Annotated in this window: 44 protein-coding genes and 1 pseudogene (1 of these 45 running past the window's edge); 15 read left to right on the top strand and 30 right to left on the bottom strand. The window is 30.0% G+C overall.

Features of this window, described 5'->3' with window-relative positions:
• The 4 genes in view from L3J60_RS01380 to L3J60_RS01365 are tightly spaced (at most 31 nt apart) and all read left to right on the top strand, a layout consistent with a single transcriptional unit that may run on beyond the window.
• Positions 1–351, top strand: partial view of a thioredoxin family protein gene (locus L3J60_RS01380; RefSeq protein ID WP_291973609.1) — the 3' portion only. Its footprint begins 84 nt before the window's first position; 351 of the gene's 435 nt are visible here — the last part of the coding sequence; its start codon lies beyond the left edge, outside the window; the stop codon is at positions 349–351.
• A gap of 1 nt (position 352) precedes the next feature.
• On the top strand, positions 353–1,336 hold the full coding sequence (locus tag L3J60_RS01375) for an FAD:protein FMN transferase (RefSeq protein ID WP_291973607.1): 984 nt from the start codon (positions 353–355) through the stop codon (positions 1,334–1,336).
• The gene (locus L3J60_RS01370) at positions 1,333–1,551 is read left to right on the top strand and encodes a DUF4266 domain-containing protein (RefSeq protein ID WP_291973605.1); all 219 of its coding nucleotides are present in this window, start codon (positions 1,333–1,335) and stop codon (positions 1,549–1,551) included. The genes L3J60_RS01375 and L3J60_RS01370 overlap by 4 nt, the downstream gene beginning before the upstream one ends.
• 31 nt (positions 1,552–1,582) lie before the next feature.
• Entirely contained in the window at positions 1,583–3,103 is a 1,521-nt protein-coding gene (locus tag L3J60_RS01365; RefSeq protein WP_291973603.1) for a DUF3570 domain-containing protein, read from the top strand.
• 353 nt (positions 3,104–3,456) lie between these two features.
• On the opposite strand, the gene argH is transcribed toward L3J60_RS01365, so the two are convergent.
• From argH to L3J60_RS01290, 15 genes are all read right to left on the bottom strand, one after another.
• Positions 3,457–4,734: an argininosuccinate lyase gene (gene argH, locus L3J60_RS01360; protein ID WP_291973601.1), complete on the bottom strand. Its 1,278-nt coding sequence runs from the start codon at positions 4,732–4,734 to the stop codon at positions 3,457–3,459.
• Positions 4,735–4,827: 93 nt separating this feature from the next.
• Positions 4,828–5,886, bottom strand: coding sequence for a M20 family metallo-hydrolase (locus L3J60_RS01355; protein WP_291973599.1), 1,059 nt, complete (start codon positions 5,884–5,886; stop codon positions 4,828–4,830).
• An 89-nt stretch (positions 5,887–5,975) separates the two neighbouring features.
• Positions 5,976–6,758 carry an acetylglutamate kinase gene (gene argB / locus L3J60_RS01350; protein ID WP_291973597.1) on the bottom strand — a complete coding sequence of 261 codons (783 nt, stop codon included), beginning with the start codon at positions 6,756–6,758 and terminating at the stop codon, positions 5,976–5,978.
• A 266-nt stretch (positions 6,759–7,024) separates the two neighbouring features.
• Positions 7,025–7,972, bottom strand: coding sequence for an N-acetylornithine carbamoyltransferase (locus L3J60_RS01345; protein ID WP_291973595.1), 948 nt, complete (start codon positions 7,970–7,972; stop codon positions 7,025–7,027).
• Entirely contained in the window at positions 7,965–9,095 is a 1,131-nt protein-coding gene (locus tag L3J60_RS01340; RefSeq protein ID WP_291973593.1) for an aminotransferase class III-fold pyridoxal phosphate-dependent enzyme, read from the bottom strand. The genes L3J60_RS01345 and L3J60_RS01340 overlap by 8 nt, the downstream gene beginning before the upstream one ends.
• Positions 9,096–9,105: 10 nt before the next feature.
• Positions 9,106–9,897, bottom strand: a complete 792-nt coding sequence (proC, locus tag L3J60_RS01335; protein ID WP_291973592.1) for a pyrroline-5-carboxylate reductase — start codon at positions 9,895–9,897, stop codon at positions 9,106–9,108.
• A gap of 10 nt (positions 9,898–9,907) precedes the next feature.
• A complete protein-coding gene (gene argC, locus L3J60_RS01330; protein WP_291973590.1) occupies positions 9,908–10,885 on the bottom strand; it encodes an N-acetyl-gamma-glutamyl-phosphate reductase in 978 nt (325 codons plus the stop codon).
• Entirely contained in the window at positions 10,882–12,069 is a 1,188-nt protein-coding gene (locus tag L3J60_RS01325; protein ID WP_291973588.1) for an argininosuccinate synthase domain-containing protein, read from the bottom strand. The genes argC and L3J60_RS01325 overlap by 4 nt, the downstream gene beginning before the upstream one ends.
• Position 12,070: 1 nt before the next feature.
• Positions 12,071–12,688, bottom strand: a complete 618-nt coding sequence (locus L3J60_RS01320) for a GNAT family N-acetyltransferase (protein ID WP_291973586.1) — start codon at positions 12,686–12,688, stop codon at positions 12,071–12,073.
• A gap of 383 nt (positions 12,689–13,071) precedes the next feature.
• Positions 13,072–14,334, bottom strand: a complete 1,263-nt coding sequence (ilvA, locus tag L3J60_RS01315) for a threonine ammonia-lyase IlvA (protein ID WP_291973584.1) — start codon at positions 14,332–14,334, stop codon at positions 13,072–13,074.
• A 14-nt stretch (positions 14,335–14,348) separates the two neighbouring features.
• Positions 14,349–15,824, bottom strand: coding sequence for a ketol-acid reductoisomerase (gene ilvC / locus L3J60_RS01310; RefSeq protein WP_291973583.1), 1,476 nt, complete (start codon positions 15,822–15,824; stop codon positions 14,349–14,351).
• 16 nt (positions 15,825–15,840) lie between these two features.
• Complete coding sequence (gene ilvN / locus L3J60_RS01305) at positions 15,841–16,359, bottom strand: acetolactate synthase small subunit (RefSeq protein ID WP_291973581.1); 519 nt, start codon at positions 16,357–16,359, stop codon at positions 15,841–15,843.
• A gap of 3 nt (positions 16,360–16,362) precedes the next feature.
• Entirely contained in the window at positions 16,363–18,096 is a 1,734-nt protein-coding gene (ilvB, locus tag L3J60_RS01300; protein ID WP_291973579.1) for a biosynthetic-type acetolactate synthase large subunit, read from the bottom strand.
• 3 nt (positions 18,097–18,099) lie between these two features.
• The gene (ilvD, locus tag L3J60_RS01295; RefSeq protein ID WP_291973577.1) at positions 18,100–19,776 is read right to left on the bottom strand and encodes a dihydroxy-acid dehydratase; all 1,677 of its coding nucleotides are present in this window, start codon (positions 19,774–19,776) and stop codon (positions 18,100–18,102) included.
• A gap of 346 nt (positions 19,777–20,122) precedes the next feature.
• Positions 20,123–21,667 (bottom strand): hypothetical protein, encoded by a 1,545-nt coding sequence (locus L3J60_RS01290; protein WP_291973575.1) that lies wholly within the window; start codon positions 21,665–21,667, stop codon positions 20,123–20,125.
• Between the two features lie 150 nt (positions 21,668–21,817).
• On the opposite strand from L3J60_RS01290, the gene L3J60_RS01285 reads away from it, so the two are divergent.
• From L3J60_RS01285 to galE, 9 genes are all read left to right on the top strand, one after another.
• Entirely contained in the window at positions 21,818–22,993 is a 1,176-nt protein-coding gene (locus tag L3J60_RS01285; protein WP_291973573.1) for a 2-isopropylmalate synthase, read from the top strand.
• A gap of 14 nt (positions 22,994–23,007) precedes the next feature.
• Positions 23,008–24,387 (top strand): 3-isopropylmalate dehydratase large subunit, encoded by a 1,380-nt coding sequence (leuC, locus tag L3J60_RS01280; protein ID WP_291973571.1) that lies wholly within the window; start codon positions 23,008–23,010, stop codon positions 24,385–24,387.
• Between the two features lies 1 nt (position 24,388).
• On the top strand, positions 24,389–24,982 hold the full coding sequence (leuD, locus tag L3J60_RS01275; protein WP_291973569.1) for a 3-isopropylmalate dehydratase small subunit: 594 nt from the start codon (positions 24,389–24,391) through the stop codon (positions 24,980–24,982).
• Positions 24,979–26,094, top strand: coding sequence for a 3-isopropylmalate dehydrogenase (leuB, locus tag L3J60_RS01270; RefSeq protein ID WP_291973567.1), 1,116 nt, complete (start codon positions 24,979–24,981; stop codon positions 26,092–26,094). The genes leuD and leuB overlap by 4 nt, the downstream gene beginning before the upstream one ends.
• 75 nt (positions 26,095–26,169) lie before the next feature.
• Positions 26,170–26,904, top strand: a complete 735-nt coding sequence (locus tag L3J60_RS01265) for a nitroreductase family protein (RefSeq protein ID WP_291973565.1) — start codon at positions 26,170–26,172, stop codon at positions 26,902–26,904.
• Positions 26,905–26,934: 30 nt separating this feature from the next.
• On the top strand, positions 26,935–27,729 hold the full coding sequence (gene epsC, locus L3J60_RS01260) for a serine O-acetyltransferase EpsC (protein ID WP_291973563.1): 795 nt from the start codon (positions 26,935–26,937) through the stop codon (positions 27,727–27,729).
• A complete protein-coding gene (gene cysM / locus L3J60_RS01255) occupies positions 27,726–28,613 on the top strand; it encodes a cysteine synthase CysM (RefSeq protein ID WP_291973561.1) in 888 nt (295 codons plus the stop codon). The genes epsC and cysM overlap by 4 nt, the downstream gene beginning before the upstream one ends.
• 261 nt (positions 28,614–28,874) lie before the next feature.
• On the top strand, positions 28,875–30,011 hold the full coding sequence (locus L3J60_RS01250) for a DegT/DnrJ/EryC1/StrS family aminotransferase (protein ID WP_291973559.1): 1,137 nt from the start codon (positions 28,875–28,877) through the stop codon (positions 30,009–30,011).
• Positions 30,004–31,014, top strand: coding sequence for a UDP-glucose 4-epimerase GalE (gene galE, locus L3J60_RS01245; protein ID WP_291973557.1), 1,011 nt, complete (start codon positions 30,004–30,006; stop codon positions 31,012–31,014). Before L3J60_RS01250 ends, galE begins: the two co-directional genes overlap by 8 nt.
• An 11-nt stretch (positions 31,015–31,025) precedes the next feature.
• Here the strand turns inward: galE and L3J60_RS01240 are convergent, their stop codons facing one another.
• The 15 genes and pseudogenes from L3J60_RS01240 to L3J60_RS01170 form a co-directional block, all read right to left on the bottom strand.
• Entirely contained in the window at positions 31,026–32,162 is a 1,137-nt protein-coding gene (locus L3J60_RS01240) for a DUF3179 domain-containing protein (protein WP_291973556.1), read from the bottom strand.
• A 261-nt stretch (positions 32,163–32,423) separates the two neighbouring features.
• Positions 32,424–33,872: a sugar porter family MFS transporter gene (locus L3J60_RS01235; protein ID WP_291973553.1), complete on the bottom strand. Its 1,449-nt coding sequence runs from the start codon at positions 33,870–33,872 to the stop codon at positions 32,424–32,426.
• 13 nt (positions 33,873–33,885) lie between these two features.
• The gene (locus tag L3J60_RS01230; RefSeq protein WP_291973550.1) at positions 33,886–34,665 is read right to left on the bottom strand and encodes a sialate O-acetylesterase; all 780 of its coding nucleotides are present in this window, start codon (positions 34,663–34,665) and stop codon (positions 33,886–33,888) included.
• A 405-nt stretch (positions 34,666–35,070) separates the two neighbouring features.
• Positions 35,071–37,776 carry a sialate O-acetylesterase gene (locus L3J60_RS01225; RefSeq protein ID WP_291973548.1) on the bottom strand — a complete coding sequence of 902 codons (2,706 nt, stop codon included), beginning with the start codon at positions 37,774–37,776 and terminating at the stop codon, positions 35,071–35,073.
• Between the two features lie 77 nt (positions 37,777–37,853).
• Complete coding sequence (gene bglX, locus L3J60_RS01220) at positions 37,854–40,160, bottom strand: beta-glucosidase BglX (protein WP_291973546.1); 2,307 nt, start codon at positions 40,158–40,160, stop codon at positions 37,854–37,856.
• A 2-nt stretch (positions 40,161–40,162) separates the two neighbouring features.
• Positions 40,163–41,011 carry an endonuclease/exonuclease/phosphatase family protein gene (locus L3J60_RS01215; protein ID WP_366836638.1) on the bottom strand — a complete coding sequence of 283 codons (849 nt, stop codon included), beginning with the start codon at positions 41,009–41,011 and terminating at the stop codon, positions 40,163–40,165.
• Positions 41,001–41,840 (bottom strand): glycoside hydrolase family 16 protein, encoded by an 840-nt coding sequence (locus L3J60_RS01210; RefSeq protein WP_291973544.1) that lies wholly within the window; start codon positions 41,838–41,840, stop codon positions 41,001–41,003. The genes L3J60_RS01215 and L3J60_RS01210 overlap by 11 nt, the downstream gene beginning before the upstream one ends.
• A gap of 12 nt (positions 41,841–41,852) precedes the next feature.
• Positions 41,853–43,670, bottom strand: coding sequence for a glycoside hydrolase family 2 TIM barrel-domain containing protein (locus tag L3J60_RS01205; RefSeq protein WP_291973542.1), 1,818 nt, complete (start codon positions 43,668–43,670; stop codon positions 41,853–41,855).
• An 85-nt stretch (positions 43,671–43,755) separates the two neighbouring features.
• Positions 43,756–44,880 (bottom strand): glycoside hydrolase family 16 protein, encoded by a 1,125-nt coding sequence (locus tag L3J60_RS01200; protein ID WP_291973541.1) that lies wholly within the window; start codon positions 44,878–44,880, stop codon positions 43,756–43,758.
• 298 nt (positions 44,881–45,178) lie between these two features.
• Positions 45,179–46,126 (bottom strand): PKD domain-containing protein, encoded by a 948-nt coding sequence (locus tag L3J60_RS01195; protein ID WP_291973539.1) that lies wholly within the window; start codon positions 46,124–46,126, stop codon positions 45,179–45,181.
• Between the two features lie 17 nt (positions 46,127–46,143).
• Complete coding sequence (locus L3J60_RS01190; RefSeq protein ID WP_291973537.1) at positions 46,144–47,253, bottom strand: hypothetical protein; 1,110 nt, start codon at positions 47,251–47,253, stop codon at positions 46,144–46,146.
• A gap of 26 nt (positions 47,254–47,279) precedes the next feature.
• On the bottom strand, positions 47,280–48,773 hold the full coding sequence (locus L3J60_RS01185) for a RagB/SusD family nutrient uptake outer membrane protein (RefSeq protein ID WP_291973535.1): 1,494 nt from the start codon (positions 48,771–48,773) through the stop codon (positions 47,280–47,282).
• Positions 48,774–48,791: 18 nt separating this feature from the next.
• A complete protein-coding gene (locus L3J60_RS01180) occupies positions 48,792–51,923 on the bottom strand; it encodes a TonB-dependent receptor (protein WP_291973533.1) in 3,132 nt (1,043 codons plus the stop codon).
• Between the two features lie 297 nt (positions 51,924–52,220).
• Positions 52,221–55,010, bottom strand: a complete 2,790-nt coding sequence (locus tag L3J60_RS01175) for a triple tyrosine motif-containing protein (RefSeq protein ID WP_291973531.1) — start codon at positions 55,008–55,010, stop codon at positions 52,221–52,223.
• A 436-nt stretch (positions 55,011–55,446) separates the two neighbouring features.
• Positions 55,447–55,596: pseudogene (locus tag L3J60_RS01170) on the bottom strand (IS3 family transposase); the annotation flags it as partial.
• 317 nt (positions 55,597–55,913) lie between these two features.
• On the opposite strand from L3J60_RS01170, the gene L3J60_RS01165 reads away from it, so the two are divergent.
• The gene (locus tag L3J60_RS01165) at positions 55,914–56,099 is read left to right on the top strand and encodes a hypothetical protein (protein WP_291973529.1); all 186 of its coding nucleotides are present in this window, start codon (positions 55,914–55,916) and stop codon (positions 56,097–56,099) included.
• A 175-nt stretch (positions 56,100–56,274) separates the two neighbouring features.
• A complete protein-coding gene (locus tag L3J60_RS01160; RefSeq protein WP_291973526.1) occupies positions 56,275–57,060 on the top strand; it encodes a hypothetical protein in 786 nt (261 codons plus the stop codon).
• Positions 57,061–57,671: the final 611 nt, after the last annotated feature.

Raw genomic sequence — 57,671 nt, 5'->3', positions numbered from 1 at the left:
GCCGAAAAAATTGCATCTCAGAAAAATGAACGTATTGTATTGGTTTTTCAAGGTTCAGACTGGTGCGCTCCTTGTATGAAATTAGATAAAGAAATTTGGAGTTCAAATGAATTTGTAAATTATTCTAAAAACCATTTTGTAATGGTAAAAGTTAATTTTCCAAGAAAGAAAAAAAACTCATTAACCACTGAACAACAATCTTATAACAACAGTTTAATGGAAAAATACAATACCAAAGGATATTTTCCGTTTGTTGTTGTTTTAGATAAAAATGGAACTGTTTTAGGAAATACTGGCTATAAAAAAACAACTCCAGCTGAATATATAAAATTGCTAAATTCGTTTATATAAAATGAATAAAAAGTATTTTTTAATTGTCTTTATCTTTTTTTCTACTATTTCTTTTGGACAAATTATTCATAGAAAAACTTTGAAATTAATGGGAAGCAGATTTGACATTACGGTGGTTGCTGCTACGCCAAAAGAAGGAGAAACTTATATAAATTTAGCCATAAATGAAATTCAACGAATTGCAAAAATAATTTCATCTTGGGATAAAAATTCTCAAACTTCTGCCATAAATAAAAATGCTGGAATAAAGCCTGTTAAAGTAAATTTAGAATTAATTAATTTAATTGAACGTTCTTTAGTAATTTCAAAATTAACAGAAGGTGCTTTTGATATCAGTTACGCTTCCATGGATAAAATATGGAAATTTGATGGAAGCATGACAAAAATGCCTTCCGCAGAAAAAATTAAAGCCTCGGTAGCTAAAGTTGGATATCAAAATATTGTTATTGATAAAAAAAATCAAACAGTATTTTTAAAAAACAAAGGAATGAAAATCGGTTTTGGAGGTATTGGAAAAGGATTTGCAGCTGATAAAGCAAAAGCATTATTGATTTCAAAAGGTGTAAAAGCTGGAATCATAAATGCATCTGGCGATATGAATACTTGGGGGAAACAACCTAACGGACAACCTTGGGAAGTTGCCATTACCAATCCGTTAAATAAAAAAGTGTCCTTTGGTATTTTTCCAATTAGCGATAAAGCAGTGGTTACTTCTGGCAACTATGAGAAATTTGTAAAATTTAATAATATCCGATATACACATATTATAAACCCTAAAACAGGTTACCCTGCAAGTGGTATTATTAGTGTAACCGTATTTGCTCCAAAAGCAGAATTAGCCGATGCTTTAGCAACCTCTATTTTTGTAATGGGAACTAACGTAGGAATTAATTTAATAAATCAACTTCCTAATATTGATTGTATTATTGTTAGCGAAAAAGGAAAAATTACTACTTCAAAAAATATAAAACTAGAAAAATTATGAAACAATTACTTTATTTAGGCATTGCCGTTATGCTTATTTCAACGTTAAATTCCTGCGTAGCAGTAAAGGAATATGAAAAAATTGATTTAAATGACCCTGATATGAGTTTGTCTGCAAGAAACATCGATCATTTTGAAACTAGTTTTCAAGTGTATCGTGAAGGTGCTTCTGGTGCAAATGGAGGGAAATCTGGCGGTGGTTGTGGTTGCAACTAATAAATTTAGTATCAATTTTAAAATAATTTAAATGAAAAAAATATCATTTTTAGCCCTATTATTTATTTCTTTTTACGGTTATTCTCAAACATTAAAAACTACTTCTAAAGAATACACAAAAAGAGTATTAGAAAATGCCGAAGTAGATTTAATTTCAAGTTTATACGGCCAAAAAGGAGATAATGCAGCCGTAACTGGCGGAATTGGAAACGAAAAATTAACTGATATAGCTTCAAATATTATTGTTTCTATTCCTGTAAATGACAATGATGTAATCTCCGTAAATGCAACTATTTCTGCCTACACGTCAGCTTCATCAAGTAATTTAAATCCTTTTGATTATTCGGGAAGTACTTTTAAAAACCAAAATGGAGACAGCGATAAAAATGAAGACAAAAGTAACTCGAAAAATAAAGGCGGATTTAATGCAAAATCTGGAGCTTCACAAGCAAATACTAATAATGTAGCAAACAGAGGAGCAACTCCTTGGCTGGAATCTACTGGAGCATCTCGCTCCGATGTTTGGGTTAATGGTACTGTTGATTACAGCCACTCTTCAAAAGATAGAAATACTATTATTAACGGAAATCTCAGTACTTCTCATGAATATGATTATCAATCTTTTGGAATTGGAGGTGGAATAGCAAAATTATTCAATCAAAAAAATACGGAAATTGACCTTAAAGGAAATGTGTATTTAGATAATTGGAATCCTAGATATCCAACTGAAATTCACTCCTATAATGTTGTAAATGGAAACTTAAATAATGGTTTTTTTAGCGGTGTAACTATCTATGACCAAAATAGATTAGCTATTGATAAAAACAGTCCAAACGCTTGGAAACCTATAAATACAACCTTAGTTACTGATAAAAAAAGAAATTCTTATTCGGCTTCGCTTTCTTTATCTCAAATCATAAGTAAAAAAGCACAATTATCATTATTTGTTGATGTAGTTCAGCAAAAAGGTTGGTTGTCAAACCCTATGCAACGTGTTTATTTTAGCGATATTCCAAATTTTTATATTGGTAATGCAAGTAGTATTAATAATTATACTTCAAAAAGTAATATCGATGTTTTTCAGTTAGCGGATGATATTGAACGTTTACCAAATACAAGATTGAAAATACCTTTTGGAGCTCGTTTTAATTATTTTATCAATGAAAAACTTACCTTAAGAACGTATTACCGTTATTATTCAGATGATTGGGGAATAAATTCACAAACGGCAAGTATTGAAATCCCTTTTAAAATAAGCGATAAATTCACTCTTTATCCTTCATACAGATATTATACGCAAACTGCTGCCAAATATTTTGCACCTTATGAGAAGCATTTATCTACAGAACAATTTTATACTTCTGATTATGATTTATCTAAATACAATTCTAGTCAAATTGGTTTTGGAATTTCTTATACTGATATTTTTACCGAACGTAAAATCTGGAAACTTGGTTTAAAAAGTGTAGATTTAAAGTATAGCAATTACAAAAGAAACACAGGCTTAAGTGCAGGAATAGTTTCTCTTGGCTTTAAATTTGTAATGAATTAAACCGTTAAATAAGTTGGTTGGGATGTAAGTTTTTGTCTTTTACCCTGAAACTAGAACGAAGGGAAAAGGGAAAAGCACAACTAGTGCCTAATGCCCAAAACAAAGACGAAAACAAAAACCAACACGTCATAACGAGGGAAGTATATCCCGATAACTATCGGGAGAAGTTCTCTCATGAATAGAACTCCAAAACAACAGATTGCTTCGTTGCTCTCGCAATGACGGTTTTTTTTTGTCATTGCGAAGAAGCGGTAGCGACTGTGGCAATCTCATAAATGAAGACGAAAACCTAGACTAAGGAAAAAGGCAACCACCCTTCGACAAGCTCAATATGACATTAATTTTTATTTATTTTATGCTTTATTTTTCTTAGCTACAATTTCATCTAAACACAAATTACCTATACTTCCTTTGTGTGTATGATTTACTTTTTTGTCTGGATTAAAATTACCTTCCTGAATGTTTTTCCCTACAATTTTGTAAGCATCTCTAAACGGAATTCCACTTTGAACTAGCTTATTAACTTCCTCTACGCTAAATAGATAATCGTATTTGTCATCCTCTAAAATAGAAGTATTTACTTGAATATTTTTTAAGGAATAGGTCAACATTTCTAAACACGATTTTAACGTTGAAAATGACGGAATTAATCCTTCTTTCAACAATTGTAAATCTCTAAAATAACCGCTTGGAAGATTATTTGTAATTAAAGTAAACTCGTATGGCAATGCCTGTAATTTGTTACATTTTCCTCTAATTAATTCAAAAACATCGGGATTTTTTTTGTGAGGCATAATGCTTGAGCCAGTAGTTAATTCATCTGGAAAACTAATAAAACTAAAATTCTGACTCATATACAGGCAAATATCCATACTCATTTTTGATAAGGTACTTGCAATGGAACTTATAGCAAACGCAACCGATTTTTCCAATTTACCTCTTCCCATTTGAGTAGCTACAGAATTAAATTTTAAGGTTTCAAAATTGAGTTCTTTTGTAGTAAAATCTCTGTCAATTGGGAAAGAACTTCCATAACCTGCAGCAGAACCTAACGGATTTTGATCAGCAACTTTATACGCTGCTTTTAAAAAATAAATATCATCAATTAAGGTTTCTGCATACGCTGAAAACCATAATCCAAAAGAAGATGGCATGGCAATTTGAAGATGCGTATAACCTGGCATCAACACACTTTTATATTGTTCTGCTAATGAAATTAACAAGTCAAAAAGTTCATCAACTTCTCCGCTAATTTCATTTAAAGCATCTTTTAAATACAAATGAACATCAACTAAAACCTGATCATTTCTTGAACGTGCAGTATGAATTTTTTTACCTGTATCGCCTAATTTATCTGTCAATAAAAATTCAATTTTAGAATGTACATCTTCAAAGGAATCTTCAATAATAAAGTTTCCTTCTTCAATAGTTTCTAAAATAGATTTCATTTCTTTTTCTAATGCTACTAATTCTTCTTTAGTTAGTAAGCCAATACTGTGCAACATTTTTGCATGTGCAATATTTCCAATTACATCGTATTTGGCAAGAATTACATCTAATTCTCTATCGTTACCAACAGTAAATAAATCTATTTTTTTATCGGTTGAAAAACCTTTATCCCAAAGTTTCATAATTTTTGTTTTTAAAAATTTGGTGGTTGAGCGGAATCGAAACCACATAACATTCATTTACCATCACTTCGACTCCGCTCAGTGACCACTTTCCTATATTATTTCATTTAATATTTTAATGTATAAATCGATTCCTTCTTCAATTTCGTTTACATAAATAAACTCATCAGCAGTATGCGAACGTAAACTGTCACCTAGTCCTAATTTTAAAGAAGGACAACTTAAAACCGATTGATCCGATAAGGTAGGCGAACCGTAGGTTTTTCTTCCTAATTTTATTCCAGCTTTTACAATTGGATGCTTTTTTGGTATGGATGAGGAATTCAATCGTAATGATCTTTCTTTAACCTCTGATTTCACATTGTTCTGAATTATTTCCAGCACTTCTAAATTTGTATAAGCATCCGTAACCCGAACATCAACCACATAATTACAGTTTGCAGGAATTACATTATGCTGACTTCCTGCATTTATTTGTGTAACGGTCATTTTTACCTTACCAAGGGTTTCAGAAATCTTAGGAAATTCAAAAGTTTGAAACCAATGAATATCCTTTATTGCATTGTAAATAGCATTATCGCCAATTCCATGAGCGGCATGGCCAGCAGTTCCGTTAGCTTTGCAATCCAAAACTAGCAAGCCTTTTTCTGCAATGGCTAATTGCATTAAGGTAGGTTCACCAATAATTGCAAAATCTATTTCAGGAATTATTGGCAACATACTATTCAAACCGTTTGGTCCGGAGCTTTCTTCTTCGGCAGATGCTACTAACACAAAATTGTAATTTAAATTATCTTTATCGTAAAAATAGGTGAATGTTGCTAATAACGAAACCAAACATCCACCTGCATCGTTACTTCCTAAACCATACAACTTACCATTACTTATTTCTGGATTTAATGGATTTTTAGTATAGTTTTTATTTGGTTTTACGGTGTCGTGATGAGAGTTTAATAATATTGTTTTTTTGGCAGCGTCAAAGTATTTGTTTTTTGCCCAAACATTGTGTTTGCTACTTTCAAACTTAATATTATGACTTGAAAACCATTGCATAATTAATAACGCAGTTTCATTTTCTTCACCTGAAAAAGATTGTTTGGAAATTAAATTTTTAAGAAATTCAATGGCTTCTTTTGTTAATTGTTCTATCATTATTTACTTTTTAAGTACTTAAAATTTTACGTTATCCTGAAATAACACTTCGACAAGCTCAGTGTGACATCTTCAGCATGACGAACTTTTTATATGGATAATGTTGTGTATCGTTTGTTATCGCTTCTAATTAATGAAGCATCTCCAATTTTTACTTGATGAACTCCTTTTTTTAAAGCATTAAAACAATTATGGAGTTTTGGCAGCATTCCGTCGGAAATAATTCCATCGCTAACCAATAATTGATACTTTTTAGAATTAATATGTTTTATTACGGAGTTTTCATCCTTAATATTTTCTAAAACACCTTTCAATTCAAAAACATAATTCAATTCAACTTTATATAATTCACTCATTGCAATGGCAACTTCAGAAGCAATAGTATCCGCATTTGTATTTAATAATTGTCCGTTTTTATCATGAGTTATTGCACAAAAAACAGGAGTCAAATTATGCTCTAAAAACACTTGAATAGTTTCTGAATTTACTTTATCTATATCTCCAACAAAACCATAATCAATCTCTTTTACAAGACGTTTTTGAGCCAAAATACTGTTTCCATCAGCACCAGACAAACCCATTGCATTACAATTATTTTGTTGTAATTGAGCTGTTATCTTTTTATTTAAAAGTCCTGCATAAACCATAGTTACTATCTCTAAATTTTGTTTATCCGTAATTCTTCTACCATTAACCATTTTTGGTTTTATTCCCATTTCCGCAGCCATTTCAGTTGCTTTTTTCCCTCCACCGTGAATTAAAATTTTAGGAGTTGACAATGCTGAAAAATCATTTAAAAATGAAGTTAATAATGCTTCATCATTAATAATATTTCCGCCAATTTTTACAATATGTAATTTTTGTTTTTTCATTTTTTATACTACTTAAATTGTCATTCTGAATTTATTTCAGAATCCCATCCTAATAATAACTACTTATTATGAGAACATGAAACAAGCCCGCCTGCTACTGGCAAGTTTAGGTTGACGTATTCTTTATTTTTAAAATAACAATCCATTTTAATATTCGTGTTGTGCATAGATTCCTGCCTTCGCAGGAATGACAACAAGAACTAATCAAAATTACTTCGACAAGCTCAGTGTGACATTTTTCTATTCTAACTACCTCAACTTTTCAACTATAAACTCTCCAATATTTTTTTTAACACAATTTGAGTTGCATAAGTTCTGTTATTTACCTGTTGAATTACAATGGAATTTTCCGAATCTAAAACCTCATCGGTTACAACAACATTTCTTCTTACAGGCAAACAATGCATAAACTTTGCATTATTTGTAAATTTCATTTTATCCGCTGTTATCATCCAATCTAAATCTGTTTTTAAAACTTGACCGTAATTAGTAAAAGAACTCCAGTTTTTTACATACACAAAATCTGCATTTTCAAAAGCTTTTTCTTGGTTGTATTCAATAATTGAATTTTTAGTTATTTTATTATCTAGTTCGTACCCTTCGGGATGTGTTATTACAAAATCGGCATCTTGCAAATGCATCATTTCTACAAATGAATTTGCAACTGCGTGTGGCAATGCTTTTGGATGTGGTGCCCAAGATAGCACCACTTTTGGTTTATGTTTTGTTTTATTTTCTTCTATTGTTATAGCGTCAGCTAGTGTTTGTAACGGATGCGCTGTGGCACTTTCCATATTTATTATAGGAATTCCTACATATTTTTTAAAACCATTTATTACCATTTCAGCCTTGTCCTTTTCTTTATTTTTTAAAGAAGCAAAAGCTCTAACAGCGACAATATCACAATATTGAGCAATAACTTTTGCAGCTTCTTTTATATGTTCTGATTTATCTTTATTCATTACTACACCATCTTCAAACTCCAATTGCCAACTATCATTTGTAAAATTCATTACCACCACACTCATTCCTAAATTAATTGCTGCTTTTTGGGTGCTTAATCGCGTTCTTAAACTCGCATTAAAAAACAAAAGTGCTATAGTCTTGTTTTTTCCAAGTTTAATAAACTTTGTGGGATTATCTTTTAAATCAATTGCCTCTTTTACAGTATCTTTTAGATTACCAATATCTGATATTTTTAAAAAATTATTCATCTAACAACTCTTTTAAAGCGTTTATAAAAATGGCTATTTGCTCTTTATTAATGTTTAAAGGAGGTAGAATTCTTAACAACTTTTTATTATTTGAACCTCCTGTAAAAATGTGTTTTTCAAAAATTAATTTTTTTCGAAGTTCTGCTACTTCAAAATCAAATTCCACTCCTAACATCAACCCTTTTCCTTTCACTTTTTTCACTTTTGAAACCGATTTAATTTCCTTTAAAAAATAATTATAAACTGAGTTAACATTATTAATTAAATCTTCTTTTTCAACAACATCTAACACAGAAATTGCTGCTACACAAGCCAAATGATTACCGCCAAAAGTGGTTCCCAACATTCCGAATTTGGCTTTGTATGTATCTAAAATTAATACGCCACCAATAGGAAATCCATTTCCCATACCTTTTGCTATTGTGATAATATCAGGTTGAATATTATGATGTTGAAAAGCGAAAAATTTTCCGCTTCTTCCGTAACCCGATTGAATTTCATCTAAAATTAATGGTACTCCTTTTTTATTGCAAACTTTTTGAAGTTGCTGAAAAAACTCCGTTGTTCCTTCATCTAATCCTCCAACTCCTTGAATTCCTTCTATAATTACGGCAGCTACATCATTTTTATCTAATTCGTTAATTACCAATTCAATAGTATTTAAAGGCAAAAAAGTAACTTTTTGTTGTAAATTGATAGGTGCATTTATGGTTGCATTATCGGTAACGGCAACTGCTGCAGAAGTTCTTCCATGAAAAGCATTTTTAAAAGAAATTATTTTACTTTTTCCTGTTATAAATGATGCCAGTTTCAACGCATTTTCATTGGCTTCAGCTCCAGAATTACATAAAAACAGCTTATAATTTTCACAATCTGATAATTTTCCTAATTTTTGAGCTAATTTTTGTTGTAACGGATTTTGAATGGAATTAGAATAAAATCCAATTTTGTTCAACTGCTTTGTAAATGCTTTTACATATTTCGGATGCGAATGACCAATTGAAATTACACCATGACCCCCGTATAAATCTAAATATTTTGTGTTGTTTTTATCCCAAACATAAGCTCCTTCAGCTTTTACAGGAGTTACATTATACAACGGATATACCTTAAATAATTCCATGTTATTTTTTTTAAATCTGATTAATTTTTTCAAAGGAAGTAACTAATCCTTTTATTAAAGATGAACTTAAGCCCTGATGTTCCATTTCGTTTAATCCTGCAATGGTACAACCGCTTGGCGTGGTTACTTTATCAATTTCTTGTTCAGGATGTCGTTCTGATTTTACTAACAAACTTGAGGCTCCTAAACAAGTTTGCATCGCTAATTCCTGGGCTTCTTTAGCATCAAACCCCAACTGAATGGCTCCTTGTGTTGTTGCCCTAATCAAACGCATCCAAAAAGCAATACCACTTGCACAAATTACGGTGGCGGCTTGCATTAATTTTTCTTCAATAAATAACGTTTTTCCCAAAGCATTAAAAATAGCAGTTGCTTCATTTAATTTTAATTGTCCTTTTTGGTTTGCACACATGCAAGTCATTGATTCTGAAACGGCTATCGCTGTATTTGGCATACTTCTAACAATAGCAATATCACTTCCAATAACTTGCTCAATTTCATCAATTTTTCTTCCTGTTATTACAGAAACAATAGTATGTATCTTGGGATTTAATGAAGATTTAATTTCATTTAAAACGGTATTTAATTGTTTAGGCTGAACGGCTAATAAAATAATTTCGGAATGTTTTACCGCTTCAACATTACTAGTAGTTATATTGACTTTTGGAGTATTTTCCCAATTAGAAAGCTCTGAAATTTTTCGTTTTGTTAAATATAACGATTGAAATTTTACACTATTATTTACAATACCATTGGCTATTGAATTTCCTAAATTTCCTGTTCCTATAATTGCTATTTTCATAATTGTAATGTTAAAATGATGTTGCTTTTAATTGTAATCCTTCTGTTTCATTAAATCCAAATAGTAAGTTCATATTTTGAATTGCCTGACCAGAAGCTCCTTTTAGTAAATTATCTATTACTGAAGTGATTAACAACGTATTTTTATGCTTTTCTAAATGAAGAAAACAATTGTTGGTGTTTACCACTTGTTTTAAATGAACTGGTGTTTTAGATATATGTGTAAATGGTGCGTTTTTATAAAAATCTTCATACAATTTATAAGCAATTTCCATATTTTTATCAAATTCTAAATACACTGACGCAAAAATTCCTCTACTAAAATTTCCTCTATTTGGTATAAAAAATAGTTTTTCTAAAAATCCTTCTTGAAGCGAGCTTAAACTTTCATTTATTTCAGCTAAATGTTGGTGAGTGAATGCTTTATACACTGAAAAATTATTATCTCTCCAGCTAAAATGGGTAGTTGTACCAGGTGAAACTCCAGCACCTGTTGCACCTGTTGTGGCATTAATATGTACTGAACTTTTTATTAAATTATTAGCAGAAAGTGGTAGTAATGCTAATTGAATTGCCGTAGCAAAACAACCAGGATTTGCAATATTTTTTGCTTTTTTTATAGCTTCTTTTTGCAATTCAGGCAAACCGTAAATAAATTCTTTACCTTGAAAAATGGCATCCTTTTCTAATCTAAAATCGTTACTTAAATCAATAATTTTAGTAGTTGAAGAAAACCGATGTTCTTCTAAAAACTTTTTAGAATTTCCGTGTCCCAGACATAAAAACAACACATCAACTTTATTATTTATAGTATCTGTAAATTTCAGATTAATTGAACCTAATAAATCTTGATGCACGTTATAAATATAATTCCCTGCATTTGAAGTACTGTACACGAAATCTAGTTCAACTTTTGGATGATTAATTAATAATCTAATTAATTCACCTGCCGTATATCCTGCTCCGCCAACTATTCCTACTTTTATCATAATTCTGAATTTACACTGTGATAAATTTTGTTTGCTGTTCCTAAAATTTTAATAAATCCTTTAGCATCTTCTGCAGTCCAAGCTTTATTAGTTTCACCATATTCACCGAATTTAGATTTCATTAAATTGTGTTTAGATTCAATTCCGTTTAAACTAAAATGATAAGGTTTTAGCGTAACAAACACTTCCCCCGTTACCGTTTTTTGAGAATCTGTTAAAAATGCTTCGATATTTCGCATTACAGGTTCAAAATATTGCCCGTCGTGTAACAACATTCCGTACCAACTAGCTAATTGCTCTTTTAAATTCTGTTGCCATTTTGAAAGCACATGTTTTTCTAACAAGTGATGAGCTTTTATAGTAATTACCGCTGCTGCGGCTTCAAAACCCACTCGCCCTTTAATGCCAACAATAGTATCGCCCACGTGAATATCTCTACCTATCGCATATTTTGAAGCAATTGCTTCTAACTTTAAAATGGTATTAACCGAAGATTCAAATTCATCGTTTAACCCAATTAGTTCCCCTTTTTTAAAATGAAGTTTAATATCTGTTGATCCTGTTTTTTCCAATTGACTAGGATAAGCTTCTTCTGGCAATGCTTGATGTGAAGTCAAGGTTTCAACACCACCAATACTTGTTCCCCAAATTCCTTTATTAATTGAATATTTCGCTTTTTCCCAAGGATAATTAACTCCACATTTTTTTAAATAGGTTATTTCTTCTTGTCTAGATAATTTTAAATCCCGAATAGGTGTAATAATTTCAATTTCAGGAGCTAAAGTTTGAAAAATCATATCAAACCGTACTTGGTCATTTCCTGCTCCTGTACTTCCGTGTGCTATATATTTTGCACCCATTTCTTTTGCATACTTAACCACTTCAATTGCTTGAAAAACTCTTTCAGCACTTACAGAAAGCGGATAGGTATTATTTTTTAATACATTTCCAAAAACCATATATTTTATGGCTTTATTATAATATTCTTCTAAAATATTTTTGTTTATATGTGAAGCAACACCCATTTCATAAGCTTTTGCTTCAACAATTTTTAGTTCTTCTTCTGAAAAACCACCTGTATTTACCAAAACACTGTAAACTTCTAAATTTAATTCATTTTGTAAATATTTAACGCAATAAGAAGTATCTAAACCTCCACTATATGCTACTATTACTTTTTCCATATTATCTTTTCTTTTTGTTAAGAAATAATGCTTGTTTTATCTTTTTTAATCGGTTCAGAACTTTTGAACTATATTTTTGTTTACTAATTTTAGCCTCATTATTTGGGTCATACAACATTCCTGTACATAAGCACATTTTTTTATCAGTTCTTACTAAAATATCATAATTACTACATGTTTTACAACCATTCCAAAAAGCCTCGTCATTAGTTAATTCTGAAAAAGTAACTGGATGATAACCCAATTCATAATTAATTTTCATCACAGCCAAACCTGTTGTAATACCAAAAATTTTAGCTTTTGGATATTTTTCTTTAGAATATTCTAAAATTTTCTTTTTAATTTTTTTTGCTAATCCTTGATTTCTAAAATTAGGATGCACAATCAATCCAGAATTCACTACAAACTCTTTATCATTCCAAGTTTCTATATAGCAAAATCCTGCAAATTTATTGTTATGAGTTGCAATAATAGCATTGTCATTTCTAATTTTAGTAGTAATGTATTCCACTGAACGCTCAGCAATGCCAGTACCTCTAACATCAGCCGATATTTTTATGGTTTCACAAATTAAGCTCACATATTTTATATGTGATGTATTAGCTATAACAATTTTCATTGTTTTAGTTTTTAGTTTAAATAAAATTTAATTGATGTTTTGAATTGGAAAACGAACGCATCGTTTTCAAAAGAATATTACGCCCTTACGGGACGGCGATTTGGAGAAAAACGTATAACTATAATTTCTAAATTGAATAAATTTAGTTTTAAAATAGATGTTATGTTAAAAGATAGTTGCAAAATAAAAATGGTAAAATGAAAATTAATAAACTGTTTTTAAAATCGATAGTATTAGCACGTACAGCGATAAACCTCAGCAAAGCGACTGGGATATTTTACAGTTGTATTTATATTAATTATTTTCATTAGGACAATATTACATTAAAATATTTAGACAACATTAAAATGTTAAATAATTAACATTTTATACAGTTATTGTTATTAAACCAAAAATTGAAAAAGCGATGGCTTATCATTTAAATATTCACCTAAAAATCCTTTTTCCTTCATTCTTTTAAGTAAAGGTTCAAAATCTGAAGGAGATTCTAATTCAATTCCAACCACCGCCGGACCTTTAGATCTATTATGTTTTTTGGTATATTCAAAAAAGGAAATGTCATCTTTTTCTCCTAAAACATCTACTACAAATTCTTTTAATGCTCCGGCTCTTTGTGGAAATTTAATAATAAAATAATGTTTCAACCCTTGATATAACAAAGCTCGCTCTTTCATTTCTTCCATTCGAGTGATATCATTATTTCCACCGCTTACTACACAAACAACCGTTTTATTTTTAATTTCTTCCTTATATTTTTCTAAGGCGGCTATTGATAAAGCCCCAGCAGGTTCAATTACTAAAGCATTTTCATTATACACTTTTAAAATGGTGCTACAAATTAAACCTTCACTAATGGTTTTTGCATCATCTAATAAATTTTTACAAAATTCAAATGTGATATCTCCCATTTTCATAACCGCTGCTCCATCTACAAATTTATCTATTTCATTTAATGTGGTATTTTTATTATTTTTTAAAGAAGTTGTTAATGATGGAGCTCCTTTTGGTTCAACGCCAATTAATTTTGTGTTTGGACTTAATATTTTAAAAACGCTGGAAACCCCCGATGCCAATCCGCCACCACCAACAGGCAAAAACAAATAATCAATTTTAGTTTTGCTATCGTTCAATATTTCTAAGCCAACTGTACCTTGACCAGCAATAACATCAATATCATTAAAAGGATGCACAAAAGTACTTTTGTTTTTGGTGCAAAATACTTCTGCTGCTTGCTGACTATCATCAAAACTGTCACCAACCAATTTAATATCAACATAATTTTCTCCAAACATTTTCACTTGATTTATCTTTTGATGAGGTGTAGTTACTGGCATAAAAATAGTACCTTTTACTTTTAATTCTTTACAAGCAAAAGCGACTCCTTGTGCATGATTTCCAGCACTTGCACAAACAATTCCGTTTATTAATTCCTCCTTTTTTAAACCTTGAATTTTATTAAAAGCACCTCTTATTTTATACGAACGGACTTGTTGCAAATCTTCTCGTTTAAAATAAATATTAGCGTTGTACTGTTCTGAAAAATTTTTCATAAAAAGTAAAGGTGTATGCATTACCACACCACTAATATTTTGTTGAGCCTTATATATTTTTTCTAGAGAAATGCTATTATTTTTAACAGTTGGCATACAAATAAGTTAAATTAATTTAATTTTTTCATGGCAGTCATAGAAGCCCTTAATTCATATCCAATTATTTCAATCGGATGGAATCTTATAGCTTCATTTACAGCTATTAATTCTTCATTATCTACTTTAGCATCAACATATTCATTGTATTTTTTACCAATCACATCAGTATCTATTTTATTTATAAAATCACTCAAAAGAGGTTTACAAGCATGGTCAAATAAATAACATCCGTATTCCGCAGTATCCGAAATAATTCGGTTCATTTCAAATAGTTTTTTACGAGCAATAGTGTTTGCAATTAAAGGTACTTCGTGTAACGATTCATAATAAGCAGATTCTTCTTTAATGCCTGCTTCGGTCATTGTTTCAAAAGCTAATTCAACTCCTGATTTTACAAAAGCAATCATTAATGTAGCATTATCAAAATAGGTTTGTTCTTTAATTTCTTCGGAAGTTGAAGGCGTTTTTTCAAAAGCAGTTTCACCAGTTTCAGCACGCCATTTCAATAAATTTTCATCATTATTATTCCAATCCTCCATCATCGTTTTTGAAAACTCACCGCTCATAATATCATCCATATGTTTTTGAAAAAGCGGACGCATAATTTGCTTTAATTCTTCAGATAGTTGAAAAGCTTTAATTTTTGCTGGATTAGATAAACGATCCATCATATTGGTAATTCCGCCATGCTTTAAAGCTTCGGTTACCGTTTCCCATCCATTTTGAATTAGCTTTGAAGCAAAACCAGCTTCAATATTTTTAGCTAACATTTTATCAAACATTAAAATAGATGCTGTTTGCAAAACGCCACATAAAATAGTTTGTTCTCCCATTAAATCGGATTTTACTTCAGCTACAAAAGATGAATGCAAAACACCTGCTTTATCTGCACCTGTACCAACAGCATAGGCTTTTGCTTTTTCAAATCCATCTCCGTTTGGATCGTTTTCTGGATGCACGGCAATTAATGTTGGCACGCCAAATCCTCTTTTATATTCTTCTCTAACTTCTGATCCTGGAGATTTTGGAGCTACCATAATCACCGTAATATCATCACGAATTTGCATACCTTCCTCCACAATATTAAATCCGTGAGAATAGGAAAGCGTTGCTCCTTTTTTCATTAAAGGCATTACGGCATTAATTACAGGTGTATGTTGTTTATCTGGCGTTAAATTAATTACCAAATCTGCAGTAGGTATCATTTCTTTATAATTACCAACTTTAAATCCGTTTTCTGTAGCGTTTTTATACGATTGCCGTTTTTCTGAAATTGCAGCATCACGTAAAGTATAAGAAATGTCTAAGCCAGAATCACGCATATTTAAACCTTGATTTAAGCCTTGTGCTCCACAACCAATAATTACAATTTTTTTACCTTTTAATTTTTGGACTCCTTCTTCAAATTCTGAAGAATCCATAAATTCACAAGTTCCTAATTGCTCTAATTTTAAACGAAGTGGAAGTGTATTAAAATAATTTTTCATTTTATATTTTTTAACTCTAATTTTCTAATAATATTTCTGAAATATCCATTTTTGGACGTGTAATTGCAATTCGTCCTGAACGCACAAATTGTAGCAATCCATAAGGTTTAAGTCGATCGTACATTTTATCTATATCTTCCTTAAAACCAGTAGTTTCAATTACAAAATATTGTTTTGTTATGGTAACCACATGTGCTCTACGAAGTTTTAATTTATTTTGAATGCGTTCATCATACATATATTTTGTTGATATTTTAAACATGGCAGTTTCTTGATAAATAACCTCTTCATCGGTATGATAAAAAGCACCAATAACTTCAATTTGTTTTTCTAATTGTAACACTACTTTTTTTATTAAAGTTTCCGCTACATTCACTAGAAAAGTAAACCGATGTACGTGATCAATTTCGGAATGACTTACCGTCATACTTTCAATATTTATATGCCTTTTTAAAAAAATTGCAGATAAACGATTGAGTAATCCAATATTATTTTCGGTATATACCGATACTGTGAAATTTTGTTTTTCTTCCATAACTTAACTTAATCTTATATCTGAAACACTTGCTCCTGTTGGTATCATTGGAAAAACATTATCTTCTGATTCAATAACAACTTCTAAAAAATAAGAAGATTTTGAAGCAATCATAGCCTTTATTGCTTTATCCAAATCCTTTCTTTTACTTACTCTATTTGCTTCAATTCCATAACCTTCCGCAATTTTTACAAAATCAGGATTAGTCATTACTGTTGAAGCGTATCTTTTATCAAAAAATAACTCTTGCCATTGACGAACCATTCCTAAAAAACTATTATTTAGCACCACTATTTTAACTGCTGCCTTGGTTTGTAAAATTGTACCTAATTCTTGAATAGTCATTTGAAAACCTCCATCACCAATTATCGCTATAACTTCTCGATTTGGAACTCCCATTTTTGCTCCAATTGCCGCTGGCAAGGCAAATCCCATAGTACCTAAACCTCCTGAAGTAACATTGCTTCTGGTTTTGATAAAATCGGCATAACGGCAGGCAAACATTTGATGTTGACCTACATCAGAAACAATAATTGCGTCACCTTTGGTTTCTTTATTAATTTTATTAATTACTTCACCCATAGTTAATCCATTTTTAGTTGGATTAAACTGATCTTTAATTATAGTTTTATATTCTATTTCGTATAGTTTAGTAAATTCATTTAACCAATTTTTATGATTGGCTTTATCCACTAAATTGATTATTTCAGAAAGAGTTTCTTTAACATCACCTAAAACTGCAACATCGGTTTTAACATTTTTATCTACTTCAGAAGGATCTATTTCAAAATGAATAATTTTAGCCTGTTTAGCATACATATTCAAATTACCTGTAACCCTATCATCAAAACGCATCCCAATAGCAATTAAAACATCGCATTCATTAGTTAAAACATTAGGTGCATAATTACCGTGCATACCTACCATACCTACATTTAACCGGTGCTTTGATTCAAGAGCTGATAGACCTAGCACTGTTGACGCAGAAGGAATATCCGTCTTTTCAATAAAGTTTTTAAATTCTTTTTCAGCTTTACCTAATATTACACCTTGTCCCCAAACAATAAAAGGTTTTTTTGCACTATTTATAAGTGTAGCAGCCTCTTTTATTTTTTCAATATTAAATTTTGGAATGGCTTTATAACTTCTGATTTTTTTACATTTTTTATAGGAAAAGTCCAATTCTCCAAATTGTGCATCTTTAGTAATATCCACTAAAACCGGACCAGGACGACCAGATTTTGCGATATAAAAAGCTTTTGCCAATATTTCAGGAATTTCACTTGCTTTTGTAATTTGATAATTCCATTTAGTAACAGGTGTTGAAATACCTACAATATCCGTTTCCTGAAAAGCATCAGACCCCAATAAATGAGAAGAAACCTGACCTGTAATGCAGACCATTGGCGTAGAATCTATTTGAGCATCAGCAATACCCGTTACAATATTAGTAGCTCCAGGACCTGAAGTTGCAAAAACAACTCCGGTTTTACCTGTAACGCGTGCAAATCCTTGAGCGGCATGTGTAGCACCTTGCTCATGACGAGTTAATACATGATGCAATTTACTTTTGTATTTAAACAATTCGTCATAAACTGGCATAATTGCTCCGCCAGGATAACCATAAACCAAATCTACTCCTTCTGCTAACAAACAATTTATTACCGCTTCAGCTCCGGACATTTTAATGGTTGTTTTAGGTTTTTCTTTTGTTAATGTTTTATTTAGTGTTTTCATATATTAAAATTCATCGGTTACGCAACCTTGAGAGGCTGTTGAAACAGTTTTAGCATATTTGTATAAAATTCCTTTTTTAGCTTTTAAATTGGGTTTTACCCAAGCTTGTTTTCTAGTTTTGAATTCAGTTTCAGAAATATTTAAATCAATGCGATGTTTAGCTATATCAATGGTAATTTCATCTCCATCTTTTATTAAAGCTATTGAGCCACCATCTTGTGCCTCAGGTGTAATGTGACCTACCACAAAACCATGTGTTCCACCAGAAAATCGTCCATCAGTAATTAAAGCTACCGATTTACCCAAACCTGCACCCATAATCATAGAAGTCGGTTTAAGCATTTCTGGCATACCCGGACCTCCACGAGGACCAACATATCTAATAACAATAACATCACCTTTTTCTACTAATCCTCCTGAAATGCCATCATTGGCAGCTTGTTCGCTATTAAAAACCTTGGCTTTTCCTTTAAACATAATACCTTCTTTACCTGTAATTTTTGCTACTGAGCCGTCTGGTGCTATAGATCCTTTTAGTATTTGAAGATGTCCTGTCTTTTTTATAGCTGATTCAATATTATGAATAACTTTTTGTTCAAATTCCATAGAATTAATAGCTGCTAAATTTTCGGCTATAGTTTTTCCGGTTACTGTCATACAATCACCGTGTAAATAGCCATTATTTAAAAGATATTTCATTACGGCTGGTGTGCCACCAATACCGTGTACATCTTCCATTAAATATTTACCGCTTGGTTTAAGATCGGCTAAAACAGGTGTTTTATCACTTATTCTTTGAAAATCTTTTAATTCAAATTTTATTCCAGCAGCTTTAGCTATCGCTAAATAATGAAGTACTGCATTTGTTGATCCTCCTAAAGCAATAACCACTGAAATAGCGTTTTCAAGAGATTTTTTGGTAATAATATCTAAGGGTTTTAAATCTAATTTTATAAGATTATCAATAGCATCTGCAACTAAGCGTGTTTCTTTATTTTTATCAGGATGTTCGGCAGGTAGTGATGCATTAAAAGGAAGTGAAAAACCTAAGGCCTCAATTGAAGAAGACATAGTATTTGCAGTGTACATACCACCACAAGCACCCGCACCAGGACAAGCTTTTTTTATAATTTCTTTATATTCATCATCACTTATTTTTCCAGCATTTTTTTCGCCCAAAGCTTCAAAAGCTGAAACTATATCTAGCTTTTTACCTTTATAATTTCCTGAAGCAATAGTGCCTCCATAAACCAAAATAGCAGGTCTGTTTAAACGCAACATCGCAATTAAAGCTCCTGGCATATTTTTATCGCAACCTACCACAGTTACCAAACCATCATAACTTTGGGCGTTCATGACAATTTCAATAGAATCGGCTATTACATCACGAGAAGGTAAAGAATAATTCATACCACTTGTTCCCATAGAAATACCATCACTTACACCTATGGTGTGAAACATTAATCCTACTAATTCTTTTTGGTTGACGTGGAATTTTATTTTAGCCGCTAAATTATTAAGGTGCATATTACAAGTATTCCCATCGAAACCTGTACTGGCTATGCCTATTTGCGGTTTTTTTAAATCGTCTTCAGTTAATCCAACACCATAAAGCATGGCTTGTGCAGCAGGCTGATTTGGATCTTGTGTAACGCGTTTACTATATTTATTTAGTTGCATTATTAACTATAATTTTTAGAGTTTATTTATTTTGTATTAACCAAATTATTTAGGACAAGCAGCAAATTTAACTACTGTCCATTCTTTTTAAGTTTTTTAATTTCTTTTTCTACAACATCCACTTTGTGTAATTTTTATTTATGTTATTGAATATTAAATATTTATAATCTTTTTTTTACTATGATTAATCTACTAAAAAAGCCTGTATTTAATTAGATACAGGCTTTAGTTTTAAATTTTATAATTTATTTAATATCGTTCCTATTTCCGTTGTAAAATAATATTTATAATTTGATGTTTCATCTTAATAGGTTAAATATGAACTTTTTTTGAAACTAGAAAAAAATTACTTATTTAATAATTTTACTTTCTGTTGGATAATTTGTTCTACAGATTTATTTTTAATTTTACTTTCAAGCCAAGAAATAATATCTAAATATAAAAATGCACGTTTTTCATAAGGATGGTTTTCTAATTTTTTTAATTCTTCATGTAATTCTATAAATGCTTTTTTTAATTCCTGTGGATAAATTTGACTCAATTTTTTCAAAAAAGAAATCATTTTACGTTGAACTTGTTGCAAATTATCCATTTTAAGTAAAAACTTATAGGTAGAAACAATTAAAGTTTCAATATTAAAATCAATTCCTGCATCATAATGAGCTACTAAGTTTAAAATTCTTGAAAAACAAAGTAAATCTTCTCGCATTTTTAATTCCTTATTATTAATAATTTTATTTAGATAATAAATGCACAATTTATAATCTCCCGCACCAAAATACATCGATGCAATTTTGTAATAAAAAACCATAACATGATGTGCATCAATTAAAGGATTATACTTTGGAATTTCATCAATTAAAAAAGAAACAAATGAGAGTCCTTTTGTGAATTTTCCTTCTAAAAAATACTGGTTAAGTTTACTTTGGTTATAATATAAAAAAATTAAAGATTTTGTGTTTTCATTTATGGCAATTAGTTCATTTTCTATCTCATACTCCAATTTATTAATAACCTGAATAAATTTTGTTTTATGCTTAATTAAATACAATGATTCTAATAAATAATTTATTCCTTTTAAATAAAAAACAGGATTTTGGATTTTCATTTTTGGATCTTCATCAAATAAATCCACCCATTTTTGAGAGTATTTATAACTCTTTACAAAATCTTGTAAAATTAAATGATACCATAAATAAGCTTTGTACAAAAAAAGTTTTTCTCTAAAACTTAATTCTGAAATTTTATACGATGGAAGTCGTTTTTTAAAATAATTAGTAACAAATAAAACATCATCATTATTTTTAACATAACCTTGTTTAAGCATTAAACTATATAATTGTAAAGATAAATTTGATAATTTACTACTTCTAGTATTTTTTATGTTTAAATCTTTAGCTTGGTGTGTAAGTTCATCAGCTCTATTGCTTAAACTACGTGTAATATATTGTGATTCTATTACTTTTTCAAATTCAACAATTTCAAATGCTAAATTATTTTCACTATTTATAATAGCTATTTCTTTAGCTTTTTCTAAAAGTTTTAAACTTTGTTTATACAACCCTTTGCTATATAAAATTGCAGCAAAATCAAACTGTTCTCTAATTTGAGATCTAATATTTTGATGAACGGGATTAAGTCTAAGACTAATTAAAATTTGTTTATATAAATGAGCTTTTGCATTAGATATTTGCTGTTTTTTTATAGAGGTTTTTTGCAAAATTTGCAATTCATTATAGGTATCGCTTTTATCCAACAAGTTAAAAAGCAACATGAAATTAGCTTTTACATTTCCTCCTAACCTACCTGCATAAACCTTAAATTGTCTTTTTTCAGATTTTGAAAGCGATTTAACTAATAAAAAAAGTTGATCGTTTTTTCCTATAGCCATAGTAACGTTTTTAATTATATCTATTTGATTTTGTGGTAGTTAAAAATATTATTTTAAAATTGAACGTAGTATTATGACTGTAAATTAGTACAAAATTAAAAATATTTACTACTATTTTTGATATTCAAAAGTCATAAAAAAAATCAACAAATGAGCAAAAATAGTATTCAAATATTTGACACTACATTAAGAGATGGAGAACAAGTGCCTGGTTGTAAACTTAATACAGAACAAAAATTGCGCATTGCCAAACAACTAGATTTGTTAGGTGTTGATGTTATTGAAGCCGGTTTTCCAATGTCAAGTCCAGGAGATTTTAAATCCGTAGAAGCTATTTCAAAATTAGTTAAAAATGCTACCGTTTGTGCTTTAACTAGAGCCAATAAAAAAGATATTGAAGTTGCTGCTAAAGCACTAAAACATGCAAAAAAACCGAGAATTCATACAGGTATTGGCACCTCTGATTCTCATATTATTCACAAATTTAACACTACCAGAGAAAAAGTGATTGAAAGAGCTATTGAAGCCGTTAGTTACGCAAAAACTTTTGTGGACGATGTAGAATTTTATGCCGAAGATGCTGGTAGAACGGATAATGATTTTTTAGCAAAAGTATGTGAAGCCGTTATTGAAGCAGGAGCCACTGTTTTAAATATTCCAGATACCACAGGATATTGTTTACCAAATGAATATGGTGCAAAAATAAAATACTTAGTAGATCATGTAAAAGGTATTGAAAATGTAATCATATCATGTCATTGCCATAATGATTTAGGAATGGCAACTGCCAATGCAATAGCAGGAATACAAAATGGAGCTCGACAAATTGAATGTACCATTAATGGAATTGGTGAGCGTGCAGGAAATACGGCTTTAGAAGAAGTAGTTATGATTTTAAAACAGCATAGCAATATGAATTTAGATACTAATGTAAATACTAAATTATTAAATTATACCAGTCAATTAGTACAGCAAAGTATGGGAATGTATGTACAACCTAACAAAGCTATTGTAGGTGAAAATGCTTTTGCTCATAGCTCCGGAATTCATCAAGATGGAGTAATTAAAAATAGAGAAACCTATGAAATTATTAATCCTGAAGATGTTGGCGTTTCTAAATCATCTATTATATTAACAGCTAGAAGCGGAAGAGCAGCATTAGCTTACAGAGCAAAAAATGTTGGTTATGATTTAACTAAAATTGAATTAGATGTTTTATATCCTGAATTTTTGAAATATGCTGATACCCAAAAAGAAGTAAATGATCAAGATTTACATCAATTACTTTCATCAAAAGACAACTTCAAAAAAAGTGTTAATTTTTAAATCTTTTTAATAAAATGTCCAAAACTCTTTTTGATAAAGTATGGGATGCTCATGTAGTAACTTCCATTAAAAACGGACCACAAGTTTTATATATCGATAAACATTTAATACACGAAGTAACTAGTCCACAAGCTTTTACAGAATTAAAAACCAGAAATTTACCGCTATTTAGACCAAAACAAATTATTGCCACTGCCGATCATAATACACCAACTAAAAACCAACATTTACCCGTTAAAGATTTATTATCTAGAAATCAATTAGCCCAATTAACTTCAAATTGTAAAGAAAACAATATTGAACTTTACGGTTTAGGTCATCCAAATAATGGTATTGTTCATGTAATTGCACCTGAATTAGGAATTACTCAACCTGGTATGACTTTAGTTTGTGGTGATAGTCATACTTCTACACATGGTGCTTTTGGCTCCATTGCATTTGGTATTGGCACCAGTCAGGTTGCTCAAGTATTTGCCAGCCAATGTGTTCTTGCTGAAAAACCTAAATCCATGCGTATTTCTATCCATGGAAAACTAAAAAAAAATGTATTTCCTAAAGATGTAATTTTATATATAATTTCAAAATTAGGAACCAATTCAGGTACTGGGTATTTTGTTGAATATGCTGGAGATGTATTTCAAAACATGAGTATGGAAGGTAGAATGACCGTCTGTAATATGAGTATTGAAATGGGTGCTAGAGGAGGATTAATTGCTCCAGACAGCATTACTTACAACTACATAAAAGGAAGAAAATTTGCACCAAGTGGCAAAGATTTAGAAAAAAAAATGACTTATTGGGAAAGTTTAAAAACTGAAGAAGATGCTACTTTTGATACTGAATATTCATTTAATGCAAAAGATATTTCTCCAATGATAACTTTTGGAACCAACCCTGGTATGGGAATTAAAATATCAGAAACTATTCCAAAAAGCAAAGACAAATCTTTTAAAAATTCATTACAATACATGGATTTTAAAGAAGGTCAATCCTTATTAAACACACCAATCAATTACGTTTTTATAGGAAGTTGTACCAACTCTAGAATTGAGGATTTTAGAGTAGCTGCAAACTTTATAAAAGGAAAACAAAAGGCAAATAATGTAACCGCATGGCTAGTCCCAGGTTCACAAATGGTAGTAAAACAATTAAAAGAAGAAGGATTAGATGTTGTTTTTGAAAAGGCAGGATTTGAACTTCGACAACCAGGATGCTCAGCTTGTTTGGCTATGAATGACGATAAAATTCCAAGTGGAGCGTATTGTGTTTCTACCTCAAATAGAAATTTTGAAGGTCGGCAAGGACCAGGTTCAAAAACGCTATTAGCAAGTCCTTTAACAGCAGCAAGCGTTGCTGTAGCAGGTAAAATTGTAGATATCTCAAAATTTAGTTAACATGGAAAAATTTACAAAACTTATTACTACTGCAATACCTTTATCTATTGAAAATATTGATACCGATCAAATTATTCCAGCACGTTTTTTAAAAGCTACTTCAAAAGAAGGATTTGGTAAAAACCTATTTCGAGACTGGAGATTTGACCAAAACAATAATCCAAAAGAAGATTTCATTTTAAACAACAGCAACTATAAAGGTCAAATACTAATTGCAGGCACTAATTTTGGCTGTGGTTCTAGTCGCGAACATGCCGCTTGGGCAATTGCTGATTATGGTTTTAAAGTAGTGATTTCCAGTTTTTTTGCAGATATTTTTAAAGGAAATGCATTAAATAACGGTATCCTTCCAATTCAAATTTCAGAAAATTTTCTACAAATTTTACTAAAAACTACGTTAAGTAATCCAAATTCATTAATTTTAATTGATTTAAAGGAACAAACTGTTTTATTAGAAGAAACAGGTCAATTTGAAAAATTTGAAATAAATTCCTACAAAAAACATTGCTTGCTAAATGGATTTGATGATATTGATTATTTAGTAAGTATAAAAGACAAAATTGAAGTATTTGAAAATAAACGATTAGTAAAATGAAATTAAATATAGCAGTTCTTTCAGGAGATGGTATTGGACCTGAAGTAACTCAACAAGCCACAAAAATTTTAGATACTATTGCTGAAAAATATAAGCATACTTTTAAATATTTAAAAGCAGATGTTGGAGCAATAGCAATTGACAAAACAGGAAATCCTCTACCTAAAGAAACTATTGAAATTTGCAACAATGCAGACGCCATCTTATTTGGTGCAATTGGCGATCCAAAATATGATAAAGATCCTAATGCAAAAGTTCGTCCTGAACAAGGATTATTAGCTCTTAGAAAAACACTTGGTTTATTTGCTAACATTCGTCCTTTAACCACTTTTAACGGATTAATACATCAATCTAATCTAAAAGAAGACGTAATAAAAGGAACAGATTTTGTAATTTATAGAGAGCTAACTGGTGGCATTTATTTTGGTGAAAAAACATTAAGTGATGATGGTAAAACAGCAACTGATGTTTGCTCCTATTCCATTGATGAAATTGATAGAATTGCTCATTTAGCATTTAAAGCCGCACAAAAACGAAGAAAAAAACTCACTTTAGTTGATAAAGCCAATGTATTAGAATCTTCAAGATTATGGAGAAAAAGAGTTACAGAATTATCTAAACAGTACAGCAACGTTAAATTAGAATATTTATTTGTAGATAATGCTGCTATGCAACTTATTTTAAATCCAACGCAATTTGATGTTATTTTAACTGAAAATATGTTCGGTGATATTTTATCCGATGAAGCAAGTGTAATTGCTGGTTCTATCGGATTATTAGCTTCAGCTTCTGTTGGAGAAAAAACGGCATTATTTGAACCAATTCATGGTTCATATCCACAAGCAAAAGGCAAAAATATTGCAAATCCAGTTGCGGCTATTTTATCTGCAGCTATGTTATTAGAACATTTTAATTTAAATGATGAAGCAGAAGATATTAGAGCAGCCGTAGATAAATCAATAGAATTAAACATATCTACACCCGATTTAAATTTAGAAAATCATTTTTCAACTGCTAATGTTGGAAGTTTTATTAGAGATTTCATTTTAGACGAAGACAATACTTTTTATAATAAACACAATATCGATTTAGGTCAATCTACCATTATTTAACTAAATAAATCAATTTGAATTTGAATCGCCCAACTATTAAATTGGTTGGGTGATTTTTTTTGTAATTTTGCACTCATGAAAAATTACCCTAGTTTAGAAGATGCTTTAAATTTTCGAAGATCCGTTAGAATCTATGATGAAACTAAAGAAATTGAAACTTCAATTGTAAAAAAATGTATTAAACAGGCAACACTTGCACCTAATAGCAGTAATATGCAACTTTGGGAATTTAATCATATTACCTCCAAAAATCTTATTAAAAAATTAAGTATAGCTTGCTTAAATCAAAATGCTGCAACAACTGCAAAACAGTTAGTTGTAATAGTGGTTAGAAAGGATTTATGGAAACAACGAGCAAAAGAAAATTTAAACTATTTACAAAACTTATTCGGAAAAAAGCCTAAAGAAGCCTATTCTTCGCGTGAAAAATTTGCACTTAATTATTACGGCAAAATTATGCCTTTTGTCTATGGCGATTTTTTAGGAATTTTTGGCTACATCAAATATTTTATAGCATGGATTACTGGAATTTTTAAACCTGCTTATCGTCAATTACGCAAAAATGATATGCGAATTGTTGCTCATAAAAGTGCTGGTTTAGCTGCACAAACTTTTATGTTAAGTATGGCTGCAGAAGGTTATGACACTTGCCCAATGGAAGGAACTGATACGCTAAGAATCAAAAAAATACTTAACCTGCCTTCTAAAAGTGAAATAAATATGGTAATTTCATGCGGAATTAGAAAACCCGAAGGAGTTTATGGTGAACGCTTTAGAATTCCTTTTAAAAGTGTTTATAAACAATGGTAATTTTTATTAAAATAAATCGACTTATTAAGCATGAAAACAAAAAAATACATCATTGATAAAATTATCAATCATAAAAAAAAACCTCATCTAAATTTTTCTTTAAAACACAAAACTGAAAAATTTACAAATAATTTATTTCATACACTTTTTGATGCAGAAGCTTGTGTTGAAAAAAATATAATTCAACTAGAACAAGATTTTAATGAAATTTATGAAATTGCTAATTTTACCAAAGCACAAACTACTGAAAATATTTGGGAACGATTTTTATTAAAACTACCTACTATTTTAAAAAATTTGAATATTGATGCACAAGAAATTTATGACCATGACCCAGCTGCAAATAGTGTTGAAGAAGTCTTTTTAGCATATCCTGGCTTTTATGCTATTGCTATTTACAGATTTAGTCACGAATTATATTTATTAAACATTCCAATAATTCCCCGTTTAATGAGTGAATATGCACATTCAAAAACAGGAACTGATATTCATCCAGGTGCTAATATTGGACATTCATTTTTTATTGATCACGCCACTGGAATTGTTATTGGAGAAACGTGTTCTATTAAAAATCATGTAAAAGTTTATCAAGGAGTAACCTTGGGTGCTTTACAAGTTTCTAAAGAAATGAAAAACCAAAAAAGGCATCCTACAGTTGAAGATCATGTTACTATTTATGCAAATGCCACCATTTTAGGTGGAGATACCATTATAGGTGAAAACAGCACCATTGGAGGTAATGTGTTTATAACGTCTTCAGTCCCAAAAAACTCCATAGTTTATCACACTCCTGAAATTAAATTAAAATCCAAAATTAATTTATGAAAAACGCGTCTTTATTTAATTTCATTGGGAACACTCCATTAATTAAAACTTCAAATATTATTAAGAATAAAAAAATTACTTTATTGTTGAAATTAGAAGGAAATAACCCTGCGGGAAGTGTAAAAGATCGCCCTGCTTACAATATGATATACAGTGCATTACAACGTGGTGAAATCAAAAAAGGCGATTATTTAATTGAAGCTACCAGCGGAAATACAGGAATTGCTTTAGCTATGATTGCACAGCAATTCGGAATGAAAATTGAGTTGGTAATGCCCGAAAATTCAACGAAGGAACGAGTCCAAACAATGAAAGCCTATGGTGCAAAAGTAACCTTAACTTCTGCTGAAAACGGTATTGAAGGTTCAAGATCTTACGCAGAAAAACGTTCTAAAGAAAAAGGATATTTTATGCTTGATCAATTTGCAAATGATGATAATTGGAAAGCACATTATAAAACTACTGGCCCAGAAATTTGGGACGCTACAGATGGCAAAATTACTCATTTTGTTTCTGCAATGGGAACTACAGGAACTATTATGGGAACTTCAACTTATTTAAAAGAAAAAAATAAAGAAATCCAAATAATTGGAGCTCAACCTACAGATAATTCCAGAATTCCTGGCATTAGAAAATGGTCAAAAGAATTTCTTCCAAAGATATTTAATCCTAAAAAAGTGGATTTAATAATTGATGTTAGCGAACAAGAAGCACGTGAAACCACTAAAAAACTAGCAAAACTAGAAGGTGTTTTTTCAGGAATGAGTGGTGGCGGAGCTGTAGTTGCTGCAATTAAATTAGCTGAAAATATTTCACAAGGCATTATCGTTGCAATTATTCCAGATAGAGGAGATCGCTATCTTTCTTCCAATTTATTTGACTAACATTAGTTTCATTTATTAATTGTAATTGATTGTCCGTAATTAATCATAGAATGTTCGTCACCCTGAACTTGTTTCAGGGTCTCATCAATATAAATCGGTGATTAGTAAAAACTATGAGATGCTGAAACAAGCCTGCCTGCCGGACAGGCAGGTTTAGCATGACGTATAAATATGAAATATAACACAAAACGGATATACATTTAATTGTACAACTATTGCTTTTATTGTACTTTTGTTTATCAAATTTTTTTAGACAAAATCATGAGAAAAATTCAAATGGTTGACCTAAAAGGTCAATACAAACTTATTCAAAATGAGATAGATACCAAAATATTGGAAGTAATTAAATCTACCGCATATATTAACGGACCTGAAGTTCAAAATTTTCAAAAAGAATTAGAAGATTACCTGCAAGTAAAACACGTAATTCCTTGTGCAAACGGTACTGATGCTTTACAAATTGCAATGATGGGGTTAGGGTTAAAACCTGGAGATGAAGTAATTACTGCCGATTTTACCTTTGCAGCTACGGTTGAAGTTATCGGGCTTTTACATTTAACTCCTGTTTTAGTAGATGTTGATAAAAACTCTTTTAATATAAATATTGAAGCTCTTAAAAAAGCAATTACACCAAAAACAAAAGCCATTGTTCCTGTTCATTTATTTGGGCAATGTGCAAATATGGAAGCAGTTTTAAAAGTGGCAAAAGAACATAATTTATATGTAATTGAAGATACCGCTCAAGCAATTGGTGCAAATTATACTTTTACTGATGGCACTGTTAAAAAAGCTGGAACTATGGGAACTATTGGTACTACTTCATTTTTCCCTTCTAAAAATTTAGGGTGTTATGGTGATGGTGGTGCTATTTTTACCAATGATGATAAGCTAGCTCATATTATTAGAGGAATGGTAAACCACGGCATGTATAAACGTTATTATCATGATGTTGTTGGTGTAAATTCAAGATTAGATAGTTTACAAGCGGCTATTTTACGAATTAAGCTTCCACATTTAAATGAGTATTGTGATGCTAGAAGAAAAGCAGCTACTTATTATTCTGAAGGATTTTCAAATCATAAAAATATTGTAACACCTAGCACTAGTAATTTTACTACACACGTTTTTCATCAATATACTTTACAAGTTAAAAATGTGGATAGAAATGCCTTAAATCAACACTTAATGGATGCAGGAATTCCAAATGCAATTTATTATCCTGTTCCTTTACATTTACAAAAAGCTTATGCTGATGAACGTTATAATGAAGCTGATTTTAAAAATACTAATGAATTAATAAACACCGTTTTATCCTTGCCAATGCACACAGAACTAGATCATGAGCAACAAGATTTTATTATTAAAACGGTTTTAGATTTCATCGAAAAAAATGCATAAAATTTTAGTAACTGGCGGATTAGGTTTTATTGGTTCTCACACGGTTGTAGAACTACAAAATGAAGGATTTGAAGTTTTTATTATTGATGATTTATCTAATTCTACGATAGATGTGCTAGATAAAATTACTGCTATCACTCATAAAAAACCATCTTTTTTTAATATTGATTTAAAAGATAAAATCGCAGTTACTACTTTTTTTAATGAACATAAAATTGATGGAGTTATTCATTTTGCAGCTTCAAAAGCAGTAGGTGAAAGTGTTGAAAAACCTTTAAAATATTACGAAAATAATATTGATTCTTTAATTCACGTATTGCAACAAATGAAAGTTCGGAAAGTGAATAACTTTATTTTTAGTTCATCATGCACAGTTTACGGACAAGCTGATGAATTGCCAATTACCGAAAATGCTCCTATAAAACCTGCAGAATCTCCTTATGGAAACACCAAACAAATTGGAGAAGAAATTATAAAAGACACTACTAAAATTTCAGAATTAAAAGCAATTGCATTACGTTATTTTAACCCGATTGGAGCTCATAAAAGTGCAAAAATTGGAGAATTACCAATTGGTATTCCTCAAAATTTGATTCCGTATGTTACTCAAACTGCAGTAGGAATTAGAAAAGAATTATCTGTTTTTGGAAGCGATTACCCAACTCCAGATGGCACAGCCATAAGAGATTATATTCATGTAGTAGATTTGGCAAAAGCACATATTGTGGCTATGCAACGCTTACTAAAAAACAATCAAAAAAAATCTTTTGAAGTATTTAATATTGGTACTGGAAAAGGAAATTCTGTTTTAGAAATCATTGAATCTTTTGAAAAAGTTACTGGTAAAAAATTGAATTACAGACTAGTAGATAGACGAGAAGGCGATATTACCGCTGCGTATGCTGATACAACTTATGCTAACAAAGAATTAGGTTGGAAAGCTAAATTATCTCTTGATGAAGCCTTACTTTCTGCTTGGAAATGGCAAAAAACTTTAAAATAATTATCGTTTACTTAATCCTTATAAATTTCACTTTTAGGATGAAATGCTAACCAAGCAAATGCAAAATGATTACTATGTGGCTCTATTTTTAATTGACTTCCTTTTAATTTTCCACGAAAACAATACCCCGTAATATCCCATTTTGAATTAGTTTGTGTATCAATTATAAATTTTTTATCCTTTTTAAAAGTTAATAACTTATTGTTTAATTTTGATTTAAATATGGTTACAGAACCAATATCTTTAGATTTGGAAATATCCTTTTCATCTAAAACAGAAATTGTACCTGACTGATAAAAAAGCACCACATTTGTTCCTTTAAAAGTATCATTTAATACTCCTTTTTTGGCTACACTTGTGAATGAGTAAATTTTATAATCTCCATTATGTTCAATATCCACAATTCGCTCAAGTGCGGGTAATCTTTTATCCACTTTATCACTATCAAAAAAGTATTGAATTGGAGCATTTTTTCCATCATATTTAACATACGGATTTTTACCATATTGTTTCTCAGAAGCAACAAAACCAGTTTCTTTTGAAAGAATTTTTCCTTTAGGATAACGGCTAAAAAATTCATCTACCGAAATAATTAAGGAAGGAATAATGTTTAACTGAGCATTTGTGTATTTACCAACAATACCTTCTCCCAATAATTGTTGCCATAACGATTCTGTTTTTCTATCCAGCATAACCATATCGCTGTTTCGCAACATTCCAGAAGGTTCAAATTCTAAAATTTCTTCTTTTCCTCCTACATTTAATTTTCTACTATACACAATTCCAGAATTACAAAGCGGACAATAAGTAACCAAAATAGGCTGACCTCCTAACATATCGTTTGCAATTTCATGCATAGTCAAAATATTTAAAGAATATGCTTTTGCTTCTCCATTAATTTCAACAGCAATAACAGGTTCTTTCAGAAAAAACATTGTTAACCCTTTAGTTTTACCCACAAATTTTGGATTGTCTAACGTTGGAAAAGAGCCTTTTGGTAATACAATTTGAATTTCAGATAAATTTACTGAATGCTTTAAGGTATCCGTTTTCCATGTAAAGTTTAAGTCTTTTGGATTTTTAAATTGAGCGGTAGAAATGGCAATTGTAAAACTTAGTACAACAGTTATCCAAATTTTAAAATTCATATCATCTTATTTAATATTATTTGTCTAATATATCGCTAATTACTTACATTTTTTCTGTCTAATTCAAAATTGAAACTAAAAAGAGGCGGTCTGAAAAGTCCTGAAAACTGTCATTCTGAATTTATTTCAGAATCTCACATTGTTGATTACAATAAATTATGAGAACCTGAAACGAGCCCGCCTGCTACTGGCAGGTTCAGGTTGACGAAAATTTCACTTTTCAGACCGCCTCTTTTTATATTTGAAGTGAGATCCTTTATTTTATTTTTGAAATACTTTTTCCATTTCTTCTAAGGTTTTTCCTTTGGTTTCTGGAATAAATTTCCAAACAAACAAAATAATGATGATGATGAAGAAAGAGAATACAAAATAGGGTAACGAATTGTTCCAAATTCCTCCATTCATCTGTAATTTATTAGCGTCACTATCTACCATTATCGGGAAAGTTTGAGACACAAAATAATTTGCTAACCATTGTCCTGCTACAGCTATAGACATAGCAGCACTTCGTATTTTATTAGGAAATATTTCGGATAATATTACCCAAACTACAGGTCCCATTGACATAGCAAATGAACCTATGAAGATCAAAATTCCCACCAAACTTATAATGCCTTCTGTAGATGATATAGTTGGTAAACCTGCTGAATTAATATTTGAATAACTACTAAAATATAACGTGAAACCCATCATTAAAAAACCAATTAACATGCCGAATCCTCCAATCATTAATAATGGTTTTCTTCCTAATTTATCTACCGTAAACATAGCTACAAACGTAAACAGTAAATTAACTGTTGCTAATAATATTTGTTGTTTTAGAACATCATCTTGCCCAAAACCTAACGCTTGTTCAAAAATATCGGCTCCGTAATATAACACGGCATTTATTCCTGTAAATTGTTGTAATACGGACAATACGGTTCCTATAATTACAATGGGTAATAACGATTTGGTAAATACTGATACTTTAGCCGATTTTATATCATTTTCTATAGCTATTTTAATATCTGAATATTCTTTTTCTGCAATTGCATCTCCATGAATTCTTTTTAAAATGCCTTTTGCTTCTTCATCTTTATTATTTATCATTAACCATCTCGGACTTTTTGGTACAAAAAATAATAAACCTAAAAATAAAAATGCCGGAATCATTTCTGACCAAAACATTTGTCGCCACCCATAAGATATATTTTCACTATCGGTTAATTCAGAGCCAATAAAATACGTTGCTAAAAACACTACAAAAAATCCTATAACAATGGCAAGTTGATAAAATGTTACCAAATTTCCTCGTTTTTCTGCAGGAGCTATTTCTGCAATATACATAGGTGCATTCATAGAAGCAATTCCTATGGCAACACCACCTATAATTCTAAAAATCACCAATAATGTAATAGATTGTGGCAACATACTTGGTAAGCCTGATCCCCAAGCAGATATCATAAAAAATACTGCCGAAATTATCAAAGATTTTTTCCTCCCAATCTTTTTACTTAAAATACCTGCACCTGCTGCACCAACCAAAGCTCCTAATAATGCACTACTTACTATAAATCCTTTTAAAGCCCCCGTTAATTCAAAATATTTAGAAAAGTAAAATTGCGTACCGTTAATTACTCCTGTGTCATATCCAAATAACAATCCTCCTAAGGTTATAACTATGGTTATAAAATAAATATTAATTCGTTTGTTTGATGTAGTACTCATAATATATTTCAATTTAATTATTATTCTTTTGTTTATTTATTTTAATAAATTGTTTTGCAAATCGCTTGCCCAATTTACGTTGTGATTTAGAATTAAAATGAACCTTGTCTGGGTTACTTGTTAGTCCAACCGAAGAAATTACATATATATTAGTGTCTTTTTCAGCTATTTTATGCAAAATACTATTTAATGTTTTCCAGTTTTTATTTCTTTTTTCAGGTTTAGCATAATTTCCTAATTCTCCTACAAGTATAGGCAATTTATCATTTCCTGCATCATGCCTAAAGTTTTTAAATAATTGTTGTAGTTTTTTACGATATAGTGGCAATGTTTTTTGGTGTGCATCACTTTCTCCTTGATGCCATAAAATACCTTTAATACTTCCAATACTTTTTGCATATTCCATTCTTTTTTTAAAATTGCTATACAATTTCACATTCCTAAATAATGAATCACCTAACCATTGACTGATTGAGCTACCACCTACAGCACAAGGCACTAAAACTATATCAATATTATTTGGTAGATTTTTATGTAATTCTTTTGCAAAGGAAAGTCCACAATCTAAACCATCTAATTTAGGTTCATAAAAGTGTAATGGTTCTTTTGCTAAAACCAATTTCATTTCTTTATTAAGCATAAAAATATTTGAATTTGTAACGGTATCTTGAGCTTCAACAATACCTCTTCCTGCCATATTAGATTGACCAGCCATCATAAACACCCATTTCTCTTTTTTATGAATACAGCCAATAAGTAAAAAAACACAAAATATTAATATTCCTTTTTTCATTTTCGTATATCATTAATTAAATTTAGAATTTCTCTCACTTTATTTTCTAATCCTTAGTAATATTTAGTCCTTCAGGTTAAATTCCAAAATATTTTTCGACATTTTATTCGCCCCCTAAAATAATATCGCAATATGAAGTAAGTTTCATGTTGGCTTGATTATTTAAATTTATGATTACTTTATTAACCTGAGTTCGACCTAAGGATTTACTTTAAATAACTGAAAATCAAAATGTCATTGCGAAAATTATAAATGTAGTGCCATAATTTGAAGTAATCTTTTCATAAAAATGAGATTGCTTCCTCATTTCGCTTTGCTTCATTCATCGCAATGACGTAGCTTGTTGATTTTCAACCCGGTATTTATTTTCTTACATCGAACTCAGGTTATTAGTATAAAATTATCCTATTTTATTGGCATTAAATCTGCATAACGTTTACCTAAAATACGTAAACTTACATTATTAAAATGCACATTATCACCCATAGTTTTTAAATCAGAAGTTTTTACTATTTCAATATTATCATTCTTTTTAGCGTATTTTTCTAAAATTTTATTGAATTTTTTCCAATCTGGTCTATCTACTCCAAAATCTCCTAATTCACCAACAACAATTGGCATATTTTTATTACCACATTCTTTTCTAATTTTTGTAAATAAAGTGTTTAATTTTGTTGTATAAGTTGCAAACATTTCTGGTTTTGCATCTGTTTCACCTTGATGCCAAATCATCCCTTTTATGATTCCAACTTTTTTTGCTTTACCAATCATTTTTGTGATATTACTCCATAGATGCATTGTTCTAAATTCGGAATCATCTAACCATTGGTTTACACTACTTCCCCCAACGGCTGTAGAAATCATAGCTACAGTTACATCTTTAGGTACTTTTTTTAGTAATTCATTGCCAAAACTACGCCCGCAATCTAATTTACGATACCAAGGAAAATTTAAGTTAATTGGTTCTTTTAATATTACCCATTCTCCTTTTGTGTTAATCGTTATTAATCTTGGATTTGGAATGGTGTCTTGTGGCATAATTTGTCCATTTCCTTCCATATTGGATTGACCAGCCATTAAATACACCCAAACTTTATCTTTTTTAGGCATTTTTGCAACTTTTTTCACCACTTTTGGATAATATCGGACTCTATTTTCTTTAAAATAACGTACATAATCAATTTTAAAAGTTTGTGGAAAACGAGAAGTATAATCTGGGTTGCCTGGTAAATTTCCTCCTACAGCACAATTCAATATCATAAAAAAAGGTTTAAAAAACGGATTATTGTCCTTATCAATATTTAACTCTTTATATGTTTTATCATAATATTTCTTATTATCAACTAAATATTTAATGCCTTTTTCATCCCAAACAATAGAAAAAACGTGAAAATCATCACTAAAATTACTGTATCGCAATTCGTATTTTTCTCCAATATATTGCGTATTTTTTGTTGCATCATTAAAAATGGTTGTTCCTCTAACTCTAAATGGTATATGACCAACTTCTTCCATAATATCTAATTCACCACAATATGGCCAACCTTTCTCAGAAATATTCTGACCAAGTAACCAAATTGCTGGCCACAAGCCTCGTGTTTTTGGTAATTTTGCTCTTACATCTATTCTTCCAAAATTAAAATTAACTTTTTCACTAGTTTTAATTCTTGAAGAAGACCAATACCCTTTATGCTTATTATCTTTTTTAGCAGTAATAATCAGATTACCATCTTTAACTACGGCATTTTCTTTTTTATACCACACTTTTTCATTATTTCCCCAACCACATAAATTTGGGCAGCCATTACCTAATTCATAAGACCAATTTTTAGTTTTCAATGTATCATCATTAAATTCATCTTGCCAAACTAAATGGTAATCTTTATATTTTAAAGGAGAGGTATAAGCACTATCTTTACGGACAATTCCTTTTCTTTTATCTAGCACATATCCCAAAATATCTTTATTCCATACTTCTTCCATAAGATATTTGTGTGCAATATCATTCATATGAACACCATCTCCACTATTAAATTTTTTCTTAATTGTTCCATTCCAATTTGCAAATCCTTTCCAAAAATCTAATGTATGTCTGCCGTATCTTGTTTCGGTAGAGTCTTTCATTATTTTTTGTAATTTTCTTTTTTCTTTAGACATATTTCTACCTTGGGTAGTACTTATCCAATAAGGAATTTTATTTGCATCTAATGCATTAGTTATTTGTGTATAATTGTCTAATTGCTCTTTTATTGAGTAACCACTACTTACATCATTACTTGGTAAATTTATGATAACTGCATCGGGATTAAATGATATGGCTTTGGTTACATTATGTGCTATATCTGGTTTTGGCCTATTTGCTTTTAATTTAGCATTTGAAGGTAATAATTGATAAGTTGTATAACCACCAACGGCTAAATTTATAACTTCATTATATCCATTAGATCTAATTACTTTTCTACGATAACGATTTACCCAAGCATTTTTAGAATCTTTTGGCCCAGTACCCGCAGCCGTTGATGAGCCAAGAACTACAATTTTAATTGCATCTTCTTTTTTCCCATTGATTACCTTTTTATATTCATTAGGAATTTGACGAATATTAGCAAAATAAGTTATTTCATCTTTACCAGTTGGTTTTTTATTTAAATCTACAAAAAGTGTAATTTTATTATAAGATGGATTTCCAAAAATAGCGTTTGAAAAATCGAACACTAAAGTTTCCCATTCATTTATTCGTGTATTTTTTACGGAAATTGTTGAATTTGAACCGCCATCTTTAGAATCTTCTAATTTAAAACTAAACGAACCTAAATGATCCATAAGAACATCCATTGTAAATCTATTTCCATCTTTAATTTGAACTGGTTTTACTAATTCAGTTGCAATACCAGACCAAACATTAGCGTCTGAAGCTCTTACAATTTCCCCTGCTATTTTACCATCTTTTTTAATGGTTTTAAAAGCATATTTATCTTTACTTAAATGACCATTAGCAAAATAATAAAACTGTTGTTCATTACTATTTTCTAAGTTTATGACTTTAAGACTTCTATTACAAGAAAATAAGGAAAGTCCAAAAATGAATATTAATAAATACTTTTTTAACATATTAAATGAATTATAATTAGTTTTTATTTTTTTCTTTCGAAGGTTTTTTCTGCTTACATTAATAACCAATTAAAACTTTATTTAACTGTAAAAGAAGTCATTAATTTAGCTTTAGAACTTCCACCAATCCAAACATTAAAATCTCCCGGTTCTACTTCCCATTTATTATTAGCAGTATAAAATTGCAATAACTCTCTATTTAAAGTAAAAGTAACCGTTTTAGTTTCGCCCGATTTTAAAGAAATTTTTTCGAATCCTTTTAATTCTCTTACAGGTCTTGTTAAGCTTCCTACCAAATCTCTAATATACATTTGTACAACTTCTTCCCCTTCTATTTTACCTGTATTTGTAACCTCTACAGAAGCTTTTATACTCCCATCTTTATTCATTTCAGATTTATCGAGTTTTAAATTTTTATAATCAAAAGTGGTATAACTTAATCCGTAACCAAAAGGAAATAAAGCTATTTTTGGAGAATCTGTATAACCAGAATAAGTAACATTAACTGGATTGAAAGGTCTTCCTGTATTTTTATGATTATAATATAATGGTTCTTGCCCTACATGATAAGGAAATGAAACTGGCAATTTACCAGAAGGATTATAATCTCCAAATAAAACATCGGCAATAGCATTACCAGACTGAGAGCCTAAATGCCAGCATTCTAAAATTGAAGGTACATGTTCTGCTGCCCAAGTAATTTGCATTGGACGACCATTCATTAAAACAATAACAATGTTTTTATTTACTTTATAAATAGCTTCTAACAAGTCTTGTTGCACTCCTGAAAATCCAATTTTTGCTTGACTTCTTCCTTCACCTGTTTGTAAAGCTACTTCACCTATTGCAAGTATTACGACTTCGGCTTCTTTTGCCGCATTTACAGCAGCAGGAATATCAGATTTATCAGTAGTATTAAATGTTAAAGGAAATAAAAATCCAGTATGTTGTTTATCATCTTTTTTTACAAGTACACATCCTTTTTGATAAATAATTTTAGTGTTTTTACTAACAGCTGATTTAACACCTTCAAGTAAAGAAACTGCTGAATTTGAGCCTCCTTTAGCTCTCCAGTTTCCAATTGGTGCATCTTTATCATCCGCTAATGGACCAATTACCGCTATCGTTTTTATTTTTTTGTTTATTGGTAATAAATTAGTGCTATTTTTTAATAATACAATTGATTTTTTGGCATCTTCACGAGCAAAATCTTGATTTTCTTTTGTGAATATTTCTGTTTTTTCACGTTTTTCATTACAATACTTATATGGATCGTCAAAAAGACCAAGTTTAAATTTAACTCTTAAAATACGTTTTACAGCGTCATTTAATAATGAAATATCAACCTTACCTTCTTTAACTAATTTTTCTAAATAATTTTGATATACATACGATTCCATATCCATATCGCTTCCTGCTTTTACAGCTAATTCTGCTGCTTGTTTTTTATCTTTAGCGTAACCATGAGTAATCATTTCACCTATTGAACCCCAATCGGAAACCACAAATCCATCCCATTTCCAACCTTCTTTTAAAATGGTTCTTTGTAAATTTTCACTTCCTGTAGAAGGGACTCCATCTATTTCATTAAAAGCATTCATAAAAGTGGCTACTCCTGCTTTTGCTACTGCTTTAAATGGTGGTAAAATAGCATTATGTAATTCATGTATTCCAACATTAACGGTATTATAATCTCTACCTGCTTCGGCAAAACCATAGCCTGCAAAATGCTTAGCACAAGCAGCAATAGTGAAATTTTTGCTTAAATCATTTCCTTGAAAACCTAGCACCCTTGCTACTCCAATTTTAGAGGTAAGAAAAGGGTCTTCTCCAGAACCTTCCATAATTCTACCCCAACGAGCATCACGAGAAACGTCAATCATAGGTGCAAATGTCCAATTTATACCAGATGCAGAAGCTTCTTTAGCAGCAATACGAGCCGATTTTTTAATAATTTTAAGATCCCAACTTGCACTTTCTCCTAAAGGGATTGGAAAAATTGTTTTAAAGCCATGGATAACATCATAACCAAAAATTAACGGAATTTTTAATCTTGTATTTTCCATAACAATTTTTTGAGCCTCTCTAACTTTTCTGACTGAAACGACATTTAACATAGAGCCAACACCGCCATTTTTTAAATTTTCTAATTTATCTTTATCGCTAACATTAGATGGAGGTCCTGTAACATCCCAACTACCATTATATTGAACCATTTGTCCAACTTTTTCTTTAAGTGTCATTAATGCTAATACAGAATCTACTTTATGTTCAATGTTATTATTTAAAAATGAGCTAGTACTAATATTTTCCTTTTTATTATTACAGTTTGTAAATAATAACATTAAAAATGACAGTGCTACTATTTGATAAATTATTTTCATGGTTAATTATTTAATTTTAATTCTACAAATACTGGTAAATGATCAGATGGATATTTTAAATTTTTATGATCGCTTAAAACAGCATATTTTTTAACTTTAATTTGTTTTTGTTTTGAAACAAAAATGTAATCTATTCTTTTATTTATAGGTTTATTAAATTGAAATGCATTAAAAGTACCATCAGGTCCAAATGGTTTTTCAATTGAAATTGATTTAGCAGCATTCATTTTTTTAGATAAATCAGTAATTAACTCACTATTTGGTACTGAATTAAAATCTCCCATAAAAATAACAGGATAATTAAGCGTGTTTACCGTATTAATTTTATCTAAAATCATTTTTAACTCCTGCTCTCTAGCTACTTTTCCAACATTATCTAAGTGTGTGTTAAAAACCCAAAAAATTCGATTTGTTTTTATATCTGTAAATAAAGCATAAGTACAAATTCTAAGATAGGCGGCATCCCAACCTTTTGAAACTTTGTTAGGGGTTGGTGATAACCAAAATGTATGCTGCTTTTCAATTTTAAAATTATTTTTTATATAAAAAATAGCGGAATATTCCCCTTTATTTCCTCCTTCTCTACCCTGACCAATTATGTTGTAATTTTCTAATTGATTATTAATATAATTAACTTGATGCGGAAGTCCTTCTTGTGTTCCAAAAATATCTGGTGAATAAAATTTAATTAGAGAAACTAAATTTTCTTTTCTATTTGGCCATGCATTTTCTCCGTCAGAGGCTAAATCTAAACGCAAGTTATACGTCATTAATGTAATATTTTGACCATTAACATTGAATTGTAACAATAAAGAAACAACTATTAAATATAAAATCTTCTTAATTTCCATCGTTTTGTTTTAATTGATAAACTCTAACATAATCAACTTGCATAGTTTGTGGCCAAATTGTTTTATCTACTCCTTCTTTTCCACCCCAAACTCCACCAACAGCAAAATTCATTATTAAGTAAAATGGTTGATTAAATGGCCAATTTTTGATGTTTTTTTCTTTTGGGATATATGTATTTTTAATATTGTCTGGACTATCTACATAAAATTTTATAGCATCTTTTGTCCAAATTATTCCATAAGTATGAAAATCTTTTTCTGCAGTTTTTACATTAATGGCGGTTTTGTTATTTGTTACTCCAAAATCATCTTGTGTATGAATGTTAGTATGCGTTGTGTTTGGTTGGTATCCTACATATTCTAAGATATCAATTTCTCCGCATTTTGGCCATCCGGCATTATCATGATTAGAACCAAGCATCCATAAAGCTGGCCAAGTTCCTTTGCCCATTGGCATTTTTGCTCTAAATTCTATACGTCCATATTTAAATTCTTTTTTATTTTTACTGGATAATCTGGTAGAAGTATATCCGCCTTTTTCATTTTTCCCAGTTCTGATTGCAGAGATGGATAAAATTCCGTTTTCTACCTTATAATTTTCTATATTTTCAACATATTTTTGCCATTCATTGTTAACTTTTCCTGCTTTCCACAAAACAAATGACCAATTTCCTTTGTTAACTTTATTTCCATTAAATTCATCTGACCATACTAATTTATATTGCTTTACTTGGTTTTCTTTTTTTTCGGGTGAAATTTGATTTTTTTTACCACAAGAAAAGTAAATGATTGCTATAAATAAAATTAAAAATAAATTTTTGTAGGTCATTGTTAAATACGATTAGTTGTATTGTTTTTTAATTTTTTTATAGAAATCTTTTAAAGTAAAAAAAGCTTTCTTTTTAACTCCACCATTTGATATAAGCCCTTTTCTATTCCAACCATCTTGAATACCAGGTAACACTCTTTTTGGAGATCTAAAATCTGCCAAAATCCAAGGGCTCATTCCTCTAATGTTTGGAATTTTTTCAATCATTTTAATATTTTGTTGATATAAATATTCTTGATATTCTTCTGTCCAACGTTCTTTAGCTGTACCATGTAAACCTTGCAAAGCACCACCACCAAACTCTGAAATAACAACTGGTTTGTTAAATTTAATATTCCATTTTGCGTTTGGAGCATCTTCTAAAGAACCTCCATACCATCCAGTATATTGATTAAAAGCAACAATATCTAAGTATTTTCCAATTTCATCATCTACAATATTTACCCCGTTACTATTATGTTTTTCTAACGCTGCACTTATTAATCGGGTGCTGTCTATACTTTTGGTAAGGTTAATTAAATTTTTAATAAAATTATTTCTTGCTTTTGAAGGAGGCGTTTCATTTGCCATAGACCAAATAATAATGGAAGCTCTATTTTTATCTCTAGTAATGGCTTCTGATAATTGATTTTCAGCATTTTGTAAAGTATTTTTATTGTTGAAATCTATGGTCCAATAAACTGGAATTTCTTCCCAAACCATCATTCCAATTTTATCTGCTAATTTTAGCATGTGTTCGTTATGTGGATAGTGTGCTAATCGAACATAATTACAACCTAACTCTTTAGCCCAGTTTAAGGCTACCAAAGCATCATCTGTACTATAAGCTCTTGAACCTCGCATAGGGTTTTCTTCATGAATACTAATACCTCTTAAAAAAATTGATTTACCATTTAATAAAATATTTGATTCTTTGGTTTCAATAGTTCTAAAACCAATTTGATCTTTTAAGGTTTGATAATCAGTTTTTATAGAAACATCATAAAGTTTTGGATTTTTGGGATTCCAATATTTTATTTTTTTTGATTTTATCTCAAATTTTACTTTGCCATCTTTATCTGTAGTTAATTGTTTTTCTATTTTTAATTCGGGGATAGAGATTATAACTTTTTCACTTTTGGAACCCTTATTCAATTTAACATAACCATTAATACTATTTTTATCGTTTTTTTTAAGTTGAATATTATAATCTTGAATAAAAGTTAATGGCTCTTCAATTAATTTAACATCTCTTGTTATGCCGCCGTAATTCCACCAATCTGTATTTGTTGTGGGAACAGCATCTTTATGTCTGGTATTATCTACTTTTACCACTAAATAATTACCAACGGGTTTTACAATAGAAGTAATTTCAAAATTAAATGGTGTAAAACCACCTATATGTGTACCTAGTTTTTTTCCATTAAGGTAAACTTCTGCTTTATAATTTATGGCTCCAAAATATAGGAATAAACGTTTTTTGTTAGGCAAATTATAATCAAAAGATTTTTTATACCAAATGGTACCTTCATAATAAAACAATTTTTCTTTTTGAGAATTCCAATCACCTGGAACTAATAAAGTAGGAGATGTATCAAAATTATATTCAACCAATTCCATTTTATTTTTAGCATGATAATTATTATAAAAAGCAGCATTATTATTTTCAGGTAATTGGTCATAAGGCTGATGTCTATAATTATAATATCCTGTTTGATAAGGATCTACAATATAATGCCATGTACCATTAAGTGTAGTAGTATTTCTATTGGTTGTGTTAATAATTAAATTTTGAGACAGCCCAATAAAAGGTAAAATTAATGCGATTTTAATAAAGAATGATTTATGCATAAAAAGATTCAAAAATTGATTAATTTAAATAAATTTCGGTTTTAATTTTAATGTTATTTTTTATAACTAAATTTTATAATTAGGCTTACTGATACACTCTTACATAATCTATTTCCATAGTTCCTTGCACAAAATTAGGGTCTATGCTTCCTCCAAAATTACCACCCATAGCTACATTAAGAATTATAAATTGATTAGCATTAAACGGCCAAGTATCACTGTTTTTTGTTGATGGATTATAGGTATAATATACTTTATTATCAATTAGGAATTCTATTTTATCTGAGGTCCAATTAACGGCATAAATATGAAATGCTGTTGAAGCATCGGCTACATTAATTGTTTTTGTATTTACAGTTGCTCCATAACTTGATGGAGTGTGAATAGATTCATGAATTGTACCTAAATCGTTTCCAATATGCTCCATAATATCAATTTCACCACAAGCAGGCCAACCAACAGTTGTAATGTTTGAACCTAGCATCCAAATAGCAGGCCAAGTTCCACCACCTTCAGGTAGTTTTGCTCTAATTTCAATTTTACCATATTTAAAACTAAATTTACCTTGAGTTTTTAATCGGGCTGAAGTGTATTCATAGCCTTGATAATTTTCCTTTTTGGCTTTAATTTTTAAAATTCCATTTTCAATACTAACATTGTCAATTCTACTCGTATAATATTGAGATTCATTATTTCCCCAACCACAAACATTAGGGCATCCATCACCCAAATCATAAGTCCATTTTGTAGTATCTGGTGTGGTGCCTGAATCAAATTCATCAGACCAAACCAAATTTGAAGTAGCCGTTACCATTATGGTTATATCTTTTGAAGATTTTATTGAATTTCCTGTTGATGAGTACGCTAAAACATCAATAGTAAAAGTGTTAGTGCCACTTTCTTTATACGTATATTCAAATGTTCCAGTAGCATTATTTTCTTCACCTCCAGTACCAGGACGGAATCCATAAGAAACAGCATTTGTTGCTGATACATCAATTTTAATTGTACCCGAACCATCACCGTATGGTAAATTTGAAGTTGATCCTACTATTTCTACTGAAAAAGTAAGATTACTAGGTATTACTATAACTGGATATGGTGGAATTATGGGATTATCACCTCCTCCGCCACCACAAGAACAAAATAACAGAAGAGCAACTAAAAGGCTCATCATTATTGTTTTATCAATAAACTGATCAATTCTCATTTTATAAAAAATTAATTTGAATTATTTTTTAATAATTATTACTAAAATTGAAAAAGTATTGAAATTGAAGCATCATTATTACTGAAATTCAAATTTCACTTAAAGTTAACTATATATAAATTATACTATAAGTTTGTAATTAGTTTAATTTAATTTTCTCTTGATAAAGAGATTCCTCCTAATTAGGAGAAATCTCAATTCAAATTATCATAGTATTTGATTTTTACGTTCATTTTCATTAATCAAATACCAATAATGGAAACAAAATTAACTTAAACAATTAGTTTATAATTTATGATTATGGTGCTACTACTTTTAACCTTACATACCAAGTAGCATCATTTGTTCCCGGATCAGATGTAGCTCTTAAATACATGGTTGTATCGGTAATTTCTATAATCATCATTCTGTGTGAACCATTAAAAAATCCACAATATCCTAGTTTTTCAAAAGTAATAATTGTTCTGTCAACACCGTCACTACCTTTTTCACCATCAAAATCAAATCCCTCAGTATAATCAGGATAATCAAGTATCCATTCACTACCATATCCACCAAAAACACCTGGGGTTGCTGGATCAAAATCTCTAGCAAATGCCCACTTATATCCGTATAAATCACCATTTGTTACATGAGTATATACTTTAGTATTTGTAAAGGTGTATCTATCATCGTAGATTCCTTTCCCTGCTTTACCATTTGGACCAACTTTAAACCAAGTGGCATCAAAAGTTTCTGCATTTCCATCTGGTCTATCTGGTCCAGGGCCTAAACCTAGGTTTCCATTAAGATCTGAATCTATCATCCATGTTTTACCTGTAGCACTGTCACCCGTAAGCATGGTAACTATGGCAGGGTCAACATTAAAAGCATAATACACATCTATTTCTTTAATTAGAGATGTTGTAGATCCTCCTTTTCCAATGGCAGTAACCATAACTCTATAATGTTTTGTTCCTACTTTACCATATTTTTTAGATTTAGTAGCAGGATACACTTTAGGTGCGGAGCCATCACCAAAATCTACTTTATAAGAAATAGCATTTTTTGCATTAAACGTGAAATTTACTATTCCTGAACCATCACCGTTAGGCAATACATCAGTTTTACCAGCAATATCTGCGGTTATTGTTAAATCTGTTGGAGCCGATAAATCTCCTAACGAATAATTATCTTCTTTGCAGCTTGTAAATCCTAATAGGATAACTGCAAAAATTAAGGCTATTGTTTTTATTTTAGTTCTCATAATTATCATATTATTTATTAGTTAGTAAATCTAATATCATCTATATAAATAGTTGCAAAATCACCATTAGTTCCTCTATTGAATCTCAACACGAAACGAGGAAAAGTTGTACCTGCTGGAATAGTTCCATCAGTTAGCATTGGTCCAAAATCAAATACTAATTCTTCCCAAGCTCCAGAAGTTGTTAATGGCACTTCTAACATTGCAATTCCATTTGAAATAGTTCCTTGTTCCAACTCTAATTTAAGTTTCTTGCCAATATTTACAGCATCTGGAGTATAAACCAATATTTTAACTTTACTACCTTGTGAAAAATCAAAAGCTGTAGGATTATCTAAACGAGAATATGTTCCGCTCCATTCTTCCCAACCTCTTCTAAATTTACCAACTGTTGCACTTGTGTTTAAACCAGATGGATCAGGATTAGCTTCTTTGCTAAATTGTTGTCCACCACCAAAAGTTCCAAAAAAGTAATTTACAAATGGGTTTTCAAAATCTATTGGTAAAAGATAAGGATCAAACATTGTTACATCGGTAACCTGTTCTGTTTGAGCAGCACCTCCACTTAAGGCAACTACTTTAACGGTGTAGTTTCCTGCAACAGCATAATCATGTTCAACTTCTCCACCAATTTCTAACGGAGTTCCTACTTCATTTGCATCTTCACCAAAATAAACTAGAAATGAAGCAGCATAATCTGCTTCAGCTTTAACTTTTAGATTATGAACATTTTTAGTGAAAGTAACATTCAAATTTTCTGGAGCTCTATACACAATTGATAATGGATATGTTTTTTCGGTTTTAACACCATTTAAAGCAACTCCTACAATTTTAACAGTATAATCACCTTCGGCATATTTATGCACTATTTTATCTCCTGATTGGACAGTTGCTGGGTCTGCTGCTGCGTCATCGCCAAAATAAATGTTAAAAGTTCCAACGGCCTCTCCACTTGGAGTAATGGTTACATCGCCTGAATTATCGTCAGTAACATCAAAAACAGCTTCAATTTTACTTGGAGAAGTTATAGAACTTAAAGAAGATAGGTCTTCGTATTTATCTACACTACATCCACTCACAAAAGCCACTATGATAAGTAAGCTTGTAATATATTTTATTTGTTTCATTATTTTGCTTTTAAAATTATACATAATTAATACCCAGGATTTTGGGTAAGTCCTGAAATATCAATTTCTCTCTGAGGAATAGGGAAAATTTCATTTTTACCAACAATAAAATTTGGTAATACTGTTGCTGCCTGTCCAGTTCTAATTAAATCAAAAAGACGATCTCCTTCCATAGCTAGTTCCAGTCTTCGTTCATGCCAAATAGCTTCTTTTGTAGCAGTAACACGATGAGAAGCATCACCAAATGCTCTATCTCGAACCATATTTAAATATCCTTGTGCTTTAGGAATATTAGGTGCTGAAGATCTAACATTTGCTTCAGCTGCCATTAAAAGAACATCAGCATATCTTATTATTCGTTGATTATTATCATAATTTAATTCTACTTGACCGCTAGTGTGCCCTTTTCTAGGTAGGTATTTTTTATTGTATAAACCTGTATTTTTATAAGGTGCAACATCAAATGAAACGTTTAAGGATGGGTTATCAATTTTATATTGTTCCACATCAAAAACAGTTGCATCTTTCCTTTGATCACCAGCTTCATAAGCATTTGCTAAATCTTGAGTTGGTAAATTAGTACTCCATCCTGCAGCATATGGCATATCAGCAGTTCCTGACAAACCTCTAACTCCACATTGTTGCACAGCATAATTACCTTGACCTCTAGTTGCTCCTCCCCAATTATAATATGGGCTTCCATTAGAGTATTGTACTTCAAAAATTGATTCGGGACCGTTTTCGCCGTCTGTTAAAAACATGGAATCAAAATCTGTAACTAAACTAAATGGGCCATTAACAACGTTTTCTAACATTGCAGCAGCTTCATCAAATTTGTTTTCGTATAAATATACTTTACCTAATAAGGCTTGAGCGGCATATTTAGTTACTCTTCCTAATTCTGGATTTGAAGGAGGTAAAACCTCTATTGCAGCCTTTAAATCTTTTTCAATTTGTGCATATACATCTGCTTTAGGAGATCTTTGTAAAGTTCCAAAATCTTCAACTCCTAGTTTGCGGTCTGTGAATAGAACAACATCGCCATACATTTTTACCAAATCAAAATAATAGTAGGCTCGTAAAAAATAAATTTCACCATACATAGCTTCTTTACCAGTAAATTCAACAGTATTGCCTAAACTATTAGCATCTTTATAACTTATTAAATAGTTAGTTCTATTAACACCTTCATAGGCTACTTTCCATAAATCTGCAATTAAAGAATTATTAGTAGTTATGGTATAATCATCCATTTCTTGCAATCTACCAACGTCTGATGCATTTTCACCTCCAGCTGTTGCATTATCTGTTGCAACATCACCAACTACATATAATTGGTTTAGCCATTGCGTAGGAGTATAACAGCTTACAGCCATTTGTTGATAGTCAGATTCTGTTTGTAAAAAATCTGCTTCAGTAACTTTGTATTCATCATGAGGATTAAAATCTACCCAATTTTGACAGCTTGTAAAAGCCGAAAGAAGGATTATAATTCCTATAATTTTATTTATGTTTTTCATTTTGTTCATTTTAGAAGTTTAAAATTTTAAGTCTACACCTGCTGAAATGGTTCTTGCCTGTGGATAAGCTCCACGGTCAATACCTGTATTTAAAATACCACCAGCAATTTCAGGATCATAACCAGTATAATTAGTAAATGTATAAAGGTTTTTAATTTGTGCATATACTCTAATTTTAGTGAATACTTTACTTGCAAACATTGATTTTGGAATGGTATAACCAAAAACAACATTTTTAATTTTCACAAATGAACCATCTTCAACATATCTATCTGAAGCTCTAATATTACTATTAGCATCAGAGAAAGTATATCGAGGATTATTTGCATCATTAGTTGAACCCGGCCCAGTCCATCTATCTAAAATATTTCTAAATTTATTAGTGAATTGTGCATTACGTTCATAAGCTCTATAAATATCATTTCCTACGGATGCATAGGTAAATACACTAAGATCAAATCCTTTATAGGACATATTAACATTCCAACCCATTGTAAAATTAGGGAAAGGATCTCCTATTTTTGTTCTGTCTAAATCCGTAATTTTTCCATCGCCATTTAAATCTTTAAATTTAATATCACCTGGAACAGCCCCTATTTGAGTAGGACTAGACGCAACCTCTGCGGCTGTTTGAAACAAACCATCTGTTTCCCAACCATAAAAATAACCTGGTGTAAATCCTTTTTCAAATCTTGTTACAGATTGACTTTGCCCATTAAAGAAACTTCCTCCTCGAACAACAGCTGTACCATCACTATTAGTTGCTGTTACCTTATTAGTAGAAGTTGTAAAGGTAAATGATGTATTAAATTTATATTTATTAGTATCTAAAGTATTATAACCTAAAGTTAAATCAACACCAGTACTTTTTGTAGTTCCAATGTTAGAAGCTACTGGTAACGAAGTTCCAGCCATTAAAGGTGGTGCATCAACAAATAATAGACCATCTACTTTCTTTTCGAAATAATCAGCAGTTAAAGAAAATCTTTTTAGTGCATTTATATCAAATCCAGCATTTAATTGTTTTTGTTTTTCCCATCTTAATGTTGGATTACTGAATGAATTAACCGTAGAACCTGGAAAAAATACACCATTAAAAGTATAACCATTACTATTAGCAGTTGAGCCATAACTAGGACCACCTGTTGATATACTTACAAACTGAGGCTGTACATTTTCATTACCTGTTGTACCGTAACTTCCTCTAATTTTTAAGAAATCTATAATATCTGATTTAAAAAAGTCCTCTTTAGTTGCAACCCATCCTAGTGATCCTGCATAAAAATTACCGAATCTATTATTAGCACCAAATGCGATAGAACCATCCCGTCTGCCTGTAAATGAAGCTAAATATTTTCCTTCATAATCATAATTGATTCTACCAAAATAAGAAGCATTTTTTCTAGTTAAATTTTGATAACTTGAACCTGTTTGGGCTTTAGTATTTGTAGCAGTATTTATACCAGTTGCAGCACTTATATCTGCCCAAGCCCATGAGTTGTCACGTACATCCTCTCTTGAAGCTGTAAACCCTGAACCTGTGGTTTTTGCAACAGATATTCCAACTACAATATCAAAATTGTGTTTTTCTTTAATATTAAAGGTATAATTAACGAAATTTTCAAAAGTGAAATCAAAGTTAGAATTTGAGAATTCAGTTACGCTATTATGTTTACCTGCTACTGTAGTACCATCGGCATTTAAGGTACTTGATACATTTTGCGGGCCGTAAAATACTAGTGGATTAAACCGTTTACCTACTTGATCCCATTTAATATAACCAAGCCTTGAGGTTACTTTTAAATTTTTTATTACATCATATTGTAATTCTGCTTTTCCATAAAGTTTATTACCATTACTTCTATTATAAGTATTTTCTAATTTAGTAAGTGGGTTAAAAATTTCTGATTTTAATAAATTACTATATCCATATGTTCCAATTGTATTTGGAACCGTATTAAATATTTCTACTGTAGGATCAAAATTTAGTGCACTACCAATTATTGAATTAAAAGAATTTGATGAAACAGATTGACTTTTAATATTTACATAACTTGTATTTAAAATTAATTTTAATTTAGGTGATAAATTAAAATTAAGATTTGCAGTAACATTTATCCTATTAAAATTAGATTTGTCTCCTCCACCAACAATACCATCTTGACCTAAATAACTTGTAGATAAAAAATAACTCATTTTATCGCTACCACCACTTGCAGATAAACTATGTGATATAATATCAGCATCTTTAAATATTTCGTCTTGCCAATTTGTTCCAACTCCCAATACTGAAAGATCAGGGAAAATTATATTTCCCCCAGCAGCTAAACTGCCTTCATTTACTATTGCTCCATATTCTGTTGCGTTTAATACACCAATAGTTTTTATTACGGATTGTACTCCTAAATTTGTATTAAATGTAAATTGAGCTTTTTGATTTTTATGCCCACTTCGTGTAGTAACAACAATTACACCATTACCACCTTTTACACCATAAATAGATGTGGTAGCGGCATCTTTTAATACGTTTAAAGATTTAATATCAGATGGATTAATAGCATTTAAATCACCTAAAGTTTGTGGAACGCCATCTATAATAACTACAGGATCGGTTCCAGAATAAGAAGGAATACCTCTGATTAAAACAGTAGGCTTGCTTCCTGGAACACCGCTTTGAATAACAGATACACCAGAGGCAGTTCCTTGTAAAGCTTCTTCTGCTCTAACCGGTTTAAGTTGCTCAATTTCTGCCGATTTAACCGTTGAAATAGCTCCTGAAATTTTTGTTATTTTTTGAGTACCATACCCAATTACAACAACTTCATTAAGCGAACTAACATCAGCTTGAAGCGTAATACGCATAGATGAATTTGTAATAGTAACCTCTTTAGTTTTATATCCTAAATAAGATACAATTAAAGTGGTTGAAGCATTAGAAACCTCCAATGAAAATTTACCGTCAAAATCTGTTGACGCTCCATTCTTTGTTCCTTTCTCTTCTACTGACGCACCTGGTAATGGAGTATTATCCTCTGTGGAATATACTGTACCAGTAACTTTCTTTTTAGATTGAGCTGAGACTACAATACTAAAAAATAAAAAAAGTGTAAAAATTAATCTTACTTTTTTTGAAAATGAATTTAATTTCATAAATATTGAGTTTTGATAGTTTTTTGTTTTACTAAATCGATATAGTTAATTTAGTTATACGATTAGCATTTTTAAATTTAAACCTAAATATTACTTATTTCACAAATAACACCTATACAAAAAACATACATCATAAACTTAAAACCTTAAAATTAAGGATATCTAAAATAATTCCTTTAAAATAGACGGATTTAACAAGGTTATAACAATTTGTAGCATGGGACGAAATCTAAAAATATAGCTCTATAAGGTTTTCGTAAAGGTAATGTTGTGGTAAAAAATAAAAATGTTGTAGTTCTAAATTTCTAGAATATGGCTAATTAAGCTATCTTTATGACTTAAATTCATTTTTTTTCGTAATCTGTAACGTTTTATTTCAACACTTCTAACTGAAATATTAAGTAATGGTGCAATTTCTTTAGATGTTAAATTTAATCTTAAAAATGCACAAAAGCGTAAATCATTTGGAGTTAAATTTGGATGCGATTTTTTAATTTTTTCAAAAAAGTTTTTATCTGCACTATTAAAAGCTTCTTCAAAAAATTTCCAATCATTTGAATTCTTTAAATCTTGGTCAATTAATTTTATTACGGAATTGTCTTTTAATTCTAAATTTTTAGAATTCATTTCTTTTTTAATGTTATTTAAAACTTCATTCTTTTTAATTAAACTCATTGTTAAAATTGCTAATTCTTTATTTTTGGAATCAATTTCTTGATTTAATTTTTCATTATTAAAACGAACTTTTAATCGTTCATTTTCCTTTTCTTGATGCTCAATTTGCTTTTTATAATGTTTTTTATAAGCTTTATGAATTAATAATGCTATGGCAAATAAAATGAATACATAAATAATTATAGCCAACTTTGTAAGATACCAAGGTCTATTAATTATAAATTGAAAATTACTAATATTTTGACTTAATTTATTACCAATTTTAGCTCTAACTTCAAAATTATACTTTCCAAATGAAAGGTTTTCAAAACTTACATTAGTTTGTGAATCCCAATTACTCCAGTCATTATAATAACCATTTAGCTTATATTGATATTTTATAATTTGATATTTATCGTAAACTGGCACACTATATTGAAAGAAAATTGAATTTTGATTAACCTTTAATTCGGTTGTTTTTATGTTTTGAAGTACATTAAGTTTTTGAACTACTTTATCTCTACTTTTTATAACAATTGAATTAAGATAAATTGTGTTTTTCCCTGAAGTATTAATTTTTGAAATATCAATAATTAAATAACCGTTTGTTGTTCCTAAAAGATATTTATTTTTTTCGAGATAAGAAATATTTTCATATCCAATAATTCCTTTTCTTAAACTAGCTGGAATGGAGAGATTATTAATTTTTAATTTGTTAGTTATATTATTAAATGAAACATAACTTATGTATTCTTTTGAAAAACCCCATAATTTCCCCGTTTCATCAACAACTATTTTCCCTGACAAAAAGCCTCCGTCCAATATAAGAGGACTTAATATTGTGTCTTTTAAAAAATGTTTTTTGTTAACATTGTACTTAAAAATTCCATTTTCTACTGCGTACAAAAGTTGGTGTTTATATTTGGATAAACTTGAACTTTTTCCAACTGGTAAAAGAGAATCTTTATTAATTTTGTTTACTTCAGTCAATTTTCTATTCACTTCCAAGGTAAAAATTCCTGTTGTATATTCATGGCTTACACAAATTTCTGAATCACTCAAAAAATTAAAATATCTAGCAGAACTATCAAATCCTTTAATTTTATTTTTTAATTTCCAACTTCCAGATTCCTTGCTTAAAACATATAAACCTTTATAGTTACCTTGTAATAATTCCTGATTATTGTTTGGCACAGGTCTAAAACCCCAAGTACCATGTATGTTTGCAATTAACTGTGCTTTATTTTTTTTAATAATAAAAGTACCATAATCATGCCCACAAAAAAGTTTATTGTCAAAAATAAACAAGCTCCATACTTGCCCAGCAGTACCTTCTATAAATTTGAAACTGCTATTTTTAGTATTCCATTTTTTATAAAACACACCTTGATTTGTACCGATATATAAATAGCTATTAAAAATTTTAGAATCGTATATTGTGCCTATATTTCCAATATTATCCTTAAAAATTCTTACTGCAGATTTAATATTTATGGTACTAATACCGTTATCTAATCCAACCCAAATATTCTCATTTTCATCTTCAAAAATAGATAACGCTGTATTATTAATAAGACCATTTTTTTGATTAATCTGATATTCAATTTCACCTGATTTACTTAAAAAAACAACTCCGTTTGATATTGTCCCTAACACAAAACTTTTATCATTTAATTGAATACTATTAAAGACATTTACCTTTTTTAAAAAATTTGAAGCAGCAATATTCCAAATTGAAATTTTATCATTTTTAAAAACATAGAATCCAGAGTTTCTAGTCTGAATTAATAAGCCTCCATGAATTGAAAACATATTTATAACCCTATCTTTCTTAAAAATAGGTTCATCATATATTAATTGATTTTTACCTTTTACTATTTTATAAACACCTTCACTTTCAACATAATAATAAATTATATCATTTATATTAAAAACCTTTAAAATAGCATTGTTTGAATTTATCACATTAAATTCATCGTTCACAGTATCATAAAAATAAATTCTATTATGCGTTTGAAATAAAATCCAATTATCATATTCAATAATATTCCAAAATTGTTCACCTTCAATTAATGGAGTTTTAAGTTTGTTAATTAATGAGGTGTAATAAAGATTACCAAATTTATTACGTTGCCAAAACCCAAATTCCATATAGCAACCTGTATAAATTTTATTACCAATAACTTTTACAGACCTAATAATAGTGCTGTTTGGTGAATTATAGAGATTCCATTCTGCACCATTATACTCCAATAATCCGCTATTATTAGCTACATAAATATATTTTTCAGATGATTGTGATATAGACCAATTTTGATTTTCTGCTCCGTAATCTTCTGGAGTATAATTTTGTATAGGTGGTAATTCCTGAGCACTTAACTTAATAGCAGCCAGAAATAATAAATAAAAAAGTATGCTTTTCTTAAAGTTCAAACCTAAAATTATGAATACAATATTACAATTTTTATTAGGTTTTTAAATATCTAAAAAACACTTATTAAATTAAATTTAACAAATACATACAATTTAATTGAATTTAAATGCACACCAAATGATAAAAAATAGAAATTAATTACTGATTGTCCATAATCTTACATAACGTCCATCACCCTAAAACGAGCCCGCCTGCTGCTGGCAGGTTCAGCATGACGGTGTTCTTTATTATTACTAATTACGGACATACAAATTAATTATTATCAAAAATCAATGTCAAAAAAATTATAAAATAAAAAAAACGGTTTAGTGTGAACTAAACCGTCTATTTTAAAACAATTCTACTTAGTAGAGCTAACAGAAAAATCTTCGAACAGTTTGATGGAAATCTTACAAGAATTTGAAATATTTTTATGAATGAAAATCACGACTAAGATTACATTCGTCTATTATACCAAACTTCTATATATTCAAATACTGCTAATTTAGCTTCTTCTATGATTTTAAAACTATGATGATAAATCAATTCAGACTTCAGTGTTTTAAAGAATGATTCTACCACAGCATTATCCCAACAATTTCCTTTTGCTCATTTAATTTATTTTAAATTAAGGAATTCGTGATGTGCTATGCAATTCTATGTAAATTCCTGAAATAGGTTGACTAAAAATCAAACAATTAATTATAGTCACTTATGAAACAAGAAAAACAAGACTGTCGAAAAATACAGTACAAAAAAGTAACCTTTGAGCATAAATTATTCGTCATTGCCCAAATAACTAATGGACAGATATCTGTAAATTACGCTTCAAAAAAGTATGATATTTCTAGGTCATCTTTACATTATTGGATTTACATTATTGGATTAAAAAATATGCTACCTTTAATCAAAAATTAAAGAGTATGAGTAAAGATGATACCATCAAGAAATTGAATGAAAAAATTGAAGAATTAGAATTCGTTAAAGAGTTTCAGCAAGACATTATTGCTGATATGGAAATTATTACTGGAACCAATTTATCAAAAAAGTTCTTGCCCAAAACATTAGCAAAAGAAATAGCGAAAAAGAAAGTAAATCGTTTAAAGTAAAATGGATTTACCAGTGTTTTGGGATTAGTAAACAAGCTTACTATAAAAGGCTTAAATCGCACAAAAACAAAGAATTAAACTATAAAATAAACTTAACGGTAAAATAAAAATGTCATCGTTGAAATTCAACAACGAAATCATGCCAAAACCGCTGTGTGTAATTAAAATCACTAAAATGGAAATTAACGGAAAAACTAAAATTTATGGAATACTAGGAGATCCAATTCATCATGTGTCCGTACCAAAGTTAATGAATCATCTTTTTGCTAAGAAAAAAGAAAACAAAGTTCTTATTCCTATTCACGTTGACAAAATCTCTTTAAAATCAACTATTGAAGGGCTTAAATATATTCAAAATTTTAATGGTTTAGTAATTACAATGCCTCATAAGACTGAAATAGTAAAATATCTTGATGAAGCTTCAGAAGAAGTTAAAAGAGTTGGAGCTTGTAATGTTATAAAAAGAACATCGGAAGGACTATTGAAAGGTACTTTACTAGATGGAAATGGATTTATTGAAGGGTTGAGGCATCACAAACATTCGATAAAATCAAAAAATATCTTTTTACTTGGAGCGGGTGGAGCAGCTTCTGGAATTGCTTATTCTCTATGTGAAAATGGCATTAAGAAATTAACTATTTATAATCGGTCGAAAACTAAAGCTTCTACATTAATAGAAAATTTAAAAGTTATCTATCCTAACATTGAAATAGGTTACAAAGACCAAATTTCAATGGATACTGACATTTTAATTAATGCTACTTCAGTTGGAATGCAAGAGAATGACAAGCCAATATTATCGCTTTCAAATCTTGCTTCTAACACTCTTGTTGCAGAAATAATAACAAATCCCAAAATTACTTGTACTCTAAAAAAGGCAATTGAAAAAGGTTGTAAAATTCATAAAGGAATTGCAATGTTGAAAGGACAAATTAGACTAATGAATGAATTTATGGACTAGAAATAACTACACACAACACTGGTAATCGTTACGCAAGGCAGTAATAAATCATATAACCCAACTCAAAAGCTCCATTTTAAGGGGCTTTTGTTTTTTGTAATTGCTATTGAAATTTCAATTTTTAAGGTCAGCCAATACCCTTATTTTAGGTGTAAATAGCTCTTTTAACTGTAAAACAAAATGATTCATTGCTTTGACATCACTTTTTACAATTTTTATAATGAATTTTAGGTATTTCTTAAGGTTATAAGCCATTGCTGAGAAGTGTATCATTTTGTTTGCTTGCTGTATTCCAATGGTATTTATTTTTTGAAAACCCATAAACTGTGTTAGGATCCCAAATACGAATTAGCTAAGAGAACCATATCAGGAATATAAGTAGTCGAACCTATTTTATTACAAGAAGATAGTTTTAATAGTGTTTTTAGTTGTTTTTATTACCAAAATAGGGTTCAAAAAAGACCAGTTTTTAGTATCTTGGTGCATAAAACCTTGTCAAATGCGTTCACATAAAATCGATACAAATCAATATAATTTTTTAGGAAATACGCTAGGAGAACTTTTAAATCCCAAACACGAACTTTATCTTTTAACCAATACGATTGATTGGA

Source organism: Lutibacter sp. (assembly GCF_021647475.1).
In the GTDB taxonomy this organism is placed as follows: Bacteria; Bacteroidota; Bacteroidia; order Flavobacteriales; family Flavobacteriaceae; genus Lutibacter.
This window is presented reverse-complemented; position numbering and strand designations above follow the sequence as displayed.

Excerpts from the sequence above, each read along its gene's own strand:
- L3J60_RS01375 (WP_291973607.1), top strand. The coding sequence starts at position 353 with ATGAATAAAAAGTATTTTTTAATTGTCTTTATCTTTTTTTCTACTATT.
- L3J60_RS01370 (WP_291973605.1), top strand. The coding sequence starts at position 1,333 with ATGAAACAATTACTTTATTTAGGCATTGCCGTTATGCTTATTTCAACG.
- L3J60_RS01365 (WP_291973603.1), top strand. The coding sequence starts at position 1,583 with ATGAAAAAAATATCATTTTTAGCCCTATTATTTATTTCTTTTTACGGT.
- argH (WP_291973601.1), bottom strand. The coding sequence starts at position 4,734 with ATGAAACTTTGGGATAAAGGTTTTTCAACCGATAAAAAAATAGATTTA.
- L3J60_RS01355 (WP_291973599.1), bottom strand. The coding sequence starts at position 5,886 with ATGATAGAACAATTAACAAAAGAAGCCATTGAATTTCTTAAAAATTTA.
- argB (WP_291973597.1), bottom strand. The coding sequence starts at position 6,758 with ATGAAAAAACAAAAATTACATATTGTAAAAATTGGCGGAAATATTATT.
- L3J60_RS01345 (WP_291973595.1), bottom strand. The coding sequence starts at position 7,972 with ATGAATAATTTTTTAAAAATATCAGATATTGGTAATCTAAAAGATACT.
- L3J60_RS01340 (WP_291973593.1), bottom strand. The coding sequence starts at position 9,095 with ATGGAATTATTTAAGGTATATCCGTTGTATAATGTAACTCCTGTAAAA.
- proC (WP_291973592.1), bottom strand. The coding sequence starts at position 9,897 with ATGAAAATAGCAATTATAGGAACAGGAAATTTAGGAAATTCAATAGCC.
- argC (WP_291973590.1), bottom strand. The coding sequence starts at position 10,885 with ATGATAAAAGTAGGAATAGTTGGCGGAGCAGGATATACGGCAGGTGAA.
- L3J60_RS01325 (WP_291973588.1), bottom strand. The coding sequence starts at position 12,069 with ATGGAAAAAGTAATAGTAGCATATAGTGGAGGTTTAGATACTTCTTAT.
- L3J60_RS01320 (WP_291973586.1), bottom strand. The coding sequence starts at position 12,688 with ATGAAAATTGTTATAGCTAATACATCACATATAAAATATGTGAGCTTA.
- ilvA (WP_291973584.1), bottom strand. The coding sequence starts at position 14,334 with ATGCCAACTGTTAAAAATAATAGCATTTCTCTAGAAAAAATATATAAG.
- ilvC (WP_291973583.1), bottom strand. The coding sequence starts at position 15,824 with ATGAAAAATTATTTTAATACACTTCCACTTCGTTTAAAATTAGAGCAA.
- ilvN (WP_291973581.1), bottom strand. The coding sequence starts at position 16,359 with ATGGAAGAAAAACAAAATTTCACAGTATCGGTATATACCGAAAATAAT.
- ilvB (WP_291973579.1), bottom strand. The coding sequence starts at position 18,096 with ATGAAAACACTAAATAAAACATTAACAAAAGAAAAACCTAAAACAACC.
- ilvD (WP_291973577.1), bottom strand. The coding sequence starts at position 19,776 with ATGCAACTAAATAAATATAGTAAACGCGTTACACAAGATCCAAATCAG.
- L3J60_RS01290 (WP_291973575.1), bottom strand. The coding sequence starts at position 21,667 with ATGGCTATAGGAAAAAACGATCAACTTTTTTTATTAGTTAAATCGCTT.
- L3J60_RS01285 (WP_291973573.1), top strand. The coding sequence starts at position 21,818 with ATGAGCAAAAATAGTATTCAAATATTTGACACTACATTAAGAGATGGA.
- leuC (WP_291973571.1), top strand. The coding sequence starts at position 23,008 with ATGTCCAAAACTCTTTTTGATAAAGTATGGGATGCTCATGTAGTAACT.
- leuD (WP_291973569.1), top strand. The coding sequence starts at position 24,389 with ATGGAAAAATTTACAAAACTTATTACTACTGCAATACCTTTATCTATT.
- leuB (WP_291973567.1), top strand. The coding sequence starts at position 24,979 with ATGAAATTAAATATAGCAGTTCTTTCAGGAGATGGTATTGGACCTGAA.
- L3J60_RS01265 (WP_291973565.1), top strand. The coding sequence starts at position 26,170 with ATGAAAAATTACCCTAGTTTAGAAGATGCTTTAAATTTTCGAAGATCC.
- epsC (WP_291973563.1), top strand. The coding sequence starts at position 26,935 with ATGAAAACAAAAAAATACATCATTGATAAAATTATCAATCATAAAAAA.
- cysM (WP_291973561.1), top strand. The coding sequence starts at position 27,726 with ATGAAAAACGCGTCTTTATTTAATTTCATTGGGAACACTCCATTAATT.
- L3J60_RS01250 (WP_291973559.1), top strand. The coding sequence starts at position 28,875 with ATGAGAAAAATTCAAATGGTTGACCTAAAAGGTCAATACAAACTTATT.
- galE (WP_291973557.1), top strand. The coding sequence starts at position 30,004 with ATGCATAAAATTTTAGTAACTGGCGGATTAGGTTTTATTGGTTCTCAC.
- L3J60_RS01240 (WP_291973556.1), bottom strand. The coding sequence starts at position 32,162 with ATGAATTTTAAAATTTGGATAACTGTTGTACTAAGTTTTACAATTGCC.
- L3J60_RS01235 (WP_291973553.1), bottom strand. The coding sequence starts at position 33,872 with ATGAGTACTACATCAAACAAACGAATTAATATTTATTTTATAACCATA.
- L3J60_RS01230 (WP_291973550.1), bottom strand. The coding sequence starts at position 34,665 with ATGAAAAAAGGAATATTAATATTTTGTGTTTTTTTACTTATTGGCTGT.
- L3J60_RS01225 (WP_291973548.1), bottom strand. The coding sequence starts at position 37,776 with ATGTTAAAAAAGTATTTATTAATATTCATTTTTGGACTTTCCTTATTT.
- bglX (WP_291973546.1), bottom strand. The coding sequence starts at position 40,160 with ATGAAAATAATTTATCAAATAGTAGCACTGTCATTTTTAATGTTATTA.
- L3J60_RS01215 (WP_366836638.1), bottom strand. The coding sequence starts at position 41,011 with ATGGAAATTAAGAAGATTTTATATTTAATAGTTGTTTCTTTATTGTTA.
- L3J60_RS01210 (WP_291973544.1), bottom strand. The coding sequence starts at position 41,840 with ATGACCTACAAAAATTTATTTTTAATTTTATTTATAGCAATCATTTAC.
- L3J60_RS01205 (WP_291973542.1), bottom strand. The coding sequence starts at position 43,670 with ATGCATAAATCATTCTTTATTAAAATCGCATTAATTTTACCTTTTATT.
- L3J60_RS01200 (WP_291973541.1), bottom strand. The coding sequence starts at position 44,880 with ATGAGAATTGATCAGTTTATTGATAAAACAATAATGATGAGCCTTTTA.
- L3J60_RS01195 (WP_291973539.1), bottom strand. The coding sequence starts at position 46,126 with ATGAGAACTAAAATAAAAACAATAGCCTTAATTTTTGCAGTTATCCTA.
- L3J60_RS01190 (WP_291973537.1), bottom strand. The coding sequence starts at position 47,253 with ATGAAACAAATAAAATATATTACAAGCTTACTTATCATAGTGGCTTTT.
- L3J60_RS01185 (WP_291973535.1), bottom strand. The coding sequence starts at position 48,773 with ATGAAAAACATAAATAAAATTATAGGAATTATAATCCTTCTTTCGGCT.
- L3J60_RS01180 (WP_291973533.1), bottom strand. The coding sequence starts at position 51,923 with ATGAAATTAAATTCATTTTCAAAAAAAGTAAGATTAATTTTTACACTT.
- L3J60_RS01165 (WP_291973529.1), top strand. The coding sequence starts at position 55,914 with ATGAGTAAAGATGATACCATCAAGAAATTGAATGAAAAAATTGAAGAA.
- L3J60_RS01160 (WP_291973526.1), top strand. The coding sequence starts at position 56,275 with ATGGAAATTAACGGAAAAACTAAAATTTATGGAATACTAGGAGATCCA.